Origin of the sequence: Mesorhizobium sp. M0854, from assembly GCF_040319815.1 — a bacterium.
Lineage (GTDB): Bacteria > Pseudomonadota > Alphaproteobacteria > Rhizobiales > Rhizobiaceae > Mesorhizobium.
The window spans coordinates 228,579-286,249 of the sequence record NZ_JAMYOL010000001.1; the positions used below are offsets into that span (position 1 = coordinate 228,579).

The following is a 57,671-nucleotide window of genomic DNA, read 5'->3' on the forward strand; positions in this document are numbered from 1 at the left end:
GAGCACGACCATCGGGCGCTCCGGCTCTCCTCCTACCCGAAGCTGCTTTTCTCAGGCGATCCGGGGGCCCTCGTCTCGCCGCATGCGGCACGGGAATTCGCGGCCGGCCTGAAGAACTGCCGGTTGATCGATCTCGGACCCGGCGCGCATTATCTACAGGAGGACCATGCCGACAGGATCGGCGCCACAATTGCCGAGTGGATTCCGGAGGTGGCCTTCGAGAGCCGAGCGACCGAATCGGCCTGACGTCGGGACGTGAACCGGCGGCAGCCGGAGAGGTCGACAGCTTAGCTCTGCCGGTGCCAAGCGATGGAGGCGCCAATGATGCCGGATCCAATGACGATGATGTTCTTGCTCACGGCCGTGTACCTTCAAACGCCCAGGACTTCTTGCCCTCATTGCCACCATGCTACAGACTTACCAAGGGCGTTGCCGGGACCGCTCTCGAAGCGGGTCGATGACGATCGCCTCACTGGAAACGTTCAGCTCAATCACATGAGGGTCATTTGCGCCGCTGGATAAAAGGGTTGGTTTTTGCTGCAGCCGGAGCCGCCATTGTCTATGCCGTCTTCTTTGGCCCGCTGCCGTTCGTTCGATCTTGGTGGCAGGACGACAACTGGCTGGATCCTTTGCATAAACGCCATCGGATCGCTGACGGTTTGGTGCTGACCGGGGCGTTGGTTGGGAAATCGCGGGCAGAAGTTGTTGCCATGCTCGGCGAGCCGCCGAAGACGGACTATTTCGAGGACTGGAGTCTGGTTTATATTCTTGGTTCGGAAAGAGGATTTTTTTCGATCGACTCTGAATGGCTGGTTATGCGCCTGGATGACGTTGGCTCGGTCACGCAGGCGGCTATCGTCAGAGACTGAACCTGCTGCCGGGGTATCAGCGGTGTTTCCGTTCGACAGGCTGGAAAAGCGCTGCTAGAAGCCCGCGCCACAGACAGGATTCCATGAAATTGGCTGAAGACATCGAACAAGCGGTATCGCGCCGCCGCACTTTCGCGATCATTGCCCACCCCGACGCCGGCAAGACGACGCTCACCGAAAAACTGCTTTTGTTCGGCGGCGCCATCCAGCTTGCCGGCGAGGTCAAGGCCAAGAAGGACCGCATCCAGACCCGCTCGGACTGGATGAAGATCGAACGCGAGCGCGGCATTTCGGTGGTCACCTCGGTGATGACCTTCGAATACGAGGACACCGTCTTCAACCTGCTCGACACGCCCGGCCACGAGGATTTCGCCGACGACACCTATCGCACGCTGTCGGCGGTCGACAGCGCGGTCATGGTCATCGACGCCGCCAAGGGCATCGAGCCGCGCACGCTGAAACTGTTCGAGGTCTGCCGGCTGCGCGACATCCCGATCATCACCTTCGTCAACAAAATGGACCGCGAAAGCCGAGACCCATTCGACATCCTCGACGAGATCGAGCAGAAGCTGGCACTGGATACAGCGCCGATCACCTGGCCGATCGGCCGCGGCAAGACCTTTTCCGGGACCTACCATCTGGCGCTGAACGCGGTGCGCAAGGGCGACGCCGAAAAGGAGCGCACGCCGGTCAATGGACCCGATTCCAACCGCGTCGCCGGCCTGTTGCCGGAGAACGAGCGCGAGGCCTTCATCGAGGAGCTGGAACTGGCGCGCGCGGCCTGTCGCCCGCTCGACCTCGATGCCTTCCGCGAGGGCCATTTGACGCCGGTCTATTTCGGTTCGGCGCTGCGCAATTACGGCGTGCGCGACCTGATCGAGGCGCTCGGCGCCTACGGGCCGCCGCCGCGCGCGCAGGAGGCCGACAGCCGCAAGGTCGAGGCGACCGAGGACAAGATGACCTCCTTCGTCTTCAAGATCCAGGCCAATATGGACCCCAACCATCGCGACCGCATCGCTTTCGTCCGCGTCTGCTCCGGCAAGCTCGAGCGCGGCATGAAGGCCAAGCTGGTGCGCACGGGAAAACCGATGAGCCTGTCGGCACCGCAATTCTTCTTCGCCCGCACCCGCGTCACGGCCGACGAGGCGTTCGCCGGCGATGTCGTCGGCATCCCCAACCACGGCACGCTGCGCATCGGCGACACGCTGACCGAAGGCGAGGAGATCCTGTTTCGCGGTGTGCCGAATTTCGCGCCTGAAATCCTGCGCCGCGTTCGCCTCGGCGATGCCATGAAAGCAAAGAAGCTCAAGGAAGCACTGCACCAGATGGCCGAGGAAGGCGTCGTGCAATTGTTCTCGCCGGAGGACGGCTCGCCAGCCATCGTCGGCGTCGTCGGCGCCCTGCAGCTCGACGTCTTGAAGGAGCGGCTAAACTTCGAATACACACTGCCGGTCGATTTCGAGATGTCGCGCTTTTCCGTCTGCCGCTGGATATCGGCCGACGACAGGGCCGAACTCCAGCGCTTCATCGAGGCGCATCGCGGCGACATCGCGCGCGATCTCGACAACGATCCGGTGTTCCTCGCCCAGCACGCCTTCTCGCTCAACTACGAGGCCGAGCGCTGGAAGGCGATCCGCTTCACCGCGGTCAAGGATTATCAGGTCCGCGACAGGGCGGCTTGAGCTGTTGGTTTTCCCTTCTCCCCTTGTGGGAGAAGGTGTCGCCGAAGGCGACGGATGAGGGGTGTTCCAGAAAACACCAACGTCTCATTCCGTCCCACACCCCTCAACCGTCTCGGCGCTTCGCGCCGATCCACCTTCTCCCACAGGGGGAGAAGGCAAGATCGCGTTCGTTCACCCTTTCGCTGCCTCTTCGATCTTGGCGATGTCGATCTTGCTCATCTGCATCATCGCCTGCATCACGCGGCCGGCCTTTTCCCTGTCGGCGTCCAGCAGCAGCCTGGGCAGCTGCTCGGGAACGACCTGCCAGGAGAGGCCGAATTTGTCCTTCAGCCAGCTGCACTGGCTGGGCTGGCCACCGCCCGCGATGAGCCTGTCCCAGAAATAGTCGACCTCTTCCTGCGTCTTGCAGTCGATGGAGAGCGAGACCGCCTCGGTGAACTTGAATTGCGGCCCGCCGTTCAGCGCCTGGAACTGAACGCCGTCGAGCTCGAATGAGACCATCAGCACCTTGCCCTCATTATCGCCGCTGCCCTTGGGCCAGCGCATCACGCTCAGCACCTTCGAATTCTTGAAGATGGAGACATAATGGTTCATGGCCTCCTCGGCCTGATCGTTGAACCACAGGCAGGGGGTGATCTTTTGCATTCTCTTGCTCCTCGGGCTGGTTTTGGCTTTGTTTTCACTCGCAAAACGGCTGGCTGGCAATTGATGCCCGGTTCCGCCGTCTGCCCAAGGACGCTCGAACGAGACCCGATCCGACAGCACCTCTGACTTTTTTACGGTCTGGGCCGGCTGCGTCTTTGGCTGGCCGCTCGTTCCGCACCCTGGCGCAGCGCAAAATTGTGGCCAGACCAGAGTGTGCCGTCTATAAGGCCTGCGGCTCAATTCCGGTTTTCCGCACCTTTGGGCGCGACGCAGACAGCAAGGACAGTTCAATGCCCGCCTACCGTTCCCGCACCACCACCCATGGCCGCAACATGGCCGGCGCCCGCGGCCTGTGGCGCGCTACCGGCATGAAGGATTCGGATTTCGGCAAGCCGATCATTGCCGTGGTCAATTCCTTCACCCAATTCGTGCCGGGCCATGTCCATTTGAAGGATCTCGGCCAGCTGGTTGCCCGCGAGATCGAAAAAGCCGGCGGCGTTGCCAAGGAGTTCAACACCATTGCCGTCGATGACGGCATCGCCATGGGCCATGACGGCATGCTCTATTCGCTGCCGTCGCGCGAATTGATCGCCGACTCGGTCGAATACATGGTCAACGCGCACTGCGCCGACGCGATGGTCTGCATCTCGAATTGCGACAAGATCACGCCCGGCATGCTGATGGCGTCGCTGCGCCTCAACATCCCGACCGTCTTCGTCTCCGGCGGGCCGATGGAGGCCGGCAAGGTGGTGCTCGCCGGCAAGACCCAAGCGCTTGACCTGGTCGACGCTATGGTCGCAGCCGCCGACGACAAGGTGTCCGACGAGGACGTCAGGATCATCGAGCGCTCGGCCTGTCCGACCTGTGGCTCCTGCTCCGGCATGTTCACCGCCAATTCGATGAACTGCCTGACCGAGGCGCTCGGCCTCTCGCTGCCCGGCAACGGCTCGACGTTGGCCACGCATGCCGACCGCAAGCGGCTGTTTGTCGAGGCCGGTCATCTGATCGTCGATCTCGCCCAGCGCTATTACGAGCAGGACGATGACACCGCGCTGCCGCGCAGCATCGCCTCGAAGGGCGCCTTCGAGAACGCCATGACGCTCGACATCGCCATGGGCGGCTCGACTAACACGGTCCTGCACATCCTCGCCGCAGCACATGAGGGCGAGGTCGACTTCACCATGGAGGACATCGACCGGCTGTCGCGGCGGGTGCCGGTGCTGTGCAAGGTGGCTCCGGCCAAGGCTGACGTCCACATGGAGGATGTCCATCGCGCCGGCGGCATCATGGCCATCCTCGGCCAGTTGGATAGCGCCGGGCTGATCAACCGCGACCTGCCGACGGTGCACGCCGCAAGCCTCGGCGAAGCGCTCGATCATTGGGATATTTCGCGCACCACCAGCCAGAATGTCCGCGAATTCTTCCTGGCGGCACCCGGCGGCGTGCCGACGCAAGTCGCGTTCAGCCAGGACCGCCGCTGGGACGATCTCGATCTCGACCGCGAGAAGGGCGTCATCCGCTCGGCCGAACATCCTTTCTCCAGGGATGGCGGCCTTGCCGTGCTGAAAGGCAATCTGGCACTCGATGGCTGCATCGTGAAGACGGCGGGCGTCGATGAATCGATCCTGAAATTCACCGGTCCGGCAAGAGTGTTCGAAAGTCAGGACGCCAGCGTCAAGGCGATCCTGTCGAACGAGATCAAGGCCGGCGATGTCGTCGTCATTCGCTATGAAGGGCCACGCGGCGGACCCGGCATGCAGGAAATGCTCTACCCGACCAGCTATTTGAAGTCGAAAGGCCTCGGCAAAGCCTGCGCACTGATCACCGACGGTCGTTTTTCCGGCGGCACCTCCGGCCTGTCGATCGGCCATGTCTCGCCGGAAGCCGCGGAAGGCGGTCTGATCGGGCTGGTCAGGGAAGGCGACACGATCGAGATCGATATCCCCAACCGCACCATCAGGCTTGCTGTCGACGACGCCGAACTCATCGCCCGTCGCGCCGCGATGGAGGCCAGGGGAACGGCTGCCTGGAAGCCCGAAGAAAAGCGCAAGCGCAAGGTGACGACGGCCTTGCGCGCCTATGCGGCGATGGCGACAAGTGCCGCCAAGGGGGCGGTGCGGTACGTGCCGGAATAGAGGCTTTTCCTTCTCCCTTTGTGGGAGAAGGTGGATTGGCGCGCAGCGCCAAGACGGTTGAGGGGTGCTGGACGGAGTGCCGCCGGCGCCAAGCTGGAACACCCCTCGTCTGGCCGCTTCGCGGCCACCTTCTTCCACAAGGGAAGAAGGGAAGGGCCGCGCCTGAAGGTTCCGCCTTGCGGCAGCACGCTGCATGGAAAGAAACGGCTTTTTTGAACGAGGTGGCGCTAGATGGATTTTGACCTTGTGGTGCGCGGCGGGACGCTGCCCGACGGCAGGATCGCGGATATCGGCATCGTCGGCGAAACGATCGCAGCGATAGAGCCCGAGCTGAACGTCAGCGCCGGCACGGCGATCGATGCCCATGGCAATCTGGTCTCGCCGCCCTTCGTCGATCCGCATTTCCATATGGACGCCACGCTTTCGCTCGGCATTCCGCGCATCAATGTCTCGGGCACGCTGCTCGAAGGAATCTCGCTTTGGGGCGAGTTGAAGCCGCTTTTGACCTACGAAGCGGTGCGCGACCGTGCGCTCGCCTATTGCGACTGGGCGGTGTCGATGGGCCTGCTCGCCATCCGCACCCATGTCGATGTTTGCGACGACCGCCTACTGGCGGTCGAGGCGCTGCTCGACGTGAAGAAGACGGTTGGCCCCTATATCGACCTGCAGCTGGTCGCCTTCCCGCAGGACGGGTTTTACCGCTCGCCGACGGCGCGCGACAACACCATCCGGGCGCTCGACATAGGCGTCGATGTCGTCGGCGGCATTCCGCATTTCGAGCGCACAATGGCCGACGGCACGCGCTCCGTCACCGAGCTCTGCGAAATCGCGGCGAAGCGCGGCCTGATGGTCGACTTGCATTGCGACGAGACCGACGATCCGCTGTCGCGCCACGTCGAGCAGCTTGCCTATGAGACGCAGCGGCTCGGGTTGCAGGGCAGAGTGGCCGGCTCGCACCTGACATCGATGCATTCGATGGATAATTACTACGTTTCGAAGCTATTGCCGCTGATTGCCGAGGCCGGCGTTTCGGCGATCCCCAATCCGCTGATCAACATCATGCTGCAGGGCCGCCACGACACCTTTCCCCAGCGCCGCGGACTGACGCGGGTCAAGGAGATGCTGGCGCAAGGCATCCGCGTCGGCTGGGGCCAGGATTGCGTGCTCGACCCCTGGTATTCGCTGGGCACCGCAGACATGCTCGACGTTGCCTTCATGGGCCTGCATGTCGCGCAGATGTCGAGCCCGGCCGAGATGGCGCGCTGCTTCGATATGGTCACCAACGTCAATGCCGCCATCATGGGCCTCGACCACCTTGGCCTGGCGGTCGGCAAGCGCGCCAGCCTGGTCGTTCTCGATGCCGGCAACCCAGTCGAGGCGCTGCGGCTGCGCCCCGAGCGCCTCTGCGTCATCGCCAGAGGCAAGGTGGTGGCCGAGCGGAGCCGGCAGGACACGCGGCTTTCGATCGCCGGAAGGCCGGGCACGGTGAACCGGCGCCACGCTTAAAGCGCGTCGCGTTTGAACGGACCCACGCGACGCGCTTTAAGGTCTTGTTTTTAAGCGTGTCGTTATCGCAAAACCGCTGCACACTTTTGCGCGACATGCATTAGTCCAGCCGATTTCCGGCGCTGGTCTTACCGAATTCTCGATTTTCGCCTCGTCATGGCCGCAGCTTGCGACTACGACGCGGGTCACCGTACCCCACGGCGAGGAACCGGTAACGGCATGGCGCGGCCCGCAGACCAGTACTCAACGATCATGAACGTGCTGCTGGCGGGCATCCTGCTGATGCTCGCCGGCGATTTCCTGTTTGCGTTGAACGATGCGATGGGCAAGTGGCTGGTCGCCAGTTTTTCCGTCGGCCAGGTCGTGCTGATCCGCTCGATCGGCGCGTTTTTCATACTCGGGCCGATGATTGCACATCAGGGCCCGGCCAAGCTGTTTCGCATGGAGCGGCCGGAGCTGCAGCTGCTGCGCGTGGTGATGACGACGCTCGACACGGCGCTGTTCTACGCGGCGGTCGTCTATCTGCCGCTCGCCGATGTGATGAGCTTTTACATGGCCGGGCCGATCTATGTCGCGGCGCTGTCGCACTTCCTGCTCGGCGAAAGGGTCGGCTGGCGCCGCTGGGCGGCTATCCTGGTCGGTTTCTGCGGCGTGCTGATCATGCTGAAGCCGTCCTCGGCCGCGTTCTCGCTGTCGTCGATGTTCGCGCTCGCCGGCAGCATTTCCTTTGCCTTCGCCATCATCCTCAATCGGCGGCTGCGCGGCACCAGCGACACCTCGCTGGTCACCTGGCAAACCATCGGCACGCTGCTGGTCGGCGCTGCGTTGACCCTCGGTAGCTGGAAGACGCCGTCCTCGCTCGATTTCGGCGCCATGCTGCTTCTCGGCATCGTCTCCTGCGGCGCGCATCTGATGATCACCCGGGCGTTGAAGCTGGCGCCGGCCTCGACCTTGGCGCCGCTGCATTACAGCCTGCTGTTGTGGGCAGTGGTCTTCGGCCTCGCCTTCTTCGGCGATGTGCCTGGGCCGCGCATTCTGATCGGCTCGGCCATCGTCGTGCTGGCCGGCCTGTTCATCTTCCACCGCCAGAAGGTGGTCGACACGGTACCGCCCGAAAACGTGCCAAAGGGCGTGAATTAACCCCGGCGCGCTGCCGCGAGATGCCGCGAAAATTCCGGCATCTCCATCAGTGCCTTGCAGCGCGCAAACCGGCCGTCGGCATAGGCGCGAAAGTCGTCGGCCGGATTTTTGTTGGCAAGCTGGATCAAGCCCCAGAGCGTCCACAACAGGTCGCACGTCGCCTTGTAGATGACGATGCGGCCGCGCTCCGCCGGTCTCGGCTCGCCGCCGAAATAGGCGCGCATCATTTCTTCGTCCTGGGCCTCGTCGAATTGCCCTTCGACCGAGAGGTCGCCGAGATCCCAGAGCGGATCGTTCATGCCGGAATATTCCCAGTCGACGATCCACATCCTGTCGCCCGTATCGAGAAAGTTTTCGCAGAGCGGGTCGCAGTGGCAGGCGACGATCGGCAGAGGTTGAGCCGCAAGTGCTGAGCGCACTGCCTCCGCCTCGCGGACCACATCGTGGTAGCCGCCAGGCAGGGCGACGTCCTTGGTTGACAGCACTTTCAAATAGTCGTCGATCATCGCAAACAGCTCGAAGCGGGAGGGGAACACCGCGCCGGATGTGTGCAGTCTGCGAAAGGCCTTGCCGGCGCGTGCCGGGCTGCCCGGCCGAGTCTTGAACTTTCCCGGTGACATCGTCTCGGCACCGGCAACGAAGCGGGTCACCAACACGCCGGTCTCGGCATCGACATGCAGCACATGGGGACTGACGCCGGCCTTCGCCGCTTCCCGCGCCGCCACTGCCTCGTTGGCGCGGTTGATGTATTCCTCGGTACCCTTGCCGGGGATACGCAGGCAGAAATCCTTACCGCTGAAGACGAGGTTGGTGAGACCGCCGAGCCGTTCCAGAGGGCCGTCATAGCCGGCCAGCATCGGAATGGCCGCAAGTGCGGCGCGCGCCCGGTCGTCCGCCATGGATTTCGCTCCTTTCCCCGTGTTATTGGGACGACGACGGTTCCACAGTTTTCGCCGTTTGGCTATGATCGCGTTGCGGATCGATACCAGGCGACGGAAAGCGATGACGGACAGCAATCAGCAGAGCGCACTCGCCGCAGCCTATGCGGCGAAGCGGCCGGAAGACATCGCGGCTCTTTACGACAGGTGGGCCGGCACCTATGACGCCGACATGTCGGCGGCTGGCTATCGCCATCCCACCATCTGCCTTGCCTTGCTGGCCCGCCATCTGGCGCGCGGCGCCGCTCCTCTGCTCGATGCCGGCGCCGGCACCGGGCTCATCGGCGAATGGCTTGCCATTACCGGTTATCCGCAGGTCGAGGCGCTCGACATCTCGGAAGGCATGCTGGCGCAAGCCGCGCGCAAGGGCGTCTATTCAGCGCTGCACTGCCTGGCGCTTGGCGGACCGCTGCCCTTCGTGGACGACGCCTATGCCGGGATCATCTCAGCCGGCGTCTTCACGTCCGGCCATGTCGGGGCCGAGGGTCTGGACGAGCTGATCCGCATCTGCCGGCCGGGCGGAGTGATCGTGCTGACAGTGAAGAACACGCTGTGGGATGCCGGGTTTGCCGCGCGGATCGCCGAGCTCGAGGCGCAAGGCACCGTCACGCGCGCCGAAGAGACGCCGCCCTATGTTTCGATGCCAGGCGAGGCCGATACCGTGCCGAGCCGGGGGCTGGTGCTCATCGTGAACTGAGGCTGAAACCGGAAGGCTCTATGCCTTCACCTTTGCTCCTGCCGGATCGTAAAGCGGCTCGAGGTGTATCTTAGCCGGTGTCCGTTCCATTGCCACCACCAGCTCGTAGTTGCCGGAAGTGAGGAAATCATCGTTGACGCCATCGGCATTGCGCACATAGCCGTAGCCGATGTTCTTGCCGATGGTGTAGCCATAGCCGCCGCTGGTGAGATAACCGACCGCCTCGCCGTTGCGCAGGATGGTTTCGCGCCCGAGCAGCACGACGTCCGGATCATCGACGGTGAAGCCGGCAAAGCGTTTGCTGAGCGTCGAGCCATCGAGCTTTTCAAGCGCCCGCCGGCCGAGGAAATCGGTGTTCTTCCTGAGCTTCACCGCCCAGCCGAGGCCGGCCTCCTGCGGCGTGTCGTTGGGTGTAATGTCGGCGCCCCAGGCGCGGTAGCCCTTTTCCAGCCGCAGCGATTCCAGCGCCCGATAGCCGACCGGGCGAATGTCGTGGACAGCGCCCGCCGTCATCAGCGCGTCGAAAACCTCGCCCGTCGCCGCGATCGGCGCATGCAGTTCCCAGCCGAGTTCGCCGACATAGGTGACGCGCAGTGCCCGGACGGCGTGACCGGCAATGGCGATCTCGCGAACATGGCCGAATGGAAAGGCGGCATTCGAGACGTCGGCATCGGTCACCGCTGACAGCACGTCACGGGCGCGCGGCCCCATCAGCGATAATGTGCCGAAATCCTCCGTGACGTCGGTCAGCGTCACGTCGAACTCCCTGCCGATATGATCGGCAATCCAGGAGAAATCATGCGTGCGGAAACCGGTGCCGGTGACGATGTAGAATTTTTCCTCACCGAGCCTCGCCACGGTCAAATCGGCCTCGATGCCGCCGCGCGTGTTGAGAAGCTGCGTGTAGGTCAGCCGGCCGACCGGCTTGGCGACGTCGTTGGCGCAGATCCAGTCCAGCGCCTTCAGCGCGTCGGCTCCGGTCATTTCGTATTTGGCGAAAGACGACTGGTCGAAAATACCGATCTTTTCGCGCACGTGGCGGTGCTCGTCGCCAACCGCCGGGAACCAGTTCTGCCGGCCCATCGAATAGACGTCCTTCGGCTCGATGCCTTCCGGCGCGAACCAGTTCGGCCGCTCCCAGCCAAGTTTCGAGCCGAACACGGCGCGATGTTTTTGCAGCCGCTCGTACAAAGGCGAGACGATGCGCGGCCGGCCGCTGACATATTCCTCATGCGGGAAGCCGATCGTGTAGTGCTTGCCATAGGCTTCCAGCGTGCGGTCGCGGACCCATTGCCGGTCGCGGTGGAGATCGGAGAAGCGGCGGATGTCGACCACCCACAGATCGAGCGGCGCCTCGCCGTCGACGACCCATTGCGCCAGCACCCAGCCGGCGCCGCCGCCGGACGCGATGCCAAAGGCATTGAAGCCGGCGCCGACGAACATATTGGCGCATTCCGGCGCCACACCGAGGATGAAATTGCCATCCGGCGTAAAGCTCTCCGGCCCGTTGATCATCTGCTTGACGCCGGCATTGGCGAGCGCCGGGACACGCTCGATCGCCTGGCTCATATGCTGCTCGAAATGATCGTAATCATCGTCGAACAGCCGGAACTCCCAATCGTCCGGCACATCGCCGCCCGGCAGACCGGTCGTCCACGCCTGCGGGTTCGGCTCGTAGCCGCCCATCACCAACCCGCCGACCTCCTCCTTGAAATAGGTGCGGCGATCGGGGTCGCGAATTGTCGGCGCGTCGGTCGGCAGGCCATCAATCTTTTCGGTGATGATGTACTGGTGCTTCACCGGCTGCAGCGGCACGTTTATCCCGGCCAGCGCACCCACCTGCCGCGCCCATTGCCCGGCGCAGTTCACCACCTTGTCGCAGGCGATATCGCCTTTGCTGGTCTTTACCGCGGTGATGCGGCCGTCTCTCATTTCGAAGCCGGTGACTCGCACCTCCTCGAACAATTTTGCGCCATGCATGCGCGCACCCTTGGCCAGCGACTGGGTGATGTCGGAAGGGCTTGCCTGACCGTCGGTCGGCAGCCAGGACGCGCCGACGAGGTCGCCGGTTTCCAGCAGCGGCCACATTTCCTTGACCTCGGCCGGCGACAGCAGATGCATGTCCATGCCGAAGCTCTTAGCCGTCGTTGCCAGCCGCTTATACTCGACCCAGCGGTCGCCATTGGTGGCGAGGCGCAGGCAGCCAGTCATCTTCCAACCGGTGGCGAGGCCGGTTTCGGCTTCCAGCCCCTTGTAGAGATCGACCGAATATTTGAGCACGCGCGTGATCGACGCCGACGAGCGTAGCTGGCCGACCAGCCCGGCAGCATGCCAGGTCGAACCCGAGGTCAGTTTGCCCTGTTCGAGCAGCACGATTTCGGCCTTGTGGTCGCGCGCCAGATGATAGGCCGTCGAACAGCCGATGATGCCACCGCCGATGACGACGATCCCGGCCTGGGCGGGCAAGGTCATGTCCGCGTCCCGTATTTTGTCCTGTAGTTTTCCAGGGCGGCTTCGAGCCGCGCCAGGTTTTCGTCGGCATAGGCGGCGTAGTCGACACCGGGCGCGTCGAGGTAAAGCTCGGAAACCATGCCCCACATCGCCTCACGCAGCAGCGACGCGCATTGCATGGCGGCGTGCGAGCGCCGTATCGCCGGGTCCGGCTCCTTCATGAAATAGGCGGTCAGGAAGGCGAAGGACTCCTCGTCGCTCATGCCTGCATTCGACGCCGCGCCGGCAAGGTCGAACATCGCGGTGTTGAAGCCTGCATATTCGAAATCGATGAGCCACAGCCTGTGACCGTCGTCGATTATGTTAGCCGGCAAGAGGTCATTATGGCCGAAGACGATCGGCAGCAGCTTTTGCGCGCGCTCGAGCTCGTCCGCCAGCGTCAGCAGGCGCGGCAGTTCGCCCAGCTTGCGGCTGCGGCCTTCCTCCAGCGTGCGCGCATAGTCGCGAATGACATGGAATACCCAGAACATGAAGCCGGCGCCGGAGACATGACCGGGCATCTCCCGATGGAAACCGCGCAGCAACGCGGCAACGCGGCCGAGATCGGCGCGCACGTCCTGCGCGACATAGGCCTTGGCGCCGAGATACTCCGTCACCATGACGCCGGGTCCAGTGTAGTGGACGGCCGGAGCGAAGCCTGCCGCGTGCGCTGCCCGCGCCGTCATCATCTCGCCGTAATGCTCTCGTCGGCTCTCTGCAGGTAGCGTTGAGGCCGTATTCTCGCGAAAGACATGGTGGAACGGATAGTCCTGGCCGAGCCGCACGACGTGCCGCCCGGCCGCGTCCTTGACCAGATAATTGGCATTGCTCAGCCCGCCCGGCAGCGGCGCGATGTCGATGCTGCCGGTCCAGCAAGGCAGCGCACGGATGCGGTCTTCGACAGTCACGATCTCGTCCAACATTGGGTCAATTTTCCACGCATGTCACGGCTGGCCAGCGATGACAATCGGACGGAGGAATGGAGGCAACGCGAAGATCTCGTCGGTGCAGATCTCGGGATCGGTATCCCGCACCGCACCGACGAGCCCCTTTGTGCCGGGTTCTTCGACGCCGGCATCCGCCCCCGCGGATCCTGAATTTCGGCACCCTTGCACCCGACGATCTCCCGGGCGTTCGGGCAGCGATTTTTCGTGCGGCTCAGCCGTCGTCCTCCGTTCCGAGCCTGTCACAGCGATAATGTCGCGCCACGCTGGAGGCGTTGTCAACGCGAAATTGTGGTATTTTCTGGTTTTTTGCCCGAATTTTGCTAAATTCCTTGGAGTTAGTGGCATTTATGCCGTAGAAGCGGTCAGCGGTGCAACAATCCGACCGGATGGAACCGATGGTCCACTCGAAGCGGCATGGCGAAATCCTGCGCCTCCTCAAGGAGGAAGGCACCGTGACCATTGCGAGCCTGGCCGACCGGCTGGGCGTCTCGCTGGAGACAGTACGCCGCGACGTCAAGCCACTGACCAGCGACGGTTCCATCCTCAAGATGCACGGCGCCGTCGGCCTGCCGTCGATTGCCGGCGAAGCGCCGTTCGAGCGGCGCATGCGCGAGAACGCCGATGCCAAGCGGGCAATAGCGCGCATGGTCGCCGCCACCATCCGCGACGGCGAATCGATCATGCTCGACACCGGCACCACCACCTCTTTCCTGGCCCGGGAACTGCTCGGCCACCGGCGGCTGACGGTCGTCACCAACTCCTCCGACATCGCCCGCACACTGGCCACCGTCAACGGCAATAAGGTCTACATGGCCGGCGGCGAGCTGCGCAGCGATTCCGGTGCTGCCTTCGGCGTCTCGGCCATCGAATTCGTCAGCCGCTTTTCCGTCAGCCATGCAGTGATATCGACCGGTGCGGTCGATGCCATAACCGGCGTCATGGACTATGATCTGGAAGAGGCCGAATTCGCCCGCATGGTGCTGTCGCGCGGCCAGCGTTCGCTTGTCGTCACCGACCATAGCAAATTCGGCCGCCAGGGCCTTGTTCAGGTCTGCGGCTTCGGCGGCTTTTCCGAACTCGCGACCGACCGTCCGCCGCCGCACGACATCGGCGCCGCCCTCGCCCAGGCCGGCGCACGGCTCAGCATTGCCGATGGCGGAAGCGAGGGCTGAGCTCTATCGTGAGCTCTGTCGGGAGATCTGCTCCAGCACCCACTTCCCAGCGCCGCGTCTGCCGTGTTTAGTCCGGCCATGGCTTTCACCATCCGCCAATTGCAGTTCTTCATCGCCGTCGCCGAGCAGGGCACGGTGTCGGGCGCCGCCCAGAACCTGTCGATCTCGCAATCGTCGGTCACCGAGGCGATCAAGGAGCTGGAGCACGATCTCGGCGTCGAGCTGTTCGAGCGCCACCCGCGCGGCTTGAACATCACCCACAAAGGCCACCAGTTCCTGCGCCATGCGAGAAAGATCCTGGCCGACGTTTCCGATGCGCGCCGCGCCTTCTTCGGCGAACAGGCCGCGGCAAGCGGGCGGCTGCAACTTGGCGTCACCTCGCTGGTCGCCGGCTATGTGCTTTCCGATCTTCTTGCCCGCTACCGCCGCGCCTATCCGGGTGTCGAGGTCTCGGCGATCGAGGACAATGGCGACTATCTCGAGCACCTGTTAATTGGCGGCAAGCTCGACATTGCCGTCATGGTCACCTCGAACCTGCGCGACCGCACGGCACTGCAGTCCGAAATCCTCGAAGTCTCGGCCTACCGGCTGTGGCTGCCGCTCGGCCACCCCTTGGCCGGTGCCGACATCATCGGCATCGGCGACATCGCCTCGGAACCGCTGATCATGCTGACCGTCGACGAGATCGAGGAGAATACCGGAAAGCTGCTGACGGCAATCGGCGCCAAGCCGCATGTCGCCTTCCGCACCCGCTCGGTCGAAGCGGTGCGCAGCCTCGTCGCTACCGGCGCCGGCGTGGCGCTGCTGCCCGACCTCGTCTACCGGCCATGGTCGCTGGAAGGCGACCGCATCGAATCGCGCGATATTTCGGGGTCGTTGCCGGTCGTCCAGGTCGGCATGGTCTGGCGGCGCGGCTCCGGTCTGCCGCAGGCGGCGCGCGACTTCATCGGACTTGCCCAGTCGCAGCGCATGGTGCGCCAACGGCCCGAGAAGATTGGCCGCTGACGTATCGGAAAAATCGATATCGGCTTTCTGATAAATGAATTTGCGAAACCGGAAATTTCGCAGCACTTTTCGGTCAGGGAACAAAGCTGCCGTTAGAGCGACGTGCGTCCAATTGGACGCACATAGTACGCTCTAAGACTTTTAGTTTTCGCATCGGGCTTTCCGAAAATCGATTCCGATTTTCGGGTCGATGCGAGGAGCACGGCCCTTCAGAGCCGCGCATCCAACGTTTTTGAACGGGCGCATGATCTTCTTCCGAAACCCGAAACCGGTTTCGAGGTCATGCAAAAATGGGAGATCGACGATGAATTCATTGCTGAAATCATGCACTGCCTTGACGGTCGCGCTGAGCTTCTCCGGCCAGGCCATCGCCCAGGTCAAGGAGCTCGGCAAAGGCGAAGGCGAGGTCAATATCGTCGCCTGGCCGGGCTATATCGAGCGCGGCGAAACCGACAAGGCCTATGATTGGGTCACTTCGTTCGAGAAGGAAACCGGCTGCAAGGTCAACGTCAAGACCGCCAACACCTCCGATGAGATGGTCTCGCTGATGAACGAGGGCGGCTTCGATCTCGTCACCGCCTCGGGCGACGCTTCGCTGCGCCTTGTCGCCGGCAAGCGCGTCCAGCCGATCAACACCGACCTCATACCGAGCTGGAAGACGGTCGACAACCGGCTGAAGGATGCGCCCTGGTTCACCGTCGGCGGAGTCCATTACGGCGTCCCCTATCAGTGGGGGCCGAACGTGCTGATGTACAACACCGAAGTGTTCAAGGAGGCGCCGAAGAGCTGGAACGTGGTCTTCGAGGAAATGAAGCTTCCCGACGGCAAGTCGAACAAGGGCCGCGTCCAGGCCTATGACGGGCCGATCCACATCGCCGACGCCGCCAATTACCTGATGGCTCACAAGCCGGAGCTCGGCATCAAGGATCCGTACGAACTGACCGAGGATCAGTACAAGGCGGCGCTCGACCTGCTGCGGGTCCAGCGTACGCTGGTCGGACGCTATTGGCACGACGCCGCCATCCAGGTCGACGATTTCCAGAACGAAGGCGTCGTCGCCTCCGGTTCCTGGCCCTATCAGGTCAACACGCTGATCGCGGCCAAGAAGCCGGTCGCCTCGACTATCCCCGAGGAGGGCGTCACCGGCTGGGCCGATACCACGATGATGGAGGCCGATGCTGCCCACCCGAACTGCGCCTACATGTGGATGGAGCATTCGCTGTCGCCAAAAGTGCAGGGCGACGTCTCCGCCTGGTTCGGCTCGCTGCCGGTGGTGCCCGCCGCCTGCAAGGGCAACGAACTGCTCGGGGAGGAAGGCTGCAAGACCAACGGCTACGACAATTTCGACAAGATCAAGTTCTGGAAGACGCCGGTCTCGAAATGCGCCACCCAGAACGACCAGTGCGTGCCCTATTACCGCTGGGTGTCGGACTATATCGGCGTCATCGGCGGGCGGTGAGTTCGCCTCACCTACGAAGCTCGGCGCTGCCCCTCACCCTTACCCTCTCCCGGTGAAGAACCGGGGGGTCGCCAGCGTTGCAGCGCCTCCCTTCTCCCCGTCCACTATACGAGGAGAAGGTGCCGACAGGCGGATAAGAGGCAGCGCTATCGCCTGAAATTTGATGAGCCTGACAGATCAGGACAGCCCCATGACCTCCGCCGTTTCCTTCCAAAACGTCTCTCGCCATTTCGGCAGCGTGCGTGCCGTTGACGCGGTCGATCTCGACATCGTGCCGGGCGAGTTCTTTGCCATGCTCGGGCCTTCCGGCTCGGGCAAGACGACGTGCCTGCGCCTCATCGCCGGTTTCGAGCAGCCGACGGCGGGCTCGATCTCGATCTTCGGCGAACGCGCCGAGGGCGTGCCGCCCTATCGCCGCAACGTCAACACAGTGTTCCAGGATTATGCGCTGTTCCCGCATTTCAACGTGCTCGACAACGTCGCCTATGGGCTGATGGTCAAGGGCGTCGGCAGACCGGAGCGGCAACAGGCGGCGGAAGAAGCGCTGGCGCTGGTGCGGCTTCCCGGCTACGGCGCCCGTCGCCCTGGCCAGCTTTCCGGCGGCCAGCGCCAGCGCGTCGCGCTCGCCCGTGCGCTGGTCAACCAGCCCAAGGTGCTGTTGCTCGACGAGCCGCTCGGCGCCCTCGACCTCAAGCTTCGCGAAAACATGCAGGAGGAGTTGAAATCGCTGCAGAAGGCGCTCGGCATCACCTTCGTGTTCGTCACCCACGACCAGGGCGAAGCGCTGTCGATGGCCGACCGCGTGGCCGTCTTCAATGACGGCAAGATCATGCAGGTCGGCACGCCGGAAGACATCTACCAGCGCCCCAAGACCCGCTTCGTCGCCGATTTCGTCGGCTCGTCCAACGTGCTGCCGCCGGATTTCGTCCAGCGCTATGCCGGCCAGTATCGCTGGGGCAGCCTGCGGCCCGAATCCATCCGTATTGGCCGGGCCAACGGCGAAGGGGTTGCCGCCCGCCTGGTCTCGACCAACTATCTCGGCGCCACGACAAGACTGGCGCTCGATGCAGAGGGCTTGCGACTGCATGCCATCGTGCCGGCGGGTGCTGTGCTGCCGGGGGAAGGCGAGGCGGTGGTGCTCACCTTCAAGCGCGAGCATTTGCATTTGATGGACGAGCTCGGATGAGCCTCGACACCGTCATGCCGCGCGCCACGCCGCCCGCCATCCTGCCGCGAAGCGGCGGCCTGCGTGGCGCGGTGTCGGATATTTTTTGGCGACAGCCGAAGCTGCTGTTGCTCCTCATGCTGCTGCCGCCGGTTTTGTGGCTCGGCATCGTCTATATCGGCTCGCTCTTCGCATTGCTTTTGCAGAGCTTCTTTTCGATCGACGAGTTCTCCGGCCTGATCAACCGGCAATTCACGCTGAAGACCTATGGCGACCTGCTGCAGGCCGCCAATCTCGACATTATCCTGCGCACGGTGACAATGGCGGCGCTGGTGACGCTGGCGGCGGCGGTCATCGCCTTTCCCATCGCCTATTATGCGGCGCGCTATGCGCGCGGCCGTTGGAAGGCGCTGTTTTATCTCGGCGTCATGCTGCCGCTGTGGTCGAGCTACCTGGTCAAGATCTATGCCTGGAAGCTGATTCTCGCCAAGGAAGGCATCCTGACCTGGCTGCTGGCCAAATTGCATCTTCTGTGGCTGCTTGATGCCTGGCTGTCGCTGCCGGTCGTCGGCGGCAACTCGCTGTCGGTCTCCTCAACCGGTACCTTCATCGTCTTCGTCTATGTCTGGCTGCCGTTCATGATCCTGCCGGTGCAGGCCGCACTCGAGCGCGTGCCGGGCAATTTGGTCGAGGCTTCGTCCGATCTCGGCGCCTCGCCCGGGCAGACCTTCGGCAACGTGCTGTTCCCGCTGGCGCTGCCCGGCATCGTCGCCGGCTCGATCTTCACCTTCTCGCTGACGCTCGGCGACTACATCATCCCACAGATCATCGGCACCTCGCGGCTGTTCATCGGCCAGGCCGTCTATTCGCAGCAAGGCACCGCCGGCAATATCCCGCTCGCCGCCGCCTTCACCGTGGTGCCCATCGTCATCATGGGCTTCTACCTCTGGGGCGCCAAGCGCATGGGGGCTTTCGATGCGCTCTGACCGTGGCCCATCCGCGCCGATCGGCCTGAAGCTCGCTGCCACCGGCGGCCTGCTTTTCCTGCATTTGCCGATCCTGCTGATCTTCGTCTATGCCTTCACCACCGAGGAGAAGAGCTTCGTCTGGCCGCCGCCGGGCCTGACCACGCAATGGTTCGCCGTCACCTGGAACCGCCCCGACGTCTGGCAGGCGCTGTCATTGTCTGTGCGGGTCGCGGCGATCTCGACTACCATCGCGCTGGTCCTGGGCACGCTGTGCGCCGCTGCCGTGTCCCGCACAAAATTCTTCGGCCGCGAAACCATCTCGCTGCTGGTCATCCTGCCGATCGCGCTGCCCGGCATCATCACCGGCATCGCGCTGCGCTCGGCCTTCGCGCTGGCCGAAATCCCGTTCTCGTTCTGGACGATCGTGCTCGGCCACGCCACTTTCTGCGTGGTCGTCGTCTACAACAATGCGGTCGCCCGCTTCCGCCGCACGTCCGGCTCGATGATCGAGGCGTCGATGGATCTCGGCGCCGATGGTTTCCAGACCTTTCGGCATGTCGTGCTGCCCAACATCGCAACCGCGCTGCTGGCCGGCGGCATGCTTGCCTTTGCGCTGTCCTTCGACGAGGTCATCGTCACCACCTTCACCGCCGGCCAGCAGCAGACGGTGCCGATCTGGATGCTCGAAGAATTGATCCGTCCGCGCCAGCGTCCGGTCACCAATGTCGTGGCGATGGTGGTAGTGCTGGTGACGCTGCTCCCCATCCTCGCTGCCTATTACCTGACCCGCGACGGCGACCAGATCGCCGGTTCGGGCAAATGATCTCGTTCACAAGGGAGAGACTTCCATGGACACGCAGATGCTGATCGGCTCGAAATTCGAAAAAGGCACCGAGACCGAGGAGCCGATCCTCAACCCGAAGACCGGGGCGACCATCCTCAATCTGCCTGAGGCCAGCCCAGCGCAGATCGAGGCGGCCGTGCTTGCTGCCGAAAAAGCCTTCGTCACCTGGTCCCGCACAACACCGGCGCAGCGCGCCGGCTATCTCCTGAAGATCGCCGATCGCATCGAGGCTGCTGCACAGGATTTCGCGGCGCTCGAGGCGCTGAACTGCGGCAAGCCGATCAATGCCGTGCTCAATGACGAAATCCCGGCGATCGTCGACTGCTACCGTTTCTTTGCCGGCGCGGTCCGCTCGATGCCCGGCCAGGTCGCCGGCGAATACATTCCCGGCCACACCTCGATGGTCCGCCGCGACGCCATCGGCGTTGTCGCGTCGATCGCGCCGTGGAACTATCCGCTGATGATGATGGCCTGGAAGCTGGCGCCGGCGATTGCCGGCGGCAACACCGTCGTCTTCAAGCCGTCGGAACAGACGCCGCTGACCGCGCTGAAGCTGGCGAAAATCCTTGCCGAGATCCTGCCGGAAGGCGTCGTCAACGTCGTGCTCGGTCGCGGCGACAGCGTCGGCAACACGCTGATCAACCACCCGAAGGTCAACATGATCTCGATCACCGGCGACGTCGCCACCGGCAAGAAGGTGCTGCAGGCTGCCGCCAAATCGGTCAAGCGCACGCATCTCGAGCTCGGCGGCAAGGCGCCGGTCATCGTCTTCGACGACGCCGATCTCGGCGCGGTGGTCAACGGCCTGCGCGCCTTCGGCTATTACAATGCCGGCCAGGACTGCACCGCGGCCTGCCGCATCTACGCCGGCAAGAAGATCTACGACAAGCTCGTCGCCGACCTCTCCACTGCGGTCTCGACCATCAAGTATGATCGCCCCGACGATACCGAGAACGAGATCGGCCCGCTGATCTCGCGTCGCCAGCGTGACCGCGTCTCGAGCTTCGTCGAGCGCGCCTCTGAGCTCAAGCACATCGAGATCACCACGGGCGGCAAGCCGGGCGAGGGCTCCGGCTTCTTCTACCAGCCGACCGTCGTCGCCGGCGCGCTGCAGGAGGACGAGATCGTGCGCCGCGAAGTGTTCGGTCCGGTGGTCTCGGTCACCCGCTTTTCCGAAGTCGACGAAGCGGTGAACTGGGCCAATGATTCTGACTACGGCCTGGCGTCGTCGGTGTGGACCAAGGATGTTTCGCGGGCCATGGCGACGGCCGCCCGGCTGCAATATGGCTGCACCTGGATCAACACCCATTTCATGCTGACCAACGAGATGCCGCATGGCGGGTTGAAACAATCCGGCTACGGCAAGGACATGTCGCTCTACGCGCTGGAGGACTATACCGCCGTCCGCCACGTCATGGTCGCTCACGGGTAGCGCCCGCGAGGAGACGCCTATTCTTCCGCCTCCTCCGCCTCGCCTGCGGCCGGCGCGACCAGCAGCACTGCGGCGCCTAGGAGCGCGGCGATGAAAGAGCCGGCGAGGATGCCGACCTTGACCGCGTCCTGCAGGGCGGCGTCGCCAGCGAAGGCGAGCAAGCCGATGAACAGGCTCATGGTGAAACCGATGCCGCAGAGCAGCGAAATGCCGACCATGTGCAGCCAGCCGGCATTGACCGGCAGATCGGCGAAGCCAAGCCGGATGGCAAGCGCGGAAGACCCGAACACGCCGACCAGCTTGCCCAAGACGAGGCCGGCGGCGACGCCGAGCGTCAGCGGCTCGGCCAGGGCGGCAGCGCTGAGACCGGCGAGCGAGACGCCGGCGTTGGCAAAGCCGAAAATCGGGATGACGAAAAAGGCGACGACTTTGTGCAGGCCGTGTTCGAGCCGGTGCAGCGGCGAATGGTCGAGATCATGGCCGCTGCCCGGCGATATCTTCAGCGGTATGGTGAGGGCCAGCGCGACGCCGGCGAGCGTCGCATGGACGCCCGATTTGAGCACCAAAACCCACAGAACGATCCCGAGCAAGATGTACGGCAGCAGCGTCAGCACCCGCATGCGGTTGAGCACCACCAGCAGCGCGATCACGGCGAAGGCGGCGCCGAGATAGGCGAGCGAGAGGCCGCTGGTATAGAACACCGCGATGATGAGCACCGCGCCGAGATCGTCGATGATGGCAAGCGCCGTGAGGAATATCTTCAGCGAACCCGGGACGCGGCTGCCGAGCAGCGACAGCACGCCGAGCGCAAAGGCGATATCGGTGGCGGTTGGGATCGCCCAGCCGGACAGAGCGGCTGGATTGTTGCGGTTGATGGCGACGTAGACCAGTGCCGGCGCTGCCATGCCGCCGGCGGCGGCGATGCCGGGCAGCACGCGGCGCGGCCAGGTCGACAGCTGGCCGTCAAGCATTTCGCGCTTGATCTCGAGACCGACCAGCAGGAAGAACACCGCCATCAGGCCGTCATTGATCCAGTGCGAGACGCTGAGCGGTCCGAGATAGGCATGGAGGGCGGAGAAATAAGCCTCGCCCAGCGGCGAATTGGCGACGATCAGGGCCAAGGCCGCCGCAGCCATCAGGATGAGGCCGCCGGCCGCCTCGCTGTCGAGGAATTCGCGCAGCATGGAGACCAGCCGCTTTTCGTCCTGCATGTCGCCTCCGTCGTATCAGCGGCAAGGTCCGACACCGCCAAGCGATGATGCGCAAACAGCGCTGGCCGGGCAAGCCTGTAATGAGAGCCCTTTAGCGCGGCGCGCGCTTGGCGAGGATGCGTTGCAGCGTGCGGCGATGCATGTTCAGGCGGCGTGCGGTTTCCGAGACGTTGCGGTCGCACATTTCGTAGACGCGCTGGATGTGTTCCCAGCGCACGCGATCGGCCGACATTGGATTTTCTGGCGGCGCTGCGCGTTCACCCGCGGTGCGGGTCAGGGCGGCAAAAATATCGTCGGCATCGGCCGGCTTCGACAGATAGTCGATGGCGCCGAGCTTTACCGCTGTCACCGCGGTGGCGATGTTGCCGTAGCCGGTGAGGATGATGGCGCGGGCATCGTCGCGCTTCTCGCGAATCGCGGCGACGACGTCGAGGCCGTTGCCGTCGGCCAGCCGCATGTCGACCACCGCATAGGCCGGCGGATTGGCGCGCGCCTTGGCAACCGCCTCCTCGACGCTCTCCGCCGTCTCGACCACGAAACCCCTGGTTTCCATGGCGCGGGCAAGCCGCGTCAGGAACGGCTTGTCGTCGTCCACGATCAGCAGCGAGGTATCCTCGCCTTCGACCATTGCGCCAATCGTTTCGTCAGTACTCATCGTGCTGAAAATCCTGCTGCCTGATTTTTACGCAAATATAGTTTCGCAACGCTATTGTCCAATTTAGGCCGTGTCGAACATGGTGGCCGAAGCCTGCTCGGGATTGAGGAAGACGCTGCGCGGCCACGATATCTGCACGATAGCGCCCTCGCCGGGCTCGCTTGAATTGCGGAAATCGAGCGTCGCGCCGGAGCGTTCGAGCAAGGTCTTGGCGATGAATAGGCCGAGGCCGAGGCCGCCGCCGGCTTCGGTGCCTTGTCGCGTCGACATATAGGGTTCTCCGATACGGTCGATGATCTCCGGTGGAAAGCCCGGCCCGTCGTCGATGATCGAGAAGCTGACGGCGGCCTCATTCCAGTTCCAGCGCACTGTCACGCTGTTGCGGGCGAAGTCGACCGCGTTCTCGACCAGATTGCCGAGGCCGTAAATGACGCCGGGATTGCGCCGGCCCACCGGCTCCGGGCCGATGCGCTCGCCCGGCCGAAGCTTGATCGAAATGCCGAAATCGCGGTGCGGCGCCGTCACCTCCTCGACCAGCGAGGTCAGCGGCAGGCGCGAGAGGTGCACCTCGCTCTCGGAGGACAGGCTGGTCAGGCGCTTCAGGATTTCGCGGCAGCGCTCGCTCTGCGAACGCAGCAGCTTCACGTCCTCGCCGTATTTCGGATCTTCGCCAAGCGCCTTCTCCATCTCCTTGGCAACAAGCGTGATGGTGGCGAGCGGCGTGCCGAGTTCGTGCGCGGCGGCCGCGGCGAGGCCGTCGAGGGCCGAGAGATGCTGTTCTCGCTGCAGCACCAATTCCGTGGCGGCAAGCGCGTTGGCAAGCAGCCGCGCCTCCTCGGCCACCCGGAAGGCATAGATCGCGGTAAAGGCGATGGAGCAGAACACCGCCATCCACATGCCGGCGACATAGATGAACGGCATCGCCAATGGCGCCCCCTCATGCCAGGGCAGCGGCAGGTGGTAAAAGACCAGCAGCGTCGCCGCCACGATCACCAGCGCGCCGAGCATGGCGGTCAGCCGCAGCGGCAGCGACGTCGCCGAGACGACGACGGGCACGGTCATCAGCAGCGAAAACGGATTCGTAAGGCCGCCGGTCATGTAGAGCAGGCCGGCAAGCTGCAGGCTGTCGAAGGTCAGGATGGCGAAGGCCGAGAACGGGGTAAGCCGATGCGCCGCCGGATAGCGGAAGGTCAGCAAAAGGTTCATCCAGGCCGAACAGGCGATCAGCGCAAAACACATGCTGACCGGTAGCGGAAATTTCAGCCCGTAAGCGACGACAAGCACGGTCAGGCTCTGGCCGACGATGGCAAGCCAGCGCAACCTGATCAGCGTGTTGAGGCGCAGCCGCTGGCTTTGCTGGAAGTCGGGTGCGTGCAGGATGTTTATCATGGGCAGTGATTATAGAGGGGAAACAGCCGGAGGTCTTTTCCGAAAACCGCCGAAGCTGGGCCTCGGTTCGGGATGACAGTCTGGAAGCATGACAGTCTGGAAGCATCAGGTACCGCGCGGCTTGGCGCGGCTAGTGGCGGCGGCGAGAAGCGGGTTCTCCGGCCAGACATGCCTGGGATAGCGGCCGCGCATCTCTGCCCGCACATCGGCCCAGGAGCCGCGCCAGAAGCCGGGCAGGTCGCGCGTCGTCTGGATCGGCCGGTGCGCCGGCGACAGCAATTCGAGCGTCAGCGGCACAGTGCCGTTGGCGATCGCCGGATGCCGGTCGAGGCCGAACAGTTCCTGCACGCGGATCGCCAGCACCGGCCATTCGCCGTCATAGCGGATCGGCAGCCGGCTGCCCGACGGCGCGTCGAAATGGGTCGGCGCCAATGTGTCGATCTTGCGCTGCAATTCGTGTGGCACCAGCGTCATCAGGCCTTGCGAAAGCACGCTGGGATCGATTGCCGCAAAGAATGCCGCGCCGGAAAGGAACGGCAGCAGCCAGTCGTCGAGGCGCTCGAGGAGCGCGGCATCGGAGACATCGGGCCATGGCACGCCGAGGCCGCGATGCAGCCAGCCGAGCCGCTGCCGCAACGTCTCCGCCTCGCTGTTCCACGGCAACAGGGACAGGCCGTGTTCGCGCAAGGCGTCGAGGATGGCGCGATCCGCGTCGGCACCGGTCGGCGCCGGCAGCATGCGTTCGGACAGCGTGATGGCGCCGAGGCGAACCGTTTCGCGCACCCGCACCGCGCGCCTGTCGCGGTCGAAGCTCACCTCGCGGCGGGCCTCGATCTTTTCCGCCAGCGCCGTGCGGATGTCGGCCTCATCGATGGCTGCCGCTGCGGTGATGCGGGCGTTCTGCGCCTTGCCCTGCAGGTCGGCGACGACGAGCCAGGTCTCGCCGGCCAGCGGATCGGAGGCGTCGAGCATGGCGCCCGAGCCGTTGGCAAGCACGAAGCGGCCACGCTCGCCGCGCGCTTTGGCGACCCGATCCGGCCAGGCATGGATGAGGAGAGCGCCGGCTGTGCTGCCCTCCCCCTTGAGGGGGTCGGAAGGACGGGCGAGACCCGTGGCTCGCCCCGGCGCGTCGATCCGCGTACCGGATAGGGGTGGGGCCGCTTCGGGCACGCCATCGACGACCCCGCCCCGTCTCGCTCGTCTCGCTGCGCTCGGCTCGCTTGCCGACCCTCCCCTAGAGGGGAAGGGTGAAGCCTGCTTTGCGAGCCTCTCAGCCAGCTGCCGGGCGGCGGTGGCGCGCGGCGATCTTTCGGCGCGAAAGCGCAGCAGCCGCCGTTCGAGATCGGCACCATCGCCGCCAAGGCCACGCTCGGTCAATAATACGGCGAGCATCGCCGCCTCGAGCGCCTCTCCGGTCCTTGCCGCCTCGGCGACCATATGGGCGAGCCGCACCGGTAGCGCCAGCCGGCGCATCGCGGCACCGGCATCCGTCAGGCGTCCTGCCGCATCGACAGCATCGAGCGCACGTAGCAGTACCCTCGCCTCGGTGAGCGCCGGAGCCGGTGGGGGGTCGAGGAAGGATAGACTGGTCGGATCGGCGACGCCGAACGCTGCGCTATCGAGCAACAGGCCGGAAAGATCGGCCTCGAGGATTTCCGGCGGCGTGAAGGCCGGCAGCGCCGCTGTCTGCTCGGCCCGCCACAACCGGATGGCGACGCCCGGCTGCGTGCGTCCGGCACGGCCGGCGCGCTGGTCGGCGGAAGCGCGGGAAGCACGTACCGTCTCCAGCCGCGTCAGGCCGCTCGCCGGTTCATAGCGCGGCAGCCGCGACAGGCCGGAATCGATGACGACGCGGACGCCGTCGATGGTGATGGAGGTTTCGGCGATCGACGTCGCCAGCACGACCTTGCGGCGGCCGAGCGGCGCCGGCTTGATCGCCGCGTCCTGCGCCTTGTTGTCGAGCATACCATAGAGCGGCACGATGTCGGTATCGGCGCCGACCTTGCCCGCCAGCCGCTCGGCGGTGCGCTCGATCTCGCGCTGGCCGGGCAGGAAAGCGAGCACGCTGCCCTCCTCCCCGGCAAGCGCCGAGCGGATCGCCTTGGCCATGGCGTCCTCGATCGTGACGCCGGCCGGCCGCTCGTCATAGCGGATGTCGACCGGGAAGGCGCGGCCCGCGCTCTCGATCACCGGCGCGCCGGACAGCAATTTTGCGACACGCGCGCCGTCGAGCGTTGCCGACATCACCAGCAATCTGAGTTCGGGCCTCAGCGCACCCTGCACGTCAAGCGCCAGCGCCAACCCGAAATCGCCGTCGAGCGAGCGTTCGTGGAACTCGTCGAATAGCACCGCCGCGACACCAGGCAGTTCCGGGTCGTCGAGGATCATGCGGGACAGCACGCCTTCGGTGACGACGAGAACCCTGGTCTTTGCGGAACTGCGGTTTTCCATGCGCACGGCATAGCCGACGGTTTCGCCGGGCTCTTGGCCGAGCAATTCGGCCATGCGGCGGGCGGCAGCGCGGGCGGCGAGGCGGCGCGGCTCGAGCAGGATGATCTTTCCGGCACCGAGCCATTCAGCGTCGAGCAGCGCCAGTGGAACCAGCGTCGTCTTGCCGGCACCGGGTGGCGCCACCAGCACGGCGCTGTTACCATGGCTCAGCGTTTCATTGAGCGCCGGCAAGACAACGGAGACCGGCAGGTCCGGCAAGGGTTTTGTCGTCATTGTGCTATGCTGTGCAGCCAGTTGGCAGCAACCGCATATCAGCGGTGGCGGTCGCGGCGCAACCTCGGCGCCGACTCAAAGCCTGGTCCGCGAAAACGGGTTCCAGCGCACCGTGCCGAGCCGCACCTCCTCGCGCACCATGGTCAGCAGGCCGGAACCGCCGACCACGGCCAAGCCGACCAGCGACAGAAAATCCGGATATTCCCTGAAGAACAGCGCACCCAGAACCACCGCCCAGACGATCTGCGAGTAATGCGTCGGCGCGATGCGGTTGGCCGGCGCGTATTTGACCGCCAGCAGATGCAACAGCTGGCCGCCGGCGGTAAAGCCGCCGGCCAGTACCAGCCAGGCCCATTGCCTGCCATCCGGCAGCGAGAACGAGGTAGCCGCCGCACCGGCGCCGTTGAAGAGCAGGCCGTAGCCGATCAGCACGCCGAGCATCGTCGTGCGCTTTTCCTGCGCGGCGAGCGAACGCATCAGGATCACATTGGTGGCGGCCAGGAAGGCGATGATGAACGCCGCCAGATGACCAAGATGCAATTCGCGAAACCCCGGCCTGACGACCAGCATGACCCCGGCAAAGCCGGCGACCACCGCCAGCCACCGCCACGGGCCGACCTTCTCCTTGAGGACCAGCGTGGCCAGGATAGTGACGAACAGCGGCGCCAGAAAGATGAGCGCATAGACTTCCGCCAGCGGAATGGTGGTGAAGGCATAGACGCTGAGCACGCCCGAGGCGATGCCGGCCCAGGCCCGGGCCTGTACCGCCCAGGGCCGGTTGGTGCGCCAGAAATCGAGCCAGCGCTCGCCTGCCGGCCTGGCAAAGAGCAGAAAGCAGCCGGCAAACAATGTCGAGAAGAAGCCGATCTCGAAGACGTTGAACTGCCCGCCCAGGCTTTTGACAACCGCGTCGCTGCACGAATAGCTTGCATAGGCGATGAGCGCGAGCAGAATTCCGTTGGGCACGTTTTTCCATTTCCGGGAGAGATGAGAGTGAAGATATTGGCGCTTGGCGCGCATCCGGACGACATCGAGATCTTCATGTTCGGTACGATGGCCGCCTATGCCGCGCAAGGCGCAGAACTCTTTTTTGCCATAGCCACGGATGGCGCCAGGGGCGGCTATGGCGATCCGGCCGCACTTGCCCGCACGCGCCGCAAGGAGGCGACGGCGGCGGCCGGCCTGCTTGGCGTGACGCCGCGCTTCCTCGACTTTCCCGATGGCGGGCTGGTCGCGGATGCCGCGCTGATCGGGGCGCTCAAAGCACTGATCGGCGAGATAGGGCCGGATCTGGTGATAACGCATGCGCCGAACGACTATCATGGCGACCACCGCGCGCTGTCGGATGGCGTGCGCATCGCAGCGTCATTCTCGGTGCCGGTGCTACATGCCGACACGTTCGGCGGCACCGGGTTTTCGCCAACGCACTACGTCGACACCTCCAGGCATTTCGATCTCAAGGCGGAGGCGATCAGGGCGCACCAGTCGCAGGATCCCGAGCGTTTCGTCGACGCGGCGCGCACGCAGAACGCCTTTCGCGCCGGCCAGTGCAACGGCCCGGCCGGATCGTTTGCCGAGGCCTTCCGCTTCGAGCCAGTCTTCCCCTTCGCCGATATCCGCGCGCTGCTGCCGCCGGCCCCAGTGATCCGTCCGGTGGCTGTCAGCAACAAGACGGTGACCTAGACAGGTCGCCGCAACTTCTCACGTTGCTTTCCTGTCCAGCATGCTGCGGTGCAGCAACGAATTCGCTTGCTTTGTTTAGTAAAAATTGCATCACTAAACAAATTACTAAACATCCGGTGCGCCGCCGCGTCGTTGTGTTTGGGCCCCGGAGGAGGGGTTTAGCGGGCTCTTGAAACCGTCATCCGGACGTGTTTCGCAAATGGGAGGAAGGCATGAAATCGACCTTGAAATTGGCGTTGGGACTGGCATCGACACTCTTTGCGTCGACAGCCGTTTCGAATGTCGCGCGGGCAGAAGATCTGACGCTTTGCTGGGCAGCCTGGGACCCGGCCAACGCGCTTGTGGAATTGTCCAAGGACTTCACCAAGGAAACCGGCATCGGCATGAAATTCGAATTCGTGCCGTGGACCAACTATGCCGATCGCTTTCTCAACGAGCTGAATTCGCACGGCAAGCTGTGCGACCTCATCATCGGCGACAGCCAGTGGATCGGCGGTGCCGCCGAGAACGGCCATTACGTCAAGCTGAACGACTTCTTCGACAAGGAGAAGATTAGCATGGATGATTTCGTGCCGGCGACCGTCGTCGGCTATTCGGAATGGCCGAAGAACTCGCCGAATTACTGGGCGCTGCCGGCCATGGGTGACGTCGTCGGTTGGACTTACCGCAAGGACTGGTTCTCCAAGCCGGAGCTGCGGAAGGAATTCAAGGAAAAGTACGGCTGGGATCTCGGCCCGCCGACGACCTTCGACCAATTGAAGCAGATCGCCGAATTCTTCCAGAAGCGCGACATCGACGGCAAGACCGTCTATGGCGCGTCGATCTACACCGAGCGCGGCTCGGAAGGCATCACCATGGGCGCCATGGACGTGCTCTACAGCTTTGGCTTCCAGTACGAAAACCCGAAAAAACCCTACGAGATGGAAGGCTTCGTCAACTCCGATAAATCGGTGAAGGGCCTGGAGTTCTACAAAGCCCTCTACGATTGCTGCACCCCTCCCGGCGCCTCGAACAGCTACATGGGCGAAGGCGTTGATGCCTTCAAATCCGGCCAGGTGGCGATGCACATGAACTTCGCCTTCACCTGGCCAGGCCTGCAGAAGGACGAGAATGTCGGCGGCGACAAGATCGGCTATTTCGTCAATCCCAAAGGTCCGGACGGGGACCAGTTCGCCCAGCTCGGCGGCCAGGGCATCTCGGTGGTCTCCTATTCCGACAAGCAGGAAGCCGCGCTCAAATACATCAAATGGTTCGCCAACAAGGACGTGCAGTCCAAATGGTGGTCGCTCGGCGGCTATTCCTGCCTCAACGCGGTCGTCAAGGACCCCGCCTTCCCGGCCAGCCAGCCCTATGCGCAGACCTTCCTCGACTCGATGGCCATCGTGAAGGACTTCTGGGCCGAGCCGAGCTATGCCCCGCTGTTGCAGGCATCGCAGAAGCGCTTCCACGACTATGTCGTTGCCGGGCAAGGCTCGGCCAAGGATGCGCTCGACGGCCTCGTCAAGGACTGGACCGAGGTCTTCCAGGACGATGGCAAGATGTAAACGGCTCCTCCCGAGCCCATGACCGAACCGTCCCGTGCCACTTGGCACGGGACACAGTTCAGATAAATTCCATTGTCGAGACGAGCCAAGTGACCGAAGCAGGACTGACCATGCTCAATCGGACGGCGGACAGCGTTGCCCGGGCTACGCCCGAGCCGTTGGCCCGCAAGGTCCGGGGCATCAGCGACAAGGGCCTCGCCTGGCTGTTCATCTCGCCGACGATCCTGTTGCTGTTAGCTATCAACATCTTTCCGCTGTTCTGGGCAATCTATCTGTCCTTCACCAATTTTCGCGCCAATCGGCCCAACGAGGTTGTGAAGAACCTCGGGCTGGCCAACTACAAGCGCATCCTCGCCGACCAGGACATCTGGATCGCCATGCAGACGACGGCGCATTTCGTGTTCTGGACCATCCTGCTGCAGACGCTGATCGGCTTCACTCTGGCCTGGCTGATCGACCGCAAGTTCCGCGGCCACGCCTTCTGGACGACCATCATCCTGGTGCCGATGATGCTATCGCCGGCGGTGGTCGGCAATTTCTGGCGCTTTCTCTACGAGCCGCAGATCGGGCTGTTCGCCTACGCCGTTTCGTTCGTCACCGGCATTCCGGCAACCGAGATCAGCATGCTCTCCAACGTGTCACTGGCGCCATGGTCGATCATCATCGTCGACACCTGGATGTGGACGCCTTACGTAACGCTGATCTGCCTCGCCGGCCTGCGCTCGATCCCCGAATACATCTACGAAGCGGCCGAGGTCGACCGCGCCTCCAACTGGCGGCAGTTCTGGTCGATCACGCTGCCGATGGCGCTGCCCTTCATCATGCTGGCGGTGCTGTTTCGCGGCATCGAGAACTTCAAGATGTTCGACATGGTCAATTTGCTCACCGGCGGCGGGCCGGGATCGACCACCGAAGTGGCCTCGATCACGCTGAAGCGGCAGGCCTTCGAAAGCTGGCGGACGGGCTATTCCTCGGCTTTCGCCATCATCCTGTTCGTCGCAGTGTTTGGCCTCGCAAACATCTACGTCAAGGCGCTCAACAAGGTGAAGCAGAGATGAGCCTGACGTCAGCCCATTCCGTTGTCGCGCCGTCGGCCACGTCGAAGCGCGTCGCCGGCGCCATCATCGTCGCCTACGCGCTGATCTCGATCGTGCCGCTGCTGTGGATCTTCGCCACCAGCTTCAAGACGCCGCCGGATTCGATCGCCTATCCGCCGAAGATCCTGTTCCAGCCCAGCCTCGAGGGCTACTGCAATTTGTTCTCGACCCGGACTCGGCAAACACCGGAATACATCAACTCGCTGGGACCGGCGACGGGCCTGTGCGACGAGACGGTGCGCAAGCGCAATATGGTGATCGCCGGCCCGTCCAACTTCATGCCGCGCTTCGTCAATTCGCTGATTATCGCGTTCGGCTCGACGTTTTGCGCGGTTTTCCTCGGCACGCTGTCGGCCTATGGTTTTTCGCGCTTCAAGGTGCCGCTCGCCGACGACCTTCTGTTCTTCATCCTGTCGACGCGGATGATGCCGCCGATCGCGGTCGCCATCCCGATCTACCTGATGTACCGGGAGCTTGGCCTGTCGGACACGGCTCTCGGCATGATCCTGCTTTATACGGCGGTCAACGTGTCCTTGGCGGTGTGGCTGCTGAAAGGCTTCATCGACGAGATCCCGCGCGAATATGAAGAAGCGGCGATGATCGACGGCTACACCAGGCTGCAGGCGTTCTGGCGCACGGTGCTGCCGCAGGCGACCACCGGTATTGCCGCAACCGCCATCTTCTGCCTGATCTTTGCCTGGAACGAATATGCCTTCGCTGCGCTGCTGACCTCGGGCACGGCGCAGACCGCGCCGCCCTTCATTCCGACCATCATCGGCGAAGGCGGTCAGGACTGGCCGGCGGTCGCGGCCGGCACGACGATCTTTCTGGTGCCGATCCTGGTCTTCACCATCCTGCTTCGCAAGCAATTGCTGCGCGGCATCACCTTTGGCGCGGTGCGTAAATGAGCATGACCGCAAAACGCAAATCGCGCTGGCCCGTCTGGGCCAGGCGCGGGCTGATGGAAAACGTCGCCACCGCGATCATCGCCATCGGCTTCCTGATGCTGTTCCAGCCCTTCGCACTGGTGCTCTACACCTATTCCTTCATCACCATGCTTGCGGGCACGGCGATGTTCATCATCGTCTCGAAATTTCCGGAGTAGACGATGGCCGAGATCAGGGTCGAACATCTGAGGAAGGCATTCGGCGATTTCGTCGCCGTGCAGGATTCCAACTTCGTCGTCGAGGACGGCGAATTCTTCGTCATGCTGGGGCCGTCCGGCTGCGGCAAGACGACGACGTTGCGCATGATCGCCGGGCTCGAACTGCCAACCGGCGGCAAGATCCTGCTTGGCGGCGAGGACGTCACCATGCGGCGTGCCCGCGAGCGCGACATCGCCTTCGTCTTCCAGCTGTTCGCGCTCTATCCGCACATGAATGTGCGGAAGAACATCGGCTTTCCACTGCTGGCGCAAGGCGTGCCAGGCGCTGAAATCCGGAGCCGAGTGGAGGAGACGGCGAAGCTTTTGCGGATCGACCATCTGCTCAACAAATCGGTCTCCGGGCTTGCCGGCGGCGATCGCCAGCGCGTGGCGCTCGGCCGCGCCATCGTACGGCGGCCAAAATGCTTCCTGATGGATGAGCCGCTCGGCACGCTCGACACCGAATTCCGCGACCTGATGGTCCATGAATTGCGAGAACTGCACAACCGCATTCACGCCACCACCGTCTATGTCACGCATGACCAGATGGAAGCGATGTCGATGGCCGACAAGATCGCGGTGATGAACCACGGCGTCATCGAGCAGTTCGGCACGCCGCGCGAGATCTACGACCGGCCGGCGACGATGTTCGTCGCCGACTTCATCGGCTCGCCGCCGATGAATTTCCTCGGCTTCGGCGGCGGGCTTTCAAAGGGCGCCAGGGAAATTGTTGTGCAAGGCGCGAAGGTGGCCGTGCCGGAGATCCGCGAGGACGTCGCGCCGGCCGAGATGGCGCTTGGCATCCGACCGGAGCACATCCGCTTCGATGACGCTTCGAAGCTGCGCGGTGCTATTTACGGCACGGAATATCTCGGCACCACTCAGATCGTCGCGGTGGAGACAGCGGACGGCATCATCAAGGCCAGGGTGCCGGCCGAAATCCGGCTCAATCCGGGCGATCATGTGGGCCTGGCGCTGAGCAGCGCGCGGCTGTCGCTGTTCGCAAAAGGATCCGGGCGTGCGGTGCGCACCGAAATCCATGACTCGGCCTCCCAGGGGAGAGCACATCATGGCTGACGTTCACATCAAAAGCGTGACCAAGGCTTTTGGCGAGCATGTCGCCGTCGACAATCTCGACCTGCATATCGCCGACGGGGAATTCGTCGTGCTGCTCGGGCCGACCGGCGCCGGCAAGACGACGACGCTCAGGCTGATCGCCGGGTTGGAGCGTCCGGAAGCGGGCTCGATCCATATTGCCGGCCACGACACGACGACGCTGTCGCCGGCCGAGCGCGACACCGCTTTCGTATTCCAGCAATATTCGCTCTATCCGCATCTGTCGGTTTACGACAACCTCGCCTTTCCGCTGCGCTCGCCAGCACGGAAAATGCCGGAGGATCAGATCCGCCGCCGCGTCGAGGACGTGGCCAAGATGGTGCGCATCCACCACAAGCTGAATAATCGCTCGACCAAACTCTCTGGCGGCGAGATGCAGCGCGTCGCCATCGGCCGCGCCTTGGTGCGCAAGCCGTCGATCTACCTGATGGACGAGCCGCTGTCGTCGCTCGACGCCAAGCTGCGCGCCGATCTCAGGCTAGAGCTGAAGCGCATCCAGGCGGAACTCGGCGCCACAATGCTCTACGTCACGCACGACCAGATCGAAGCGATGACCATGGCCGACCGCATCGGCATTCTCGCCGACGGCGTGCTGGTGCAGATCGGTTCCCCGCGCGCGATCTATTCTGAGCCGGCAAACCTACACGTCGCCGCACGGCTCGGCCAACCGGCAATCAATTTGTTGCCGGTCGGACTGCTGCCGGATGGCGGCGCGCCGGCGGGAACAAAGACGATCGGTGCTCGCACCGAACATCTTTCGATCGAGAAGGCGGCGAACGGCCATGCCGACGGCGTCGTCGATTGGGTCGAGCATCTCGGCGACCAGAACCATCTGCATGTGACGGTGGGGACCAGGAAGCTGGTGACGCTAACCGACCCCGACACCGACCTGGCTCAGGGCGACAAGATCATGATCCGCTATCGCTCGCCGCTGTATTTCGGCCCCGATGGGCGACGGCTGATGTGAGCGCTGCGCGAGTGTTTTCCTGGCACCTTTCAACCGGCAATTTCGGGCACCGGACTGGACCAATTCGATGAAGCATTTTTTCAATCGCAGGGATACGATCGTAACTGAGGCCCTGGACGGCTTCCTCGATACTACCGGCGCCGGCGATCTCGCTCGCCTCGACGGCTATCCCGAGATCAAGGTCATTCTCCGCGCGGACTGGGATAAGACCAAGGTTGCGGTCATTTCCGGCGGCGGGGCCGGGCACGAACCTGCCCATGCCGGCTTTGTTGGCATTGGCATGCTGACGGCGGCGGTTTCGGGCGAGATCTTTGCTTCGCCGAGCGTGGAAGCGGTATTGGCCGCCATCCGCGCGGTGACCGGTCCCGCCGGGTGTCTGCTGATCGTCAAGAACTATACCGGCGATCGCCTCAACTTCGGCCTGGCAGCCGAGAAGGCGCGCGCCGAAGGCTTCCGGGTCGAGATGGTGATTGTCGCCGACGATATCGCCCTGCCGGACATTGCCCAGCCGCGTGGCCTGGCCGGCACCTTGTTCGTGCACAAGATCGCCGGCCACCAGTCGGAAGCCGGCATTGACCTGGCGGCGATTGCCGGGGCGGCGCGGGCAGTGGCGGCGGATATCGTTTCGCTCGGCATATCGCTGTCATCCTGCTCGATCCCCGGCCAGAGCCATGAAGAAAGATTCGGGGCGGACGATGCCGAACTCGGCCTCGGCATCCATGGCGAACCGGGCGTTGAGCGGATTGCGGTGCAAAGTGCCGAAAGGCTGGTTGCGATCATGTCGGAGCGCCTTGCCGCGCGGCTTGATCCGGTCAGCCACTACGCCTTGCTGATCAATAATCTCGGTTCGGTGCCACCGCTGGAAATGTTGCTTGTCGCCAATGCGGTACTGGCTTCACCGCTGGCGCAAAAGGTGACGCTGACAATCGGGCCCGGGCAGCTTATGACCGCGCTCAACATGAACGGCTTTTCCCTGTCGCTGATCCGGCTCGATGCGTCGCGCGAAGCGGCGTTGCGGGCGCCGGTAGGCCCCCACGCCTGGCTGCCGGCAAGAGCCGTTCGCCAAGCCAGCGTCGTGCCGATGGCCAAAGCCGCCGGCCCGAACAACGCGTCGAAAGCCAGCCAGGACGCACGCACCGACCGGTTGGTTGTCGCGGTCTGCGAACGGCTGATCTCGCTTGAAGGCTCGTTGAACGGACTGGATGCCAAGGCGGGAGACGGTGACACCGGATCGACAGTGGCGGCCGGTGCGCGCAGTGTGCTTGGCCGCATTGCAACACTGCCGCTCGCTGACCCTGCCGCAACGCTCGCCGTCGTCGGCGACATCCTGAGCGCCAGCATGGGCGGCTCTAGCGGCGTGCTGTTGTCGATCTTCTTCACCGCCGCCGCGCAGGCGCTGGAGTCTGGCGAAACGCTTCCCAAGGCGCTTCTCGCCGGCCTCGATCGGATGTCCTTCTATGGTGGAGCGAGGGTCGGCGATCGCACGATGATCGATGCCCTGGAACCCGCCTTGAGGGCGCTGGATAGGGGGAGTCTGGAAGATGCGGCGGTCGCGGCGCAACGCGGCGCCGAGGCCACCGCTGCCATGCGCAAGGCCAAGGCCGGGCGGTCCGCTTATATTGGCAGCCAGCTCGACGGCGTGGTCGACCCCGGCGCCTTTGCCGTCGCCGAGGTCTTCACTGCCCTCGCTGCGTTGCTCGAACCCGCTTGACTGGGGAAAAGAATGCTTCAATTGCCGGATATGCAATTTTCTCGTACTGCCGGCAGCGCAGGGGCCAGGAGCATGGGTGATATGGCGGCAGCGGATATTTCCAGGCTGATCGAGGCGGCGGCAAACACGATCGCCGCACATGCCGACGAGCTGACCAGTCTCGACCAGGCCATCGGCGACGGCGACCATGGGCTCAACATGAGACGCGGCTTCGAGGCAGTGCGGGCCGAGGCCGGCGCGTTTGCGACAAAGCCGTTGCCCGAGGCGCTGAAGGCGATCGGCACCAAACTGGTGATGACCGTCGGCGGAGCCTCCGGTCCGTTGTTCGGCACGCTGTTCATGGCGCTCGGCAAGGAGATTTCCGCCGCGCCGGGTCGCGCCGACCTGGCGGCGGCCTTCGGCAAGGCGATCGAAGCGGTTGCCGCCAGAGGCAAGTCGCAGGCCGGGCAAAAAACCATGTTAGATGTGCTGCAGCCGGTGCATGAGGCCCTGCTGCAGGGAAAGACGGCAGCGGACATCGTCGAGATCGCCGACAACGCGGCCGACGCGACCGTGCCGATGAAGGCGCTGCGTGGGCGCGCCTCGTTCCTTGGCGACCGTTCGATCGGTCATATGGATGCCGGCGCACGCTCGACTGCGCTTCTGGTGCGGGCCGTAGCCGAGGCAATCGAGAGGCGCGCATGAGCAATGTCGGCATCGTCATCGTATCGCATTCGCCGCTGGTCGCCGAAGGCACCGCCGACATGGTGCGGCAGATGGTCGGCAACGAAGTGCCGCTTGCATGGTGCGGGGGAAACGGCCATGGCGGGCTGGGAACCAATGTCGAGGCGATCATGGACGCCATCGACAAGGCCTGGTCGGAGGCGGGGGTCGCGATCCTCGTCGATCTCGGCGGTGCCGAGACCAATAGCGAGATGGCGGTCGAGATGATCGGCGAACCACGCGCCCAGAAGATCATTGTCTGCAATGCGCCGATCGTCGAAGGCGCGGTGATGGCGGCGACCGAGGCTTCCGGCGGCGCCTCGCTCAGGGAAGTGGTGGCGACGGCGCACGAATTGTCGCCGTCGTGAACGAACGGGAATTTTGACAAGCATGTCCGCAGCAGCCGAAGCCAGCGTCCTGATCACCCATGAGGTGGGACTGCATGCGCGTCCTTCGGTGAAGTTCACCAAGCTTGCCAAGACGTTTTCGGCCGACGTCGAGATTGCGCTCGCCGCCAACGGGCCATGGTTCGACGCCAAGAGCATCGTCAAGGTGATGGCGGCGAAAGCGCCGAAAGGCACTGTCCTGCATATCAGAGCCAAAGGGGACGGCGCCGGCGAGGCGGTCGGCGCACTGGTCGAGCTGGTGCGGCGCGATTTCGACGAAGGCAAGGACCATGCCCGAACCGCTTAGGCTGCAGGGCATTTCGGCATCGGCCGGCTATGCCGAGGGGCCGCTGTTCAATCTGGACCAGGCTGCTGTGCGTTATGTCCGCAAGGCGACTGCCGGGGACGAGAAGGCGGCGCTTGAGGCCGCCATTTCCATTGCCGCAGGCCGGCTCGCGACATTGATCGAAACCAGCGACAGCGAGGCGGCCGGTATCCTCGAATTCCAGCTCGCCATGCTGGAGGACGACGCGCTGACCGGCCCGGCCTTTGAGCGAATTGCCGAGGGCATGGCTGCTGATGTGGCTTGGCGAAAAGCGCTCGACGCCGAGATAGCCGGCTATGAAACATCCGAGCAGGACTATTTCCGGGCGCGCGCGGCCGACATGCGCGACATACGCGACCAGGTGCTACGCGCGCTTGCCGGGGGCGGCGACATTGCCGCGCCGGCAGGTGCGATCTTCTACGGCGAGGATATCGCACCGACGCGCTTCCTCGAAACCGACTGGAGTGCCGGCGGCGGCATAGCACTTACGGCCGGAAGTGCCGCAAGTCATGTCGCAATGCTGGCACGCTCACGCGGCGTGCCAATGGTGGTGGGGTTGGGGCTCGTAGCGCGTGGGGTAGCCGGGCCCGGTGCTTCGCCGGCTCACCTTGCCGGAATCGCACTGCTCGATGCCGAACATGGCGGCATCGTGTTGGCGCCTTCGAAAGTGGAGATCGACGCATTCCGGCGATCGTCGTCGTCTTTCGCGGCGCATCGCGACAAAGCGGCAGCCTATTTGACAAGGCCGGCAGCAACGAAGACCGGCATAGCGGTCCACGTGCAGGTGAATATTGCCGATCCGTCCGATGTCGACCGCATCGATGCTGCGGCGTGCGACGGTGTCGGGCTGATGCGGACCGAATTCCTGTTCGGCAAGACGCTGCCGGACGAGGAGACGCAATATCGCGCCTACCGTAGAGTGCTGGAATGGGCAGGCGACAGGCCGGTGACGATCCGTACTGTCGATGCGGGCGGCGATAAACCTGTGCCGGGCCTGACCGTCGAGGAAGGTAATCCATTCCTTGGCCTGCGCGGGATCAGGCTGTCGCTGATGCGTCCGGAGATCTTTGGTGTGCAGATCCGCGCCTTGCTACGTGCCGCCATGCACGGCAATCTGAAGGTGATGTTCCCGATGATCGCCGTTCCGGAAGAGTATGAACACGCCACCGCGCTGTTCGCTGAGGAGCAGGCTGACCTTTTGGCGCGCGGCATCGCGCACAAAATGCCGCCGCTTGGCATCATGGTCGAGGTGCCGTCGGTGGCCATCGCACCGGAGGCATTCGCCAAGGCCGCTTTCTTCTCGATCGGTTCGAATGATTTGACCCAATACGTGATGGCCGCCGCGCGCGACAATGCGTCGGTCGCACATTTGAATTCCGTCAGGCATCCGGCCGTGCTCCGGCTGATCGCCTCGGTTGCCGCCTTCGGCCGCGAGCATAATATCCCGGTCAGCCTGTGTGGCGATGCCGGCGGCGACCCCGCCTCGATCCCGGCGCTGCTCGAAACCGGCCTGCGTGACCTCTCCGTCGCTCCCGCCCAACTCGCGATGGCCAAGGCGGCCATCGCGGACGTTTCGATCTAGGCCCCGGTATGGCAGACAAGGCGTCGCAATCCGGCCCCGAAGAGGCGATCCGCGCCTACAAGACGATCCTGTCGCAGGTGATCGACCAGCGCCCGTCCGGCATGCGCCAGCGCCTCGCCGATGCGCTGGGCAAGCATCGCAGCTTCGTCACGCAGATTTCCAGCCCGGCCTATTCGACGCCGATCCCGTCGAAGCATTTGCCGGTTATCTTCTCCGTCTGCCATTTCAGCCCGGCCGAACGCGATCATTTCCTTGAGGCCTACCATCGGGCGCATCCGGGAAAGATGTCGCTGGCCGCAGGCTTGCGCAAGACACGCCATGTCTCGCTGATCGTTCCCGATTTCGGCGACGACAAGCAGAACGCGGCGCTCGACCGGGCGGTCAACGATTTCATCCAGAAGATCACCAGCATTGCCGGCAAGGGCAGCTGACGCTGGGCTATTTCGGGAGGACGGCCATGAAGAAATTTTTGAATTCGGTCGATACGGTGCTGACCGAGAGCCTCGACGGCTTCGTTGCCGCGCATGCCGATATCCTGGCGCTTGGCGCGGAACACAGATTTGTCCGCCGCAAGCTGCTCACACCGGGCAAGGTGGCGCTGATCTCCGGCGGCGGCTCGGGTCACGAGCCGCTACATGGCGGGTTCGTCGGGCACGGCATGCTGGATGCGGCCTGCCCCGGCCAGGTATTCACCTCGCCAACGCCTGACCAGATGATGGCGGCGGCCGAAGTCGTCAATACGGGCGCCGGCTGCCTGTTCATTGTCAAGAACTACGAGGGCGACGTGATGAATTTCGACATGGCCGCTGAAATGTCGGAAGGCGTGATGCAAATCGTGACCAATGACGACGTTGCGGTCGAAAACTCGTCCTACACCACCGGCCGGCGCGGCGTCGCCGGCACGCTGGTGGTCGAGAAAATCGTCGGCGCGGCGGCCGAACAAGGCATGGCACTGGAGCCGTTGAAGGCGCTCGGCGAGCGCGTCAACGGCGCGACGCGCTCGATGGGCGTGGCGCTGACCAGTTGCACCGTGCCGGCGGCGGGCAAGCCGACCTTCGATATCGGCGACGGCGAGATGGAGTTCGGGGTCGGCATCCACGGCGAGCCTGGGAGGCGGCGCGACACATTGAAAAGCGCCGATGCTATCGCCGAGGAGATCTGTACCGCAATCCTGGGTGACCTGGGCGACGGTGCCAGAGGCCAGGCGCTACTCTTCGTCAACGGCTTTGGCGGCACACCGTTGATGGAGCTTTATCTGATGTACAACAGCGCCCGCAAAATCTTCGAGAAGCACGGCGTGACGGTGATCCGGTCGCTGGTCGGGTCCTATGTGACCTCGCTCGATATGGCCGGCTGTTCGATCACGCTGAGCATGCTCGACGACGAGGCGGCTATTTGGTGGGATGCACCGGTACATACGGCCGCGCTGCGCTGGGGCATGTAGCGGCGGAGAATGCCCCAGAAATAGTCGGTGACAAGACCGGTATCGGCAACGCCGCGCATCGCCAGACAGGTTGCCCTCCTCACCCTGCGTAAGATAAAGAATCTGCGGGTTTGGGGAGTTCGAGCATGCGTTACAATTGGGATCGGGCGCCGACGGGTTTCGAGCGCCATGGAAAGGTGCTGGCAGCCGCCTTGCTGATCGTCGGCGGGGTCGGACTTATGCTCGCTGCCCTCCCGCTTTAGGGACAACAAACTCGGGTAGCGGACTACGTCTCAGCGCGTTGCCTCAGTGCGCCTGGCCAGTCACGGCGATGAAACGGCGGTCGCGCCCTTCAAATCCCTGGCTGAAGCGCTGCACGAGCACCGCAAGCACGCCCGGTTTTCCATCCGGGGTGAATGCGTAAGATTCCGACAGGCTGTAGGAAGTCGGGCAATTCCTCGAACCGGGCACCGCCTTGTCCTCATGCAGCAGCTTGATCGGCTTGCCGTCCTGACCCTGCAGCGTCAGGCGAAAGCCGAGCGCCTTGCCGGTCGTTTCGCCTTGCAGCGTCGCGTCGAAACTCGCTGAACAATCCGCCGTGCTGTCGGCACGGATCTGCTCGAGCTGGATGGTGCCAAGCTCGTCATAGGCCGGCGAAAGCCATTTTTGCGAAACCTGCTCGAGGCGCGCAATGTCATTGTAGGCGACCATGTCGTCGGGAAAGGTGAACCTGTCCAAGGCAGTCCGCTCGCCGCGCGGCGCGATGGCATATTTGGCCAGCAAGGGCGCCGCCAGTTCGGCGGCCTGTGCCCTCGCCTGCGCAAGCGTCAATGTCGAATCCTCCGTCTCGTCGGCGATGACGATCGGCTTGCCGCCGACGAACTCATCGGTCCGCGTGTCGATGATGTCGATCTCCGACCAGCCCGAATCCGAAGCACCGGCATCGAGCGTGCCGTACTGTTCGAAGGCGAAGTAGTTGCCGTCTGGCGAAAAGCCGATGACGCGCCGAGCCGCCGCGTCGCCTGCCTGAGCAGCTGAAGCGAGCACCACCGCCAGCGTCGCAACCGCGGCAAACCCAAGCTCATATCGCAATTTCATCGCGCCCTGCCCCTAATGCCGAAAATTCGAACGATACCGGCCCCCAGACCACCATGACCCGCACTTGCGGCCAAGTTAGAACGACGGCAAACGAAACGCACAAATACATGGTTACACAAACCAGCATACGCTATTTCAAGGACAGCAAACATTCCTGGGGAGGAAGCTGGATGGCGTCACGCTACCACGAGGTCTATGACGACTGGAAACGCGACTCGGAAAAATTCTGGGCCGATGCCGCGGGCGAAATCGACTGGTTCTCGCCCTTTGAGACGGTGTTCGACGCCAATGCCGGCGTCTATGGCAGGTGGTTCATTGGCGCCTCGTGCAACACCTGCTTCAATGCCGTCGATCGTCATGTGGCGGGCGGCCGTGCCGACCAGATCGCGTTGATCCATGACAGCGCGATTTCCGGCACAATCAGGAAGTTCACCTATACCGAGTTGAAGCGCGAGGTGATCGCGCTGACCTCGGTGCTCAAGAATCGTGGCATCCAAAAAGGCGATCGCGTCATCATCTACATGCCGATGGTGCCGGAAGCAGCCTTCGCCATGCTTGCCTGTGCGCGGATCGGCGCCGTGCATTCGGTGGTCTTCGGCGGCTTTGCCTCGCATGAGCTCGCCACCCGCATCGACGACGCCAAGCCGAAGCTGATCATCTCCGCTTCCTGCGGCCTGGAGCCAGGGCGCGTGGTTGCCTATAAGCCGCTGCTCGACAAGGCGATCGAGATGTCGCGGCACAAGCCGGAAAGCTGCCTTATCCTGCAGCGCGACCAACTGCGCTGCGAACTCAGGGAAAACCACGATATCGACTATGCCGACGCCGTGGCGCGGGAGCGGGCCGCGGGTGCCAATGTCGACTGTGTTCCGGTGCTTGCCACCGATCCGCTCTACATCATCTACACGTCGGGCACGACCGGCCAGCCGAAGGGAATCGTGCGTGACAATGGCGGCCATATGGTCGCGCTGAAATGGTCGATGGAAAACGAGTTCGGCGTCAAACCGGGCGAAGTGTTCTGGGCGGCTTCCGATGTCGGCTGGGTGGTCGGCCATTCCTATATCGTCTACGGCCCGCTGCTGCATGGCTGCACAACGATCCTGTTCGAGGGCAAGCCGGTCGGCACGCCCGATGCCGGCACCTATTGGCGTGTGATCGCCGAGCATGGCGTCGTCGCGCTGTTCACCGCGCCAACCGCCTTTCGCGCCATCAAAGGACAGGACCCGAAGGGCGAATTCGTCCCGAAATACGACCTGTCCAAATTCCGGACGCTGTTCCTCGCCGGCGAGCGCGCCGATCCCGAAACCATCAAATGGGCGGAGCAGAAATTGACCGTGCCGGTGATCGACCATTGGTGGCAGACCGAGACCGGCTCGCCGATGACCATCAACCCCGCCGGAATGGGCCTGCTGCCGGTCAAATACGGCTCGCCCGGCGTGCCGATGCCCGGTTATGACATCCGCGTGCTCGACGATGCCGGGCATGAGGTCAAGCGTGGTACGCTTGGAAATGTCGTGGTGAGATTGCCGTTGCCCCCCGGCTGCCTGCCGACGCTGTGGAATGCCGACGAGCGGTTTCGCCAAGCCTATCTCGACGAGTTCCCCGGCTTCTACAAAACCGCGGATGCCGGCATGATGGACGAGGACGGCTATCTCTATGTCATGGCTCGCACCGACGACATCATCAATGTCGCCGGCCACCGGCTATCGACCGGCGCCATGGAGGAGGTTCTGGCCGCGCATCCCGACGTCGCCGAATGCGCCGTCGTCGGTATTGCCGATGCTATGAAAGGCCAGGTTCCACTCGGCTTCGTCGTGCTGAATGCCGGCGTCGACCGCGACGCCGGCATCATCGAAAATGAGGTTGTCACCCTGGTGCGCGAACGGATCGGCCCGGTCGCTGCCTTCAAGACGGTGGTGACGATCAAGCGCCTGCCGAAGACGCGCTCCGGCAAGATCCTGCGCGGCACCATGCAGAAGATCGCCGACAAGGAGGAATGGGCCATGCCGGCAACGATCGACGACCCGGCCATCCTCGACGAGATCACCGCCGCGCTGAACCGGCGCGGCATCGGCCTGTAAGGGGCGCCGAAGCCGAGTTGCGTCCGAAGCTCCGGTATGGAACGACCGGCGCCGGACGTGGTATCCACGCGCGGTGTCGTCAAGTTGTTTCGGAATCGAGACGCACCCACAGCCATGCGAGATGCCATACGTGACCCTGTTCCAGCGATCGAGAAAGCCCCAGGCCGCGGCACGCCAGCGGCTGGAGATCGATATGCGGGGTGCAGTCGTCTATGCGATCGGCGACGTGCATGGCTGCTACAAGGAACTCCGCGCCCTGGAGCAGAAGATCCTGCTCGATTCGGCGCCCTTCGAAGGGCGCAAGCTCATCATCATGCTTGGCGACTACGTCGATCGTGGACCCCAGTCGGCGCGTGTGCTCGATCATCTGCTGGCGCCGCCGCTCCAAGGCTTCCAGCGCATCTGCCTTGCCGGCAACCACGAAGTCGTGATGCTGAACTATCTCGACGGGATCATTTCGAGAGAGTCGTGGCTGGCAATAGGCGGCCTGCAAACGCTGTTTTCCTACGGCGTCGACCCGTCGCGCATGGCCGATCTCTATGGGTCAAGCGAGGAGGTCGACAAGCGCATTCGGGAAGTCATTCCAGCCGACCACATTAGCTTCATGCGCGCGCTGCCGGTCATGGTCTGTTCGGCGAAATTCGTGTTCGTCCATGCCGGCATCAGGCCCGGCATCGACCTCGCCGCGCAGGACGAAGACGACCTGCTGAATATCCGTTCGGACTTCTTCGACGCTGCGCATCTTCTCGACCGCTATGTCGTGCACGGACATACGCCGGTCGACACTCCGAAGCTCGAGGGACGCCGGCTTGGCATAGACACCGGCGCCTTCCAAACCGGCCAGCTGACCGCCCTCAGGATCGTCGACAACCGCGCCAGGTTGATATTTTCCTGAGCGCGATGTCGTCGCTCAGGCGGCTGCCTTGGTGCGCGCTTCCGATTTTTCCAGATAGTAGCTCGAATATTTGTCGAAGAATTTTTCCGAGCCGCCGATCGCGCCATATTTGGCCAGCTTCTTCAGTTCGACCTTGTTCAGCACCGCGCCAATGATCTTCTTGGCGATGTAGGGCTCCGAGCTGAGCATGGATTGCACCATCGCACGCGGCGTGCGTCCCCATTCGGTGACCAGCACGAAGCCGTCGACAAGCGGAGCGAAGGCCTTGGCGTCGACGACAGGCCCGAGCGGCGGCAGATCGACGATGATGTATTCGAAGGTTTCCTTGGCGTTATCGATGAAACGCCGCATGCCGGCTGAAGACAGAAGCTCGCTGGTATGCGAAAACTGGCCACGCAGGACGGCCGGGATGATAGCCAGCTTGGTCTGCCGGTCGATCTTGCCGACCGACTGCCATGTCTGCCCGCTCACCACAGCTTCCATCAGGCCCTGCTCGGCCTCCATACCGAGGCTGCGGCTGAGGCCGGGATTGCGCAGGTCGCCGTCGATCAGCAGCGTTTTCGATCCGTTGACGGCAAGCAGCCCGGCAAGATTGGCCGCCACCGTCGACTTGCCCTCGCCGGGAAGCACCGAGACCACGCCGATGACCCGGCTGCCCTGGCCTTCCATGACGACATCGAAGGCGATCTTGGCGTTGCGCAGCGTCTCGGAGAACATCGATGCCGGGGCATCGACGGTTACCCGCATCCGCGCACGTTTTTCGGCTGCCGACAATGTTTTGGAGGGCTGGGACTTGGAGGACTTGGCGGTCTTGGATTCAACGACTTTGACGTCAGGCTGACCGCCATTGCGCTGGTCATCCTTGCCAGCCTTGCCGATGACCGGCAGGTAGCCGAGGAATTTGAGGCCGACCCGGTCGCGCACATCCTCGCCGGTCCTGAAGAAGCGTTCCCTGAATTCATTCAGGCCACCAACCCCTGCCCCCAGCATCATGCCAAGCGCCAGCGAAAGCCCCAGCACGATGGCTGTGCGGGGGGTTGCGGCCGACTGCGGCATCGTCGCGTCCGAGATGACCCGGATCTTGCCGACCGGGAAGGATTGCTGCTGGGCGGCCTCCTCATAGCGGTTCAGGAACGTCTGGTAGAGCGTCGACAGCGCCGTCGCCTTTTGGTCCAGCTCACGCAGCTTGACCTGCGACTGGTTGTCGATGGAGCTCTTGCCAGCCGCCAAGGCGACATTTGCGCGGAGCGCGGTTTCGCGCGCCAGAGCGACCTCGTATTCGTTGCGGTAGCTTTCGGTCAGTTGCTTCAGCTCGCCGAAAATCTGCGCCGATATGTCGGCCTTCTCCTTGGCGAGCGCGACGGCCTGCGGATGTTGCGGGCCGAAATTGGCTTCGACATCCTGCTGTCGCTTGGATACGGTGAGATAGCGGTTCTTCAGCGTCGTGATGACCGAGCTGCTCGGCTGGTCGTTCGATATCGCAGCGTCCTTGAACGCGTTGTCCGAGCCGCTTTCGACGATCGACTTGTACTGCTGATAGCGGGCGCCGGCACGTGCTGTATCGGCCTGCGCGACGATCAACTGGGTGTTGAGATCGGACAATTGCTTGTCGCTGATCAGCTGGCCGTCATTGACGGCCAATCCGTGTTCGGCCCTGAACTTTTCGACCGCCAGTGCAGCCGCCTGGGAGCTCTCACGAAGCTCGGTCAGCCTGCCTTGCAGCCAGACCGCCGCCCGCTCGGTCGCGTCGAAGCTGGCATCGAGTTGATCGGCTAGATAGGCATCGGCATAGGCCTTGGTGATGGCGGTCGCAAGCGCCGGATCCGTCGCCTGGAAGGAGATGCTGATGACAAAGCTCCGGCCGATCCGCTCGGCATCGAGTTGGGTCTGCAGTTTGAAGATTGCGTAGTCACGGGGCGATGAGGATGCGGTGATCGCGTCACGCGTCGCAGCATCAAGCTGAGTGACATCGGTTGTGCTAGCGGCGCGCTTGGGGCGGACAGACTGGACGATACCGCGCACAAAGCCAGCAACCTTCGACAGGGCCGACGTCGGAGGGTTCATGAAAGCGTCGTTCTGATCGAGCTTCAGCTTGTCGACGACCACCCCAGCCAGCCTGGCCGACTGTAGTATTTCGATCTGGCTCAGAACGGCGGAGTCGGTCTGCATGCTGACCGACGCCGCCGAAATGTCGTCGACGACCTTGTTCAATCCTTCGTCGATCAGCACGCTGCTCGTCGCCACATAGGTAGGAGGCGTCGTCTGCAAATAGAGCACGCCGAGAAAGAGACCGATGACGGCGCAGGCGGCAACCACTTTCGCCTGCCGCGCGGCCATGCCAAGCAGGCGCTCGATGTCGATGAAGTCTTCGGCGTTTGCCGCATTAGAAGCCGGCAATGGCGTCCTCTTGTCGACAGGAAAATTGGCATAGTTCATCTTCGGTCCAATTCTAGTTTGCAGGCGCTACCGCCTCGAAGGTCGGGACATAGGGTGCAAACCTTGCGCCGGACACAGTGCGCGTTACGCGCGGCGCAACGGCCTGTCCTGCGTCATCAGCCGCACCCACAATGCCTCGAAAAAATGGACATTATGCGGCTTCTTCCCGACGCTGATGCGACCGGACGAATTCCTGCAGCATCTCGAAGATCGGGCCCTTCATGTCCTCCCGCGCCAGCGCGAAAGCGATATTGGCCTGGATGAAACCCTCCTTCGAACCGCAGTCGAACATGCGGCCGTCGAAAGGCTGGGCGAAGAAGGCCTGGGTCTGTGCGAGACGCACCATTGCGTCGGTCAGCTGGATCTCGTTTCCGGCGCCGCGTTGCTGGCTGGCAAGCAACGAGAATATCTCGGGCTGCAGGATGTAGCGGCCGTTGATGTAGAAGTTCGACGGCGCGTTGGCAGGAGCCGGCTTTTCGACCATGGCCGTCACCTCGAAGCCCGTGCCGACATCCGCGCCGCGCCCGACAATGCCGTATTTGCTGGTCTCGGTCGGGTCGCAACGCTCGACGGCAATAACGTTTGCGCCAGTCTGCGCATAAAGATCGGCGACTTCGGCGAGACAGCCGCGCCCGCCAAAGGATACCATGTCCGGCAACAGCAACGCGAAGGGCTCGTCACCGATGACTTCGCGCGCGCACCAGACGGCATGGCCGAGGCCTTGCGGCGACTGCTGGCGGATGAAGCTCGTGGCGCCGGCGACGGGAAGCAGGCTTTCAAGCGATTCGAGTTGCGCCTTCTTGCCGCTCTGCTCCAGGGTTCCGATCAGTTCAGGATGCAGGTCGAAATAGTCCTCGATCACCGCCTTGTTGCGGCCGGTGACGAAGACGATGTGCTCGATGCCGGCCTCGAACGCCTCGTCAACCGCATATTGCACGACAGGCCTGTCGACCACCGGCAGCATTTCCTTCGGCATGGACTTGGTCGCCGGCAGGAACCGCGTTCCGAGCCCCGCCACCGGTATGACTGCCTTCCTGACTTTTTTCATTGCATGTTCCTTCTGAGGAGATCGATTTCAACCCTGTCGCAGGCGGCGAAACTGTCTTCATTCACCTGCAGCCCTTCACCTCCCCGCCACCACGGCAAACTGTGCCGCTACCCTTCGCAGCCGGACGGCGATCGGCATGCTCATATGCCGAACCGCCGCCGGATCGCTGAGCGCCGTCCATATCGCCTTGAGCGGGGACCGCGCCTTGATGTGCTGGACCAGCGACAGGAATGATGCCGCCCGGCGCAGGCTGCGAGCGCGCCTGGCGAACGCCGCCTCGGCCGCAGCATCCATGGAATGGGTCGCGGCGAAGGTGGCATCGGCCCTGCGCATCGCCTCGACGTGATGAAGTTCGAGCACCCGGGAGATGGAACCGGTGCGAATGTGGTAGATATAGCCCGTCGTCGGCTCGACGACGCATTTGCCGCCTTTAGCCAGAGCACTGGCCAGGAGGATATAGTCTTCGCCAATGATCAGGCTTTCATCGTAACGAAGCCCGTTCTCGTTCAGGAACCGGCGCTGGAAGATCGGCTTGAGGTAGCCGAGATTGAACCTCGATTCGAAGAGGACGTTACCGCCGATGAAATCCGCCAGCGAGATTGAACCGAGGCCTTCCAGATAGTCGGCCGGGAACATCGTCTCTTCGGCAACGCCATCCTCGCGAACGACCTGCAGATTATCGACCGCGATCTCGGCGCCCGCTTTCTCCGCGCGCTCGATCATGGTGCAGATTCGCCCGGGATAGACCGCGTCGTCCGAATCTAGGACCGCGACCCACCTGCCGCGGGCAAGCTCAAGGCCGGCATTCCTGGCGCCGCCGGGGCCACGGTTTTGCTCAAGCGCGACAACGCGTACGATGTCTTCGGGGTAGGATCTCGCCAGGTCGAGCGTCCGGTCGCGCGACTTGTCGTCGACGACGATGACCTCGACGCTGATATTGCGCTGGGCGACGGCGCTGGCAATCGCCCGATCGATGGTCGCCTCGGCATTGTAGGCGGCAATCACGAAGCTCACGTCAGGCTGCACGCTTGCCCCCTTGCTGCGGCGAAGACAGGCCGTATTGGCGGATTTCACGAACCCCGACGAGGCCGCTGACGACGCCGACATGCATAATGCCGCGAAGCACGCTGCGGTTCCGACGTACGGGGTCGATGGCGACCGGAATTGCCGACAGGAAACTGTAGGCGGCCTTTGCCGCGGCAATGCCGACCTGCTTGAGCCGGGCAAGGCCGTGTGCGTTGCGCCCCAGAAGATGACCATGCGTCTGCCCAACGCGGAACCGGCGGCGGCCGAGCCAGTCGAATGCCGCCCTGGCAGGTGGCACCGCTTCGTCGACCCAAGCCTCCGGCGAAAAGGCGATGCGGCCGCCGGCCTTGACCATCTGGTCGAAGAATTCCGTATCTTCGCCGCCGGTCTGGCCACGTGCCAGGCTGAAGCGCCGGCCGCGCAGGCTCTCAGCGCCAATCCTGAGCAGGACGTTGCAGGTGTAGCCGGTGCGGATTTCGCCGCTCACCCAGACCGGCAAGGTCGAGTGGAAATCGCCTTTGCGCATCCAGGCGGGCGCATCCGGCAGGTAACGGGCTTGCACCGGCCCAAGCACCGTCGCAGCACCTGTTGCTTCCGCCGTCGCCACCAGTTCGGCAAGCCAGCCAGCGGTGGCCGTCTCGTCGTCGTCGATAAAGGCGACGAAATCCGCCGCACTGGCATCGAGGCAAGCGTTGCGCGCTATCGAGATGTTGCGGGCCGGGGCGTGCCGGTAGGTCATTGGCAGCTTCAACTCCGCAGCCAGCGTCGTCACCATCTGTTCGGCCGTCGGCGTATCGTCGTTGTCCGCGATGATAACACCGACGTCGAATCCCGCGGGCATATCCATGGCCGCTATGGAGCGAAGCGTGTCGGCAAGCTCCGGCCGGCGAAATGTGCAGACGCAGATATCGATGCTTCGATTTTTCCTGACCGGGTCCATCACGCTACCCCGCGCTGCGGTCGCGGTGCGAGCAGTTGCAGCCAGAAACCGACCGACCAGCCGAAATGCATGACCATTGCCGAGACGCCGGCAAGGGCAATGTCGGCTTTGCGCTGGCTGAGAGCGGTCCAAAAGCCGTAGCCGAGGCAGACCGACGCCCATAGCAAAAGCGGCACGGCCGCCAGCCAGTGGACGAAGGAAAAGGCGGCGAGAAGAACCACGGGGAACACTAGAAGCGGCACCATCTGCCGGATCTTCGGGATCATGCGGTGCTTGAGAACGTTCTTCGCCCGGCCACGGCCATAGCCGAGATACTGAAAATAGAGGCCCTTCAGCGAGGAACGCGGGTAGTAGACCATTTGCGTCTTGCCGGTCATCCAGATGCGGTAACCGGCCTGGCGGAGCCGATAGTCGAGTTCGGCATCCTCATTATGGCTGAACGTTTCGTCATAGCCGCCGACCGCGGTGAAGGCCGATATCCGTATCAGTGCGTGGTGGCCATGATCGACCCATTCTCCCGCCGAAAGATGCCGGTGCTTGGAACCGCCGGTGCCGAGCCTGGAGTTCTGCGCCGCTGCCGCTGCTTTCTGAACCATGCCGCTGCCACTGGTCAGCATCGAGACGACGACCGAATCCGCACCGGTGGCCTGCGCTTCTTCGACCAGCCGGTCGCAATAATCCGCAGGATAGCCGCCATGCGCGTCGATGCGAATGAGATAGTCGACGCCTTCCCCGAACCTGGCGACGGCGAGATTGATTGCCGCGCTCTGCAAGCGCTTTTCATTGTGCAGCAGGATCACCCGCTGATCTTTTGCGGCGATGTCCGCGACGATCGTCCTGGTGCCGTCCGTGCTGCCGCCATCGGCAACGATGATCACGGCGCCCAGCCTCTCGGCCGCAGGGCGGAGCTCTCGAAGCAACGCGCCGATATGGGCCGCTTCGTTCAGGCACGGAACCACGATCGTGCAGGATGGAATTTCGGTTTGCGTCATCGGCAGTCCTTCTATGCCAATGCTTCGGCAGCATATGGACCGGGAGCCGCAGTCAGCCCGCGGAGCTTTTCGACGAGCGCCCGACAATCGGCGCGGTCGTAGCTCCAGGTGCGCGGATTGCGGGCGAGAACACGCGCCCTCAATGTCCCGAACCGATGCTGCTCCATCGTGCCGACGGCGGCTTCGAGCGCCTCGGGCGTCGCTTCTGGCAAAAGAACCCCTATGCCTTGCCGGTCGAGGAACCGGCCGGTTTCGGTGGCTCCCATCGAAATCGGCACGGCTCCGAAGCGGCAGCCCTCATAGAGCCGGTTGGGCAGCAGCCATTCGGAGTTCAGGCCCTGCTCAAAAAAGTCGATGGCCCAGGAAAAGTGAACCTCGCGGTAGATCGCCGCCATATCCTCGGGATTGCGGTAGGGCCCGCCAAACGAGAGCCAGGGTTCCGATTCGACGAAACCGTGGAAATCGGGAAATTCGGACAGCGCCGGGCGGCCCCTGAGGACGATTTCAAAGCGGCCGTCGAGGCGGCGCGAAAATTCGGCCAGAAGCTCCAGGGAGCGACGGCAGCGAAGCGCCCCGAACCAGCCGATCCGCCAAGGCGGCGCAACGGGGTTCTCCGGTGCCGCGCGGTCATCCAGCGAGGCCGCGGCTGGCTCGAAATACTTGTTTTCGAGCAGTTCGACCGGGGCGGCAATCTGCCCGAACGGCTTGAAATAGTTGGCGATGAAGGCCGGAGAGCTGGTCACCAGAAGCTTCACATCCCTAGCCAGGAAGCGTTCTGCGCCGCGCATCGCCCATCCCAGCGGATCGTCGCGAAGCAGCAGGCGATGGATATCCAGGCACTCGTAGACGATCGGCACCGTTGCCTGGAAAGCCGACCTGGCGCGGCGGGCAAGCGCCAGCATTTCCAGATTGCGCGCGACAATGAGGTCGGGCCGTGGCATTGAGCTCAGCTTCGAGCCGGTCGAGACAACTGCCTTCATGATCGCGGCCAGACGTTGGGCGAATCGGCCATCACGAGTCGGCCCGAGATCGATCGGCTGCAAGCCCTCGACATCAGCAACTGCGCTTGCCGTACGACGAAAGCCCGCCAGCGTAACCTGGGCGCCGCCTGCCTTGAGCATTATGATCCGCCGGCGCACTGCCGGGTCGGAGACGTCGTGTACCAAGTACAAGACATGCAGCATGAAAACTCGACCGCTGTTGGCCCGCCCGCGACAATGCTAGTACAGCTCTTGCTGCATCGCAACATTTTTGGTTGCAGCGTAGCAAAAATCCTCGTTTTTTGTTGCACTGCAAAATCGATGGGTTAATCTCGCTCTGCTTGGGCCACATGGACCGCGCGTTGGCCTGCCATCGGGCTGCGCGCCAATAATCACGACGCGAGGACCATCCTTGGCGTGCAGCATTTTCGGCCAACCCGCCTGCAATCGCCCTTCGCACCCGTCGATGGAAGCACGGGACTACTCACGAAATGAGGTCATTCCATGAAGATCGCGGTTGAAAACACCGTCTGCCTGAATACCGGGGATGCAGCGATTCTCCTGGCGATCCGCCATGTTTTCAAGACGATCGTGCAAGACGATATCCAGTTCTACGTCTTCGACAGCCAGCCGGAGGTGGCGGCGAGGCTCTACACGAAGAAAGAGTATCCTGATCTCGAATTTCACAAGCTGCTGTCGGAATCTCTGTTCCGCTACAAATACGGCAGCGGGCTGAAGAACCTGTTCAAGCCGATCTACAATCGGCTCGTCCTCAATGCCCTGCGGCGGTTCGGCACCCGCGGCGTTCTCGGGCGTTTGTTCAGCTCAAGCAATCGCCGTGGTCTCGATATCTACAAAGACGCCGACCTCGTGGTCACGACAGGCGGAACCTATCTTGTCGAGACTTACAATCTGGAACGGCGACTTAATCAATTCCGGATCGACGCGATTCTGGGCAAGGACCCCGTCTTCTTCACGCAATCGCTCGGCCCGTTCAACAAAAGTTACAATCGCCAGGAGTTGAGCCCGATCTTCGACCGGAGCCCGCTCATCCTGCTGCGCGACGAACGTTCGCGAGGCCACATTGTGGACATGGTGAAAGACCCCGGCAAATGCCACGTCGTGGCCGACGCCGTCTTTGCCCTGGCCGATACTGACAGGATCGGAAAAATTCTGGCCTCCTGCCAGTCGGCGACCGTCACCGGCCGCGTCGCCATTTCCGTCCGTCACTGGAACTATGTCAGCGACGGCGAGGGCGGCATGCGCCGCTACATCGACTCGATCCGCGCGATCGCGACCATCCTGGTCAGGGACCACGCCAAGGAGGTCACCTTCGTCTCCACCTGCCAGGGCGTGCCGGAATACGCCCATGATGATTCCAAGACGGCGCGGGCTATCGTTGCCGAACTCGATCCGGAGATCGCCAAGCATGTCAGCGTGGACGCTTCGTTCCACACGCCGGAGCAACTGATGGCACTGGTGAAAGGCTTCGACTTCGTCGTCGCAACGCGCATGCACATGATGATCATGTCGCTCTGCGTCGGCACGCCGGTGCTGCCGATTGCCTATGAATTCAAGACCAAGGAACTTGCCAAGCGGATCGGCGTCGCCGACCTGCTGCTCGACATCGACACGGTGACGCCCGAGGAAGCGAGCGCGAAGCTCGGCAGACTTACCGCCAATCTCGACCTCTATCGCAGGACGAGCCTTCAGGCAGTGCTTGAGGAGCATGCGTCGGCGATGTCGGCAGGTGAGCTTTTGAGGCCGGTGATTGCCGGCCTAGCGGGCGTTGCGCATGGCGCTGGAAAGCGTGGTGAACAGGGCGCTGCGCGACTGGCGAAGGGCGAGCATGAGGACCAGGCCGATCGAATAATTGAGGGCACCCGCCAGGACCACCGCGAGCAGGTCTGACTGGCTGGTCAGCGATGCCGGCAACTCGCGGTACACGGACCAGGCAAGCAGCGACGACGCGATGAATAGTCCCTGCATGACCAGGAAGTCGGCTGCGGTCACCGGGCCGACCCGGTGGACAAGAACGGCAAGTACCGGGACGCGCAGCACATAACCGCTGATCGCGTAGGCCGCCGCGACACCGACGGCGCCCCAGTGCAGGCCGATGATGAAGGCGGCGACCGTCGTCAGCGACGAGTAGATGCCCCAGTGGAACATGGTCTTGGTCTTGCCCTGGCAGATGAAGATCCAGCCGGTGGTGCTCGAGACGGACTGGATCAGGCTGGCGATGCCCAGCCAGGCGAAGATCGGCGCCACCGCCGTCCAGCGCTCGCCGAAGAGAAGCCCGACGACCTGGTCCGACGTCAGCGTCAGCGCCGCGATGCCGGGCATAGTGATGGCCGCCAGCATCCAATTGGTTCGCACATAGATGTCGCGAAACCGCGCCTTGTCCTCATGGATGCGACTCAGCAGCGGCACCATCACGCGTGTCAGCGGCTGGTTGATGTTCTGCAGCGGAAACAGCAGGAGCTTGTAGGCGCGGTCATAATAGCCGAGCTCGATCGCGCCCGAATATTTTCCGATCAGGATGTTGTCGAGATTGCGCGAGAAGAAGTTGGCCAGATTGAAGCCGGTCAGATTGGCGCCGAAGGACAATATGTCGGTATCGACCTTCAGGTCCGGCCGCGACGGCGTCCAGCGCGCCACCTGCCATGCCGCGGCCAGCGCGACAACAGCCGAAACCGCCGGGCCAATGACCAGCGACCAGTAGCCCAGCCCCGCATAGGCGGCGATTGCGGTAGTCGCAAGTCCGGCAGCGGCGGTTATCACGTCGTTCAGCGCGAGTTGGCCAAAGCGCAAGTGACGGTTCATCAGCGCCAGCGGCACCGCGGCGAGGCTGCCAAGCAGCAGCGGCAAGGCAGAGCCGATGGTGATCCCGACCATGCGTTGATCGCCATAGAAGGCAGCGATGGCGGGCGCCAGGCATGCAACCACCACGGCACTGCCCATCCCCACCAGCGCACTGATCCAGAATACCTGGTTGAGCTGCTCGGTGCTGATATCCTTGCGCTGGACCACAGCCTGTTGCAGGCCAAGATTTTGAAGCAGCCCGACAAAGGCCACGATCGGCCCGACGGAAGCCACCAGGCCGAAATCCTCGGGCACGAGCAGACGGGCAAGCACGATGACCGAGAGAAACTGGATCGCCATCTTGAAGCCTTGCGCGCCGATCGTCACCATGCCGCCGCGCAGGGCGACGCGACCGAACTGGGGGGGCGGGTTGGCGTTCATGCCGGCTGCCTGGCTTCGGCCAGTTGAGCAACGATCTGCGCAAAACGTTCGTTGAGTACGTCCGCGTTGAAATCCTGCTCGATCTTGCGGCGCGCCGCATATGCGATGCGCTCGCATTTGTCCGGGTTCTCTGCCACCCAGACAAGCTTGCGGGCCAACGCCGCAACGTCTCGCTCCGGTGCGAGGAAGCCTGTCTCCTGATCCTCGATCAGTTCGGGGATGCCCGAGTGATAGGTGCTGACGACGATCAGCCCGGCGGCCATAGCTTCCATCAGCGCCACCGGAATACCCTCGAGATCGCCGTCTCGCGCGGCTACGCTAGGCAGCAGGAATACGTGGGCATTGCGCAGGCGCTGCTTGACCTCGGCATGCGGACGCGGCCCGAGGAAAGTCACCCGGTCGGCAATGCCGAGATTTGCGGCGAGCTTCTTCAACTCTTCCAGCAATTCGCCGCCGCCAATCACCGAATAGACCCAGTCGCGCCGCGGCAGGCTGGCGAGCGCCCGAAGGGCGAATTCGATGCCCTTCTTTTCGGTCAGCCGGCAGACCGAGATGAAGGACAGCGTGTCCCGGTCCCAGGAACGCCAATGGTAGCCGATCTCACCGGGCCGCACGCCCATATGGTGAACCATGACTTGCGCCGGGGGTGCGCCGACGCCGATCAGGGCGTCGCGGAAAAACGCGTTCACCGGGAGCTGGAGAACGCCCTTGTCGAAGACAACCTTGTAGCGCGTGAGCGTGTTGTCATGCAGCGGTTCGCCGACATCGCGGCCGTGGAATATGGTCACCAGCGGAGCGGAAATCCGGCCTCGTTTCATGGCGCGGGCGACGCGCATGCCGTTATTGCCGAAATGCGCGACGATCACATCGGCGTTCTGCAACTTGCGCGCAAAAGCGATGTCGACAGCGGTCGAGAGCTTATCCCAGAACCTGCCCGACCATCTCCTGAGCGTCGGGCGAAAGCGCCCCAGCCCGCCCCACCAGCAGACGACCTTGCCAGGGAGACCCTGCCAGCGGCGATCGTCGATGTTGCTGTCCTTGCCGAAGGACGTCTCGTTGCAGACGACGCCGACTTGCATGCCGCGCTCGAGGCACCCTTCTATCTGGTCGAGGACGAAGGTCTCCGACAAAGAGGGGAACTTATCAACTACGAAGCAAATCTTCATCGAATGGACGATCTTTCGAGGCCGGTCGGCGATCTGCTCGCGCGGATGAGGGATGACGCCCGTCGCCGCCGTGCGAGGCGCCTCAAGCGTCTGGGGTTGTGCGTGTCGTTGTCCCAAAGCAGCTCCCACCCTGGTCAGGCGCGAGAGCCGGCTTTTAGGCGACATGCATGGCGTTGGACGAAATACATCAGGCGGCACGCTCCAGCGCGCCTTGCCTGGCGCGGTCGAGAACGCCGAGAAAAGTCGCGAACTGGCTGTCGGGGTTCATTTGCGGCCGCTCCGAAAACAGCTGCGCCGCCGCCGACAGACGGTCGTACTCGGCCTTGTCGCTCCATAGTCGCCTGACCGCGGCGACCCAGTCGTCGAGCGGTGCGTCATAGTCGAGCACCACGCCGCCGGCGCCAATCGCTTCCGGCAGGCCGCCGCGACGGGACCCGACGACTGGAATGCCGCTGCAATGGGCCTCGGATGCCACCCGCCCCCAGGCCTCTTCCCATTTGCTGGGCGCCAGCAGGATCTTGGTGCGGCCATAGACGGTCTTCATGTCGCTGGTGCGGCTTTCCAGCCTGACGTTGCGCAGCGGGGCGATGATCTGTTCGATCTGCGCCCGATGGTCGTCGTCGAGCTTCCAGCTTTCGACGAACAGGAACGGAATTTCGGGGCATTGGCCGGCGATGCGCACGGCGAGTTCGAACCCTTTTTCGTTGTAAGGATTGATCAGCGTGACGAATTCACCGGTGGTCGGCGTGCTGTAGAGCCCGGGATTGATGGTCGGCGGGATCACGGTCGAGTCGATGCCGAACCTTTCCTTATAGGTGCGCGCGGTGAATTCGGAATTGGCGATATAAAGCGCCGAATGCAATTCGCGCAGGTCGCCGGCCAGTTCGTGGAATTCGACGTTCCGCAGATAGACCACCAGCGGTAGTCCGAGCGCCTGCAGCGCCTTTCCGATCGGCACCGATTTGTGGCACTGCACGACGGCGACATCGGGATCGAGCCGTTCGACCGCGAAGCGC

At 63.4% G+C, this 57,671-nt stretch carries 49 protein-coding genes and 1 pseudogene (2 of these 50 cut by a window edge); 31 read left to right on the forward strand and 19 right to left on the reverse strand.

The annotated features are described in order from the left end of the window. From NKH99_RS01045 to NKH99_RS01055, 3 genes are all read left to right on the forward strand, one after another. A protein-coding gene (locus NKH99_RS01045; RefSeq protein WP_353012090.1) for a haloalkane dehalogenase crosses the window boundary here: on the forward strand, nt 1-246 show its 3' portion. Its footprint begins 672 nt before the window's first position; 246 of the gene's 918 nt are visible here — the last part of the coding sequence; the start codon falls outside the window, past its left edge; it ends in the stop codon at nt 244-246. 260 nt (nt 247-506) lie between these two features. Then, nucleotides 507-869 (forward strand): hypothetical protein, encoded by a 363-nt coding sequence (locus NKH99_RS01050; protein ID WP_352540430.1) that lies wholly within the window; start codon nt 507-509, stop codon nt 867-869. An 83-nt stretch (nt 870-952) separates the two neighbouring features. Further along, nucleotides 953-2,551 carry a peptide chain release factor 3 gene (locus NKH99_RS01055; RefSeq protein WP_502893745.1) on the forward strand — a complete coding sequence of 533 codons (1,599 nt, stop codon included), beginning with the start codon at nt 953-955 and terminating at the stop codon, nt 2,549-2,551. Between the two features lie 171 nt (nt 2,552-2,722). Here NKH99_RS01055 and NKH99_RS01060 read toward each other — a convergent pair whose 3' ends face one another. Then, nucleotides 2,723-3,196, reverse strand: a complete 474-nt coding sequence (locus NKH99_RS01060) for a VOC family protein (protein WP_352540429.1) — start codon at nt 3,194-3,196, stop codon at nt 2,723-2,725. Nucleotides 3,197-3,486: 290 nt separating this feature from the next. On the opposite strand from NKH99_RS01060, the gene ilvD reads away from it, so the two are divergent. The 3 genes from ilvD (at nt 3,487) to NKH99_RS01075 (ending at nt 7,977) form a co-directional block, all read left to right on the forward strand. Next, complete coding sequence (ilvD, locus tag NKH99_RS01065) at nt 3,487-5,331, forward strand: dihydroxy-acid dehydratase (protein ID WP_353012093.1); 1,845 nt, start codon at nt 3,487-3,489, stop codon at nt 5,329-5,331. A 231-nt stretch (nt 5,332-5,562) separates the two neighbouring features. Beyond that, nucleotides 5,563-6,837 (forward strand): amidohydrolase family protein, encoded by a 1,275-nt coding sequence (locus NKH99_RS01070; RefSeq protein ID WP_353012096.1) that lies wholly within the window; start codon nt 5,563-5,565, stop codon nt 6,835-6,837. Between the two features lie 219 nt (nt 6,838-7,056). Further along, nucleotides 7,057-7,977 carry a DMT family transporter gene (locus NKH99_RS01075; RefSeq protein ID WP_353012099.1) on the forward strand — a complete coding sequence of 307 codons (921 nt, stop codon included), beginning with the start codon at nt 7,057-7,059 and terminating at the stop codon, nt 7,975-7,977. On the opposite strand, the gene NKH99_RS01080 is transcribed toward NKH99_RS01075, so the two are convergent. Continuing rightward, entirely contained in the window at nt 7,974-8,876 is a 903-nt protein-coding gene (locus tag NKH99_RS01080; RefSeq protein WP_353012102.1) for a phosphotransferase, read from the reverse strand. The genes NKH99_RS01075 and NKH99_RS01080 overlap by 4 nt on opposite strands. Nucleotides 8,877-8,979: 103 nt before the next feature. Between NKH99_RS01080 and NKH99_RS01085 the strand changes: the two genes are divergently transcribed. Next, the gene (locus tag NKH99_RS01085; protein WP_353012105.1) at nt 8,980-9,612 is read left to right on the forward strand and encodes a class I SAM-dependent DNA methyltransferase; all 633 of its coding nucleotides are present in this window, start codon (nt 8,980-8,982) and stop codon (nt 9,610-9,612) included. An 18-nt stretch (nt 9,613-9,630) separates the two neighbouring features. On the opposite strand, the gene NKH99_RS01090 is transcribed toward NKH99_RS01085, so the two are convergent. Continuing rightward, on the reverse strand, nt 9,631-12,084 hold the full coding sequence (locus NKH99_RS01090; RefSeq protein WP_353012108.1) for a GcvT family protein: 2,454 nt from the start codon (nt 12,082-12,084) through the stop codon (nt 9,631-9,633). Next, complete coding sequence (locus NKH99_RS01095; protein ID WP_353012447.1) at nt 12,081-13,010, reverse strand: phosphotransferase; 930 nt, start codon at nt 13,008-13,010, stop codon at nt 12,081-12,083. The genes NKH99_RS01090 and NKH99_RS01095 overlap by 4 nt, the downstream gene beginning before the upstream one ends. A 434-nt stretch (nt 13,011-13,444) precedes the next feature. Here NKH99_RS01095 and NKH99_RS01100 point away from each other — a divergent pair, with 434 nt between their 5' ends. The 7 genes from NKH99_RS01100 to NKH99_RS01130 all read left to right on the forward strand — a co-directional run bounded on the left by NKH99_RS01100 (nt 13,445) and on the right by NKH99_RS01130 (nt 21,094). Beyond that, entirely contained in the window at nt 13,445-14,221 is a 777-nt protein-coding gene (locus tag NKH99_RS01100; RefSeq protein ID WP_352767217.1) for a DeoR/GlpR family DNA-binding transcription regulator, read from the forward strand. 78 nt (nt 14,222-14,299) lie between these two features. Continuing rightward, nucleotides 14,300-15,226 carry a LysR family transcriptional regulator gene (locus NKH99_RS01105; RefSeq protein WP_023676350.1) on the forward strand — a complete coding sequence of 309 codons (927 nt, stop codon included), beginning with the start codon at nt 14,300-14,302 and terminating at the stop codon, nt 15,224-15,226. Between the two features lie 304 nt (nt 15,227-15,530). Next, a complete protein-coding gene (locus tag NKH99_RS01110) occupies nt 15,531-16,685 on the forward strand; it encodes an ABC transporter substrate-binding protein (RefSeq protein ID WP_352540421.1) in 1,155 nt (384 codons plus the stop codon). A gap of 190 nt (nt 16,686-16,875) precedes the next feature. Beyond that, on the forward strand, nt 16,876-17,871 hold the full coding sequence (locus tag NKH99_RS01115; RefSeq protein ID WP_352995448.1) for an ABC transporter ATP-binding protein: 996 nt from the start codon (nt 16,876-16,878) through the stop codon (nt 17,869-17,871). 14 nt (nt 17,872-17,885) lie between these two features. Further along, nucleotides 17,886-18,836, forward strand: a complete 951-nt coding sequence (locus NKH99_RS01120; RefSeq protein WP_352540499.1) for an ABC transporter permease — start codon at nt 17,886-17,888, stop codon at nt 18,834-18,836. Further along, nucleotides 18,826-19,641, forward strand: a complete 816-nt coding sequence (locus tag NKH99_RS01125) for an ABC transporter permease (protein WP_352469946.1) — start codon at nt 18,826-18,828, stop codon at nt 19,639-19,641. The genes NKH99_RS01120 and NKH99_RS01125 overlap by 11 nt, the downstream gene beginning before the upstream one ends. A 25-nt stretch (nt 19,642-19,666) precedes the next feature. Beyond that, entirely contained in the window at nt 19,667-21,094 is a 1,428-nt protein-coding gene (locus NKH99_RS01130) for a gamma-aminobutyraldehyde dehydrogenase (protein ID WP_352969941.1), read from the forward strand. Nucleotides 21,095-21,111: 17 nt separating this feature from the next. On the opposite strand, the gene nhaA is transcribed toward NKH99_RS01130, so the two are convergent. From nhaA to NKH99_RS01155, 5 genes are all read right to left on the reverse strand, one after another. After that, a complete protein-coding gene (gene nhaA / locus NKH99_RS01135) occupies nt 21,112-22,305 on the reverse strand; it encodes a Na+/H+ antiporter NhaA (protein ID WP_352995450.1) in 1,194 nt (397 codons plus the stop codon). A gap of 91 nt (nt 22,306-22,396) precedes the next feature. Beyond that, entirely contained in the window at nt 22,397-22,960 is a 564-nt protein-coding gene (locus NKH99_RS01140; RefSeq protein ID WP_023676342.1) for an ActR/PrrA/RegA family redox response regulator transcription factor, read from the reverse strand. Between the two features lie 63 nt (nt 22,961-23,023). Continuing rightward, nucleotides 23,024-24,349 carry an ActS/PrrB/RegB family redox-sensitive histidine kinase gene (locus tag NKH99_RS01145; protein ID WP_352448476.1) on the reverse strand — a complete coding sequence of 442 codons (1,326 nt, stop codon included), beginning with the start codon at nt 24,347-24,349 and terminating at the stop codon, nt 23,024-23,026. Between the two features lie 105 nt (nt 24,350-24,454). After that, the gene (hrpB, locus tag NKH99_RS01150; RefSeq protein WP_353012112.1) at nt 24,455-27,073 is read right to left on the reverse strand and encodes an ATP-dependent helicase HrpB; all 2,619 of its coding nucleotides are present in this window, start codon (nt 27,071-27,073) and stop codon (nt 24,455-24,457) included. Nucleotides 27,074-27,148: 75 nt separating this feature from the next. Beyond that, nucleotides 27,149-28,039 (reverse strand): DMT family transporter, encoded by an 891-nt coding sequence (locus tag NKH99_RS01155; RefSeq protein WP_353012115.1) that lies wholly within the window; start codon nt 28,037-28,039, stop codon nt 27,149-27,151. Between the two features lie 27 nt (nt 28,040-28,066). On the opposite strand from NKH99_RS01155, the gene NKH99_RS01160 reads away from it, so the two are divergent. The 14 genes from NKH99_RS01160 (at nt 28,067) to dhaK (ending at nt 40,774) form a co-directional block, all read left to right on the forward strand. After that, complete coding sequence (locus NKH99_RS01160) at nt 28,067-28,756, forward strand: PIG-L deacetylase family protein (protein ID WP_352743063.1); 690 nt, start codon at nt 28,067-28,069, stop codon at nt 28,754-28,756. A gap of 212 nt (nt 28,757-28,968) precedes the next feature. After that, entirely contained in the window at nt 28,969-30,300 is a 1,332-nt protein-coding gene (locus NKH99_RS01165; RefSeq protein ID WP_352469942.1) for an ABC transporter substrate-binding protein, read from the forward strand. Nucleotides 30,301-30,410: 110 nt separating this feature from the next. Then, nucleotides 30,411-31,358: a carbohydrate ABC transporter permease gene (locus tag NKH99_RS01170; protein WP_353012450.1), complete on the forward strand. Its 948-nt coding sequence runs from the start codon at nt 30,411-30,413 to the stop codon at nt 31,356-31,358. After that, nucleotides 31,355-32,305, forward strand: coding sequence for a carbohydrate ABC transporter permease (locus tag NKH99_RS01175; RefSeq protein WP_352448471.1), 951 nt, complete (start codon nt 31,355-31,357; stop codon nt 32,303-32,305). The genes NKH99_RS01170 and NKH99_RS01175 overlap by 4 nt, the downstream gene beginning before the upstream one ends. Next, nucleotides 32,302-32,502, forward strand: a complete 201-nt coding sequence (locus tag NKH99_RS01180; RefSeq protein WP_023676334.1) for a hypothetical protein — start codon at nt 32,302-32,304, stop codon at nt 32,500-32,502. The genes NKH99_RS01175 and NKH99_RS01180 overlap by 4 nt, the downstream gene beginning before the upstream one ends. A 3-nt stretch (nt 32,503-32,505) precedes the next feature. Beyond that, complete coding sequence (locus NKH99_RS01185; RefSeq protein ID WP_352448470.1) at nt 32,506-33,618, forward strand: ABC transporter ATP-binding protein; 1,113 nt, start codon at nt 32,506-32,508, stop codon at nt 33,616-33,618. Further along, a complete protein-coding gene (locus NKH99_RS01190; RefSeq protein WP_352448469.1) occupies nt 33,611-34,624 on the forward strand; it encodes an ABC transporter ATP-binding protein in 1,014 nt (337 codons plus the stop codon). Before NKH99_RS01185 ends, NKH99_RS01190 begins: the two co-directional genes overlap by 8 nt. Nucleotides 34,625-34,691: 67 nt before the next feature. Continuing rightward, on the forward strand, nt 34,692-36,335 hold the full coding sequence (locus tag NKH99_RS01195) for a dihydroxyacetone kinase subunit DhaK (RefSeq protein WP_352469939.1): 1,644 nt from the start codon (nt 34,692-34,694) through the stop codon (nt 36,333-36,335). Between the two features lie 81 nt (nt 36,336-36,416). Continuing rightward, nucleotides 36,417-37,019, forward strand: coding sequence for a dihydroxyacetone kinase subunit DhaL (gene dhaL, locus NKH99_RS01200; RefSeq protein ID WP_352469938.1), 603 nt, complete (start codon nt 36,417-36,419; stop codon nt 37,017-37,019). Further along, nucleotides 37,016-37,405, forward strand: a complete 390-nt coding sequence (dhaM, locus tag NKH99_RS01205; protein ID WP_352469937.1) for a dihydroxyacetone kinase phosphoryl donor subunit DhaM — start codon at nt 37,016-37,018, stop codon at nt 37,403-37,405. Before dhaL ends, dhaM begins: the two co-directional genes overlap by 4 nt. A 22-nt stretch (nt 37,406-37,427) precedes the next feature. Then, complete coding sequence (locus tag NKH99_RS01210) at nt 37,428-37,730, forward strand: HPr family phosphocarrier protein (protein ID WP_023676329.1); 303 nt, start codon at nt 37,428-37,430, stop codon at nt 37,728-37,730. Further along, entirely contained in the window at nt 37,714-39,330 is a 1,617-nt protein-coding gene (gene ptsP / locus NKH99_RS01215; RefSeq protein ID WP_353012121.1) for a phosphoenolpyruvate--protein phosphotransferase, read from the forward strand. The genes NKH99_RS01210 and ptsP overlap by 17 nt, the downstream gene beginning before the upstream one ends. Nucleotides 39,331-39,338: 8 nt before the next feature. Then, a complete protein-coding gene (locus tag NKH99_RS01220) occupies nt 39,339-39,761 on the forward strand; it encodes a hypothetical protein (protein ID WP_353012124.1) in 423 nt (140 codons plus the stop codon). 26 nt (nt 39,762-39,787) lie between these two features. Continuing rightward, a complete protein-coding gene (gene dhaK / locus NKH99_RS01225; protein ID WP_352469935.1) occupies nt 39,788-40,774 on the forward strand; it encodes a dihydroxyacetone kinase subunit DhaK in 987 nt (328 codons plus the stop codon). Nucleotides 40,775-41,059: 285 nt separating this feature from the next. On the opposite strand, the gene NKH99_RS01230 is transcribed toward dhaK, so the two are convergent. Continuing rightward, nucleotides 41,060-41,851, reverse strand: coding sequence for a DUF2259 domain-containing protein (locus tag NKH99_RS01230; protein WP_352454688.1), 792 nt, complete (start codon nt 41,849-41,851; stop codon nt 41,060-41,062). 170 nt (nt 41,852-42,021) lie between these two features. On the opposite strand from NKH99_RS01230, the gene NKH99_RS01235 reads away from it, so the two are divergent. Together NKH99_RS01235 and NKH99_RS01240 are read left to right on the forward strand one after the other, a co-directional pair. Then, the gene (locus NKH99_RS01235; protein ID WP_353012130.1) at nt 42,022-43,929 is read left to right on the forward strand and encodes a propionyl-CoA synthetase; all 1,908 of its coding nucleotides are present in this window, start codon (nt 42,022-42,024) and stop codon (nt 43,927-43,929) included. A gap of 121 nt (nt 43,930-44,050) precedes the next feature. Beyond that, the gene (locus NKH99_RS01240; RefSeq protein ID WP_353012133.1) at nt 44,051-44,824 is read left to right on the forward strand and encodes a metallophosphoesterase family protein; all 774 of its coding nucleotides are present in this window, start codon (nt 44,051-44,053) and stop codon (nt 44,822-44,824) included. 15 nt (nt 44,825-44,839) lie between these two features. Here NKH99_RS01240 and NKH99_RS01245 read toward each other — a convergent pair whose 3' ends face one another. The 6 genes from NKH99_RS01245 to NKH99_RS01270 all read right to left on the reverse strand — a co-directional run bounded on the left by NKH99_RS01245 (nt 44,840) and on the right by NKH99_RS01270 (nt 52,450). Continuing rightward, nucleotides 44,840-47,260: a polysaccharide biosynthesis tyrosine autokinase gene (locus NKH99_RS01245; RefSeq protein WP_352469932.1), complete on the reverse strand. Its 2,421-nt coding sequence runs from the start codon at nt 47,258-47,260 to the stop codon at nt 44,840-44,842. Nucleotides 47,261-47,411: 151 nt separating this feature from the next. Further along, complete coding sequence (locus tag NKH99_RS01250) at nt 47,412-48,308, reverse strand: UTP--glucose-1-phosphate uridylyltransferase (RefSeq protein ID WP_352681429.1); 897 nt, start codon at nt 48,306-48,308, stop codon at nt 47,412-47,414. Between the two features lie 75 nt (nt 48,309-48,383). Next, nucleotides 48,384-49,334: a glycosyltransferase family 2 protein gene (locus tag NKH99_RS01255; RefSeq protein WP_352681431.1), complete on the reverse strand. Its 951-nt coding sequence runs from the start codon at nt 49,332-49,334 to the stop codon at nt 48,384-48,386. After that, nucleotides 49,324-50,274: a glycosyltransferase family 2 protein gene (locus NKH99_RS01260; protein ID WP_352681433.1), complete on the reverse strand. Its 951-nt coding sequence runs from the start codon at nt 50,272-50,274 to the stop codon at nt 49,324-49,326. Before NKH99_RS01260 ends, NKH99_RS01255 begins: the two co-directional genes overlap by 11 nt. Beyond that, nucleotides 50,274-51,266: a glycosyltransferase family 2 protein gene (locus NKH99_RS01265; RefSeq protein ID WP_352469928.1), complete on the reverse strand. Its 993-nt coding sequence runs from the start codon at nt 51,264-51,266 to the stop codon at nt 50,274-50,276. The genes NKH99_RS01260 and NKH99_RS01265 overlap by 1 nt, the downstream gene beginning before the upstream one ends. An 11-nt stretch (nt 51,267-51,277) precedes the next feature. Next, entirely contained in the window at nt 51,278-52,450 is a 1,173-nt protein-coding gene (locus NKH99_RS01270; protein WP_352469927.1) for a glycosyltransferase family protein, read from the reverse strand. Between the two features lie 300 nt (nt 52,451-52,750). Between NKH99_RS01270 and NKH99_RS01275 the strand changes: the two are divergent. Further along, nucleotides 52,751-53,803: pseudogene (locus tag NKH99_RS01275) on the forward strand (polysaccharide pyruvyl transferase family protein); the annotation flags it as partial. A 222-nt stretch (nt 53,804-54,025) separates the two neighbouring features. Here NKH99_RS01275 and NKH99_RS01280 read toward each other — a convergent pair. From NKH99_RS01280 to NKH99_RS01290, 3 genes are all read right to left on the reverse strand, one after another. Further along, nucleotides 54,026-55,489: a lipopolysaccharide biosynthesis protein gene (locus tag NKH99_RS01280; protein WP_352469926.1), complete on the reverse strand. Its 1,464-nt coding sequence runs from the start codon at nt 55,487-55,489 to the stop codon at nt 54,026-54,028. Continuing rightward, on the reverse strand, nt 55,486-56,772 hold the full coding sequence (locus NKH99_RS01285) for a glycosyltransferase (RefSeq protein ID WP_353012138.1): 1,287 nt from the start codon (nt 56,770-56,772) through the stop codon (nt 55,486-55,488). The genes NKH99_RS01280 and NKH99_RS01285 overlap by 4 nt, the downstream gene beginning before the upstream one ends. A 70-nt stretch (nt 56,773-56,842) precedes the next feature. After that, nucleotides 56,843-57,671, reverse strand: the 3' portion of a protein-coding gene (locus NKH99_RS01290; protein ID WP_353012141.1) for a glycosyltransferase. 251 nt of this gene lie beyond the right edge of the window; the window shows 829 of its 1,080 coding nt (coding positions 252-1,080); the start codon falls outside the window, past its right edge; the stop codon is at nt 56,843-56,845.

Excerpts from the sequence above, each read along its gene's own strand:
- NKH99_RS01125 (WP_352469946.1), top strand. The coding sequence starts at position 18,826 with ATGCGCTCTGACCGTGGCCCATCCGCGCCGATCGGCCTGAAGCTCGCT.
- NKH99_RS01105 (WP_023676350.1), top strand. The coding sequence starts at position 14,300 with ATGGCTTTCACCATCCGCCAATTGCAGTTCTTCATCGCCGTCGCCGAG.
- NKH99_RS01055 (WP_502893745.1), top strand. The coding sequence starts at position 953 with ATGAAATTGGCTGAAGACATCGAACAAGCGGTATCGCGCCGCCGCACT.
- NKH99_RS01070 (WP_353012096.1), top strand. The coding sequence starts at position 5,563 with ATGGATTTTGACCTTGTGGTGCGCGGCGGGACGCTGCCCGACGGCAGG.
- NKH99_RS01260 (WP_352681433.1), bottom strand. The coding sequence starts at position 50,274 with ATGGACCCGGTCAGGAAAAATCGAAGCATCGATATCTGCGTCTGCACA.
- NKH99_RS01115 (WP_352995448.1), top strand. The coding sequence starts at position 16,876 with ATGACCTCCGCCGTTTCCTTCCAAAACGTCTCTCGCCATTTCGGCAGC.
- NKH99_RS01235 (WP_353012130.1), top strand. The coding sequence starts at position 42,022 with ATGGCGTCACGCTACCACGAGGTCTATGACGACTGGAAACGCGACTCG.
- NKH99_RS01085 (WP_353012105.1), top strand. The coding sequence starts at position 8,980 with ATGACGGACAGCAATCAGCAGAGCGCACTCGCCGCAGCCTATGCGGCG.
- hrpB (WP_353012112.1), bottom strand. The coding sequence starts at position 27,073 with ATGACGACAAAACCCTTGCCGGACCTGCCGGTCTCCGTTGTCTTGCCG.
- NKH99_RS01130 (WP_352969941.1), top strand. The coding sequence starts at position 19,667 with ATGGACACGCAGATGCTGATCGGCTCGAAATTCGAAAAAGGCACCGAG.
- NKH99_RS01100 (WP_352767217.1), top strand. The coding sequence starts at position 13,445 with ATGGTCCACTCGAAGCGGCATGGCGAAATCCTGCGCCTCCTCAAGGAG.
- NKH99_RS01120 (WP_352540499.1), top strand. The coding sequence starts at position 17,886 with ATGCCGCGCGCCACGCCGCCCGCCATCCTGCCGCGAAGCGGCGGCCTG.
- NKH99_RS01140 (WP_023676342.1), bottom strand. The coding sequence starts at position 22,960 with ATGAGTACTGACGAAACGATTGGCGCAATGGTCGAAGGCGAGGATACC.
- NKH99_RS01240 (WP_353012133.1), top strand. The coding sequence starts at position 44,051 with ATGCCATACGTGACCCTGTTCCAGCGATCGAGAAAGCCCCAGGCCGCG.
- dhaM (WP_352469937.1), top strand. The coding sequence starts at position 37,016 with ATGAGCAATGTCGGCATCGTCATCGTATCGCATTCGCCGCTGGTCGCC.
- nhaA (WP_352995450.1), bottom strand. The coding sequence starts at position 22,305 with ATGCAGGACGAAAAGCGGCTGGTCTCCATGCTGCGCGAATTCCTCGAC.
- ptsP (WP_353012121.1), top strand. The coding sequence starts at position 37,714 with ATGCCCGAACCGCTTAGGCTGCAGGGCATTTCGGCATCGGCCGGCTAT.
- NKH99_RS01270 (WP_352469927.1), bottom strand. The coding sequence starts at position 52,450 with ATGCTGCATGTCTTGTACTTGGTACACGACGTCTCCGACCCGGCAGTG.
- NKH99_RS01220 (WP_353012124.1), top strand. The coding sequence starts at position 39,339 with ATGGCAGACAAGGCGTCGCAATCCGGCCCCGAAGAGGCGATCCGCGCC.
- NKH99_RS01180 (WP_023676334.1), top strand. The coding sequence starts at position 32,302 with ATGAGCATGACCGCAAAACGCAAATCGCGCTGGCCCGTCTGGGCCAGG.
- NKH99_RS01195 (WP_352469939.1), top strand. The coding sequence starts at position 34,692 with ATGAAGCATTTTTTCAATCGCAGGGATACGATCGTAACTGAGGCCCTG.
- NKH99_RS01190 (WP_352448469.1), top strand. The coding sequence starts at position 33,611 with ATGGCTGACGTTCACATCAAAAGCGTGACCAAGGCTTTTGGCGAGCAT.
- NKH99_RS01110 (WP_352540421.1), top strand. The coding sequence starts at position 15,531 with ATGAATTCATTGCTGAAATCATGCACTGCCTTGACGGTCGCGCTGAGC.
- NKH99_RS01165 (WP_352469942.1), top strand. The coding sequence starts at position 28,969 with ATGAAATCGACCTTGAAATTGGCGTTGGGACTGGCATCGACACTCTTT.
- NKH99_RS01175 (WP_352448471.1), top strand. The coding sequence starts at position 31,355 with ATGAGCCTGACGTCAGCCCATTCCGTTGTCGCGCCGTCGGCCACGTCG.
- NKH99_RS01170 (WP_353012450.1), top strand. The coding sequence starts at position 30,411 with ATGCTCAATCGGACGGCGGACAGCGTTGCCCGGGCTACGCCCGAGCCG.
- NKH99_RS01075 (WP_353012099.1), top strand. The coding sequence starts at position 7,057 with ATGGCGCGGCCCGCAGACCAGTACTCAACGATCATGAACGTGCTGCTG.
- NKH99_RS01265 (WP_352469928.1), bottom strand. The coding sequence starts at position 51,266 with ATGACGCAAACCGAAATTCCATCCTGCACGATCGTGGTTCCGTGCCTG.
- NKH99_RS01145 (WP_352448476.1), bottom strand. The coding sequence starts at position 24,349 with ATGATAAACATCCTGCACGCACCCGACTTCCAGCAAAGCCAGCGGCTG.
- NKH99_RS01230 (WP_352454688.1), bottom strand. The coding sequence starts at position 41,851 with ATGAAATTGCGATATGAGCTTGGGTTTGCCGCGGTTGCGACGCTGGCG.
- dhaK (WP_352469935.1), top strand. The coding sequence starts at position 39,788 with ATGAAGAAATTTTTGAATTCGGTCGATACGGTGCTGACCGAGAGCCTC.
- NKH99_RS01090 (WP_353012108.1), bottom strand. The coding sequence starts at position 12,084 with ATGACCTTGCCCGCCCAGGCCGGGATCGTCGTCATCGGCGGTGGCATC.
- NKH99_RS01210 (WP_023676329.1), top strand. The coding sequence starts at position 37,428 with ATGTCCGCAGCAGCCGAAGCCAGCGTCCTGATCACCCATGAGGTGGGA.
- NKH99_RS01280 (WP_352469926.1), bottom strand. The coding sequence starts at position 55,489 with ATGAACGCCAACCCGCCCCCCCAGTTCGGTCGCGTCGCCCTGCGCGGC.
- dhaL (WP_352469938.1), top strand. The coding sequence starts at position 36,417 with ATGGCGGCAGCGGATATTTCCAGGCTGATCGAGGCGGCGGCAAACACG.
- NKH99_RS01080 (WP_353012102.1), bottom strand. The coding sequence starts at position 8,876 with ATGGCGGACGACCGGGCGCGCGCCGCACTTGCGGCCATTCCGATGCTG.
- ilvD (WP_353012093.1), top strand. The coding sequence starts at position 3,487 with ATGCCCGCCTACCGTTCCCGCACCACCACCCATGGCCGCAACATGGCC.
- NKH99_RS01060 (WP_352540429.1), bottom strand. The coding sequence starts at position 3,196 with ATGCAAAAGATCACCCCCTGCCTGTGGTTCAACGATCAGGCCGAGGAG.
- NKH99_RS01245 (WP_352469932.1), bottom strand. The coding sequence starts at position 47,260 with ATGAACTATGCCAATTTTCCTGTCGACAAGAGGACGCCATTGCCGGCT.
- NKH99_RS01250 (WP_352681429.1), bottom strand. The coding sequence starts at position 48,308 with ATGAAAAAAGTCAGGAAGGCAGTCATACCGGTGGCGGGGCTCGGAACG.
- NKH99_RS01185 (WP_352448470.1), top strand. The coding sequence starts at position 32,506 with ATGGCCGAGATCAGGGTCGAACATCTGAGGAAGGCATTCGGCGATTTC.